Source organism: Pseudoxanthobacter soli DSM 19599 (assembly GCF_900148505.1).
GTDB classification, from domain to species: domain Bacteria; phylum Pseudomonadota; class Alphaproteobacteria; order Rhizobiales; family Segnochrobactraceae; genus Pseudoxanthobacter; species Pseudoxanthobacter soli.
The window spans coordinates 1-57,671 of sequence record NZ_FRXO01000011.1 but is presented as its reverse complement, the minus strand read 5'-3'; the positions used below and the strand labels follow the sequence as shown (position 1 = coordinate 57,671).

At 66.5% G+C, this 57,671-nt stretch carries 45 protein-coding genes, 1 tRNA gene, 1 rRNA gene and 1 pseudogene; 19 read left to right on the top strand and 29 right to left on the bottom strand.

Features of this window, described 5'->3' with window-relative positions; genetic code table 11:
* The first annotated feature begins 153 nt into the window (after positions 1–153).
* The 5 genes from BUF17_RS19195 to BUF17_RS19175 all read left to right on the top strand — a co-directional run bounded on the left by BUF17_RS19195 (position 154) and on the right by BUF17_RS19175 (position 7,305).
* Positions 154–2,364 (top strand): TonB-dependent siderophore receptor, encoded by a 2,211-nt coding sequence (locus tag BUF17_RS19195; protein WP_073631763.1) that lies wholly within the window; start codon positions 154–156, stop codon positions 2,362–2,364.
* Between the two features lie 156 nt (positions 2,365–2,520).
* The gene (locus BUF17_RS19190; protein ID WP_084564966.1) at positions 2,521–3,384 is read left to right on the top strand and encodes an ABC transporter substrate-binding protein; all 864 of its coding nucleotides are present in this window, start codon (positions 2,521–2,523) and stop codon (positions 3,382–3,384) included.
* Positions 3,377–5,377, top strand: a complete 2,001-nt coding sequence (gene fhuB, locus BUF17_RS19185) for a Fe(3+)-hydroxamate ABC transporter permease FhuB (protein WP_073631760.1) — start codon at positions 3,377–3,379, stop codon at positions 5,375–5,377. Before BUF17_RS19190 ends, fhuB begins: the two co-directional genes overlap by 8 nt.
* 12 nt (positions 5,378–5,389) lie before the next feature.
* Complete coding sequence (locus BUF17_RS19180; protein ID WP_073631758.1) at positions 5,390–6,484, top strand: siderophore-interacting protein; 1,095 nt, start codon at positions 5,390–5,392, stop codon at positions 6,482–6,484.
* A 35-nt stretch (positions 6,485–6,519) separates the two neighbouring features.
* Positions 6,520–7,305 carry an ATP-binding cassette domain-containing protein gene (locus BUF17_RS19175; protein ID WP_073631756.1) on the top strand — a complete coding sequence of 262 codons (786 nt, stop codon included), beginning with the start codon at positions 6,520–6,522 and terminating at the stop codon, positions 7,303–7,305.
* Between the two features lie 62 nt (positions 7,306–7,367).
* On the opposite strand, the gene BUF17_RS19170 is transcribed toward BUF17_RS19175, so the two are convergent.
* The 22 genes from BUF17_RS19170 to tssH all read right to left on the bottom strand — a co-directional run bounded on the left by BUF17_RS19170 (position 7,368) and on the right by tssH (position 36,358).
* Positions 7,368–8,924: a class I SAM-dependent methyltransferase gene (locus BUF17_RS19170; RefSeq protein WP_073631754.1), complete on the bottom strand. Its 1,557-nt coding sequence runs from the start codon at positions 8,922–8,924 to the stop codon at positions 7,368–7,370.
* A gap of 97 nt (positions 8,925–9,021) precedes the next feature.
* A complete protein-coding gene (gene tssG / locus BUF17_RS19165; RefSeq protein WP_175563751.1) occupies positions 9,022–10,065 on the bottom strand; it encodes a type VI secretion system baseplate subunit TssG in 1,044 nt (347 codons plus the stop codon).
* A complete protein-coding gene (gene tssF / locus BUF17_RS19160; RefSeq protein WP_073631750.1) occupies positions 10,062–11,888 on the bottom strand; it encodes a type VI secretion system baseplate subunit TssF in 1,827 nt (608 codons plus the stop codon). Before tssF ends, tssG begins: the two co-directional genes overlap by 4 nt.
* Positions 11,885–12,340: a type VI secretion system baseplate subunit TssE gene (tssE, locus tag BUF17_RS19155; protein WP_073631748.1), complete on the bottom strand. Its 456-nt coding sequence runs from the start codon at positions 12,338–12,340 to the stop codon at positions 11,885–11,887. The genes tssF and tssE overlap by 4 nt, the downstream gene beginning before the upstream one ends.
* A complete protein-coding gene (locus BUF17_RS19150; RefSeq protein WP_073631746.1) occupies positions 12,340–13,143 on the bottom strand; it encodes a type VI secretion system accessory protein TagJ in 804 nt (267 codons plus the stop codon). Before BUF17_RS19150 ends, tssE begins: the two co-directional genes overlap by 1 nt.
* Before the next feature lie 24 nt (positions 13,144–13,167).
* On the bottom strand, positions 13,168–14,622 hold the full coding sequence (tssC, locus tag BUF17_RS19145) for a type VI secretion system contractile sheath large subunit (RefSeq protein WP_210215477.1): 1,455 nt from the start codon (positions 14,620–14,622) through the stop codon (positions 13,168–13,170).
* A 160-nt stretch (positions 14,623–14,782) separates the two neighbouring features.
* Positions 14,783–16,273 (bottom strand): type VI secretion system contractile sheath large subunit, encoded by a 1,491-nt coding sequence (gene tssC, locus BUF17_RS19140; RefSeq protein ID WP_073631742.1) that lies wholly within the window; start codon positions 16,271–16,273, stop codon positions 14,783–14,785.
* Between the two features lie 3 nt (positions 16,274–16,276).
* Positions 16,277–16,792, bottom strand: a complete 516-nt coding sequence (gene tssB, locus BUF17_RS19135; protein ID WP_073631740.1) for a type VI secretion system contractile sheath small subunit — start codon at positions 16,790–16,792, stop codon at positions 16,277–16,279.
* Between the two features lie 81 nt (positions 16,793–16,873).
* Positions 16,874–18,010 carry a type VI secretion system protein TssA gene (tssA, locus tag BUF17_RS19130; RefSeq protein WP_073631738.1) on the bottom strand — a complete coding sequence of 379 codons (1,137 nt, stop codon included), beginning with the start codon at positions 18,008–18,010 and terminating at the stop codon, positions 16,874–16,876.
* Between the two features lie 400 nt (positions 18,011–18,410).
* Complete coding sequence (gene tssM, locus BUF17_RS19125) at positions 18,411–21,884, bottom strand: type VI secretion system membrane subunit TssM (protein ID WP_073631736.1); 3,474 nt, start codon at positions 21,882–21,884, stop codon at positions 18,411–18,413.
* Entirely contained in the window at positions 21,881–22,033 is a 153-nt protein-coding gene (locus BUF17_RS23025) for a hypothetical protein (RefSeq protein WP_175563750.1), read from the bottom strand. Before BUF17_RS23025 ends, tssM begins: the two co-directional genes overlap by 4 nt.
* 37 nt (positions 22,034–22,070) lie before the next feature.
* Positions 22,071–23,600, bottom strand: coding sequence for a type IVB secretion system protein IcmH/DotU (gene icmH / locus BUF17_RS19120; protein WP_073631734.1), 1,530 nt, complete (start codon positions 23,598–23,600; stop codon positions 22,071–22,073).
* A gap of 341 nt (positions 23,601–23,941) precedes the next feature.
* Complete coding sequence (gene tssK, locus BUF17_RS19115; RefSeq protein ID WP_073631732.1) at positions 23,942–25,276, bottom strand: type VI secretion system baseplate subunit TssK; 1,335 nt, start codon at positions 25,274–25,276, stop codon at positions 23,942–23,944.
* A complete protein-coding gene (locus BUF17_RS19110; RefSeq protein WP_073631730.1) occupies positions 25,273–26,310 on the bottom strand; it encodes a type VI secretion system-associated FHA domain protein in 1,038 nt (345 codons plus the stop codon). The genes tssK and BUF17_RS19110 overlap by 4 nt, the downstream gene beginning before the upstream one ends.
* A gap of 13 nt (positions 26,311–26,323) precedes the next feature.
* On the bottom strand, positions 26,324–26,917 hold the full coding sequence (locus tag BUF17_RS19105) for a DUF6931 family protein (protein ID WP_073631728.1): 594 nt from the start codon (positions 26,915–26,917) through the stop codon (positions 26,324–26,326).
* Between the two features lie 17 nt (positions 26,918–26,934).
* Positions 26,935–29,004, bottom strand: a complete 2,070-nt coding sequence (locus BUF17_RS19100) for a type VI secretion system Vgr family protein (RefSeq protein WP_073631726.1) — start codon at positions 29,002–29,004, stop codon at positions 26,935–26,937.
* A gap of 141 nt (positions 29,005–29,145) precedes the next feature.
* Positions 29,146–29,622, bottom strand: a complete 477-nt coding sequence (locus tag BUF17_RS19095; protein WP_073631724.1) for an Hcp family type VI secretion system effector — start codon at positions 29,620–29,622, stop codon at positions 29,146–29,148.
* Positions 29,623–29,679: 57 nt separating this feature from the next.
* Entirely contained in the window at positions 29,680–31,572 is a 1,893-nt protein-coding gene (locus BUF17_RS19090; RefSeq protein ID WP_139282608.1) for a hypothetical protein, read from the bottom strand.
* 51 nt (positions 31,573–31,623) lie between these two features.
* Entirely contained in the window at positions 31,624–32,100 is a 477-nt protein-coding gene (locus BUF17_RS19085; RefSeq protein WP_073631721.1) for an Hcp family type VI secretion system effector, read from the bottom strand.
* Between the two features lie 106 nt (positions 32,101–32,206).
* Positions 32,207–33,265 carry a methyltransferase domain-containing protein gene (locus BUF17_RS19080; RefSeq protein WP_073631719.1) on the bottom strand — a complete coding sequence of 353 codons (1,059 nt, stop codon included), beginning with the start codon at positions 33,263–33,265 and terminating at the stop codon, positions 32,207–32,209.
* Between the two features lie 7 nt (positions 33,266–33,272).
* Positions 33,273–33,656 carry a PAAR domain-containing protein gene (locus BUF17_RS19075; RefSeq protein WP_073631717.1) on the bottom strand — a complete coding sequence of 128 codons (384 nt, stop codon included), beginning with the start codon at positions 33,654–33,656 and terminating at the stop codon, positions 33,273–33,275.
* 65 nt (positions 33,657–33,721) lie between these two features.
* Positions 33,722–36,358, bottom strand: coding sequence for a type VI secretion system ATPase TssH (gene tssH / locus BUF17_RS19070; RefSeq protein ID WP_073631715.1), 2,637 nt, complete (start codon positions 36,356–36,358; stop codon positions 33,722–33,724).
* A 290-nt stretch (positions 36,359–36,648) separates the two neighbouring features.
* Here tssH and tssJ point away from each other — a divergent pair, with 290 nt between their 5' ends.
* Together tssJ and BUF17_RS19060 are read left to right on the top strand one after the other, a co-directional pair.
* Positions 36,649–37,194 (top strand): type VI secretion system lipoprotein TssJ, encoded by a 546-nt coding sequence (tssJ, locus tag BUF17_RS19065; RefSeq protein WP_084564946.1) that lies wholly within the window; start codon positions 36,649–36,651, stop codon positions 37,192–37,194.
* A gap of 96 nt (positions 37,195–37,290) precedes the next feature.
* Complete coding sequence (locus BUF17_RS19060; protein WP_073631711.1) at positions 37,291–38,619, top strand: serine/threonine-protein kinase; 1,329 nt, start codon at positions 37,291–37,293, stop codon at positions 38,617–38,619.
* 53 nt (positions 38,620–38,672) lie between these two features.
* Here BUF17_RS19060 and BUF17_RS19055 read toward each other — a convergent pair whose 3' ends face one another.
* From BUF17_RS19055 to BUF17_RS19045, 3 genes are all read right to left on the bottom strand, one after another.
* Positions 38,673–40,586: a hypothetical protein gene (locus BUF17_RS19055; RefSeq protein ID WP_073631709.1), complete on the bottom strand. Its 1,914-nt coding sequence runs from the start codon at positions 40,584–40,586 to the stop codon at positions 38,673–38,675.
* 33 nt (positions 40,587–40,619) lie between these two features.
* Positions 40,620–40,871, bottom strand: coding sequence for a hypothetical protein (locus tag BUF17_RS19050; protein WP_244530959.1), 252 nt, complete (start codon positions 40,869–40,871; stop codon positions 40,620–40,622).
* 165 nt (positions 40,872–41,036) lie between these two features.
* Complete coding sequence (locus BUF17_RS19045) at positions 41,037–42,494, bottom strand: UbiA family prenyltransferase (RefSeq protein ID WP_073631705.1); 1,458 nt, start codon at positions 42,492–42,494, stop codon at positions 41,037–41,039.
* Between the two features lie 323 nt (positions 42,495–42,817).
* Between BUF17_RS19045 and adh the strand changes: the two genes are divergently transcribed.
* The 5 genes from adh to BUF17_RS19020 all read left to right on the top strand — a co-directional run bounded on the left by adh (position 42,818) and on the right by BUF17_RS19020 (position 48,405).
* On the top strand, positions 42,818–44,335 hold the full coding sequence (gene adh, locus BUF17_RS19040) for an aldehyde dehydrogenase (RefSeq protein WP_073631703.1): 1,518 nt from the start codon (positions 42,818–42,820) through the stop codon (positions 44,333–44,335).
* A 258-nt stretch (positions 44,336–44,593) separates the two neighbouring features.
* On the top strand, positions 44,594–45,622 hold the full coding sequence (gene adhP, locus BUF17_RS19035) for an alcohol dehydrogenase AdhP (RefSeq protein ID WP_073631701.1): 1,029 nt from the start codon (positions 44,594–44,596) through the stop codon (positions 45,620–45,622).
* Between the two features lie 234 nt (positions 45,623–45,856).
* Positions 45,857–46,276: a DUF779 domain-containing protein gene (locus tag BUF17_RS19030; protein ID WP_073631699.1), complete on the top strand. Its 420-nt coding sequence runs from the start codon at positions 45,857–45,859 to the stop codon at positions 46,274–46,276.
* A 438-nt stretch (positions 46,277–46,714) separates the two neighbouring features.
* Complete coding sequence (locus BUF17_RS19025) at positions 46,715–47,647, top strand: ABC transporter ATP-binding protein (RefSeq protein WP_210215476.1); 933 nt, start codon at positions 46,715–46,717, stop codon at positions 47,645–47,647.
* The gene (locus BUF17_RS19020; protein ID WP_073631697.1) at positions 47,644–48,405 is read left to right on the top strand and encodes an ABC transporter permease; all 762 of its coding nucleotides are present in this window, start codon (positions 47,644–47,646) and stop codon (positions 48,403–48,405) included. Before BUF17_RS19025 ends, BUF17_RS19020 begins: the two co-directional genes overlap by 4 nt.
* Positions 48,406–48,414: 9 nt before the next feature.
* Here the strand turns inward: BUF17_RS19020 and dld are convergent, their stop codons facing one another.
* Positions 48,415–50,172, bottom strand: coding sequence for a D-lactate dehydrogenase (gene dld / locus BUF17_RS19015; RefSeq protein WP_073631696.1), 1,758 nt, complete (start codon positions 50,170–50,172; stop codon positions 48,415–48,417).
* A 338-nt stretch (positions 50,173–50,510) separates the two neighbouring features.
* Here dld and BUF17_RS19010 point away from each other — a divergent pair, with 338 nt between their 5' ends.
* The 4 genes from BUF17_RS19010 to BUF17_RS18995 all read left to right on the top strand — a co-directional run bounded on the left by BUF17_RS19010 (position 50,511) and on the right by BUF17_RS18995 (position 55,122).
* On the top strand, positions 50,511–51,767 hold the full coding sequence (locus BUF17_RS19010; protein ID WP_084564940.1) for an SfnB family sulfur acquisition oxidoreductase: 1,257 nt from the start codon (positions 50,511–50,513) through the stop codon (positions 51,765–51,767).
* A 70-nt stretch (positions 51,768–51,837) separates the two neighbouring features.
* Positions 51,838–53,130, top strand: a complete 1,293-nt coding sequence (locus BUF17_RS19005; RefSeq protein WP_084564938.1) for an SfnB family sulfur acquisition oxidoreductase — start codon at positions 51,838–51,840, stop codon at positions 53,128–53,130.
* Between the two features lie 160 nt (positions 53,131–53,290).
* A complete protein-coding gene (ssuD, locus tag BUF17_RS19000; RefSeq protein WP_073631694.1) occupies positions 53,291–54,502 on the top strand; it encodes an FMNH2-dependent alkanesulfonate monooxygenase in 1,212 nt (403 codons plus the stop codon).
* Positions 54,503–54,648: 146 nt separating this feature from the next.
* Positions 54,649–55,122 carry a DUF2293 domain-containing protein gene (locus tag BUF17_RS18995; RefSeq protein WP_084564936.1) on the top strand — a complete coding sequence of 158 codons (474 nt, stop codon included), beginning with the start codon at positions 54,649–54,651 and terminating at the stop codon, positions 55,120–55,122.
* Here the strand turns inward: BUF17_RS18995 and BUF17_RS23335 are convergent.
* Positions 55,120–55,428, bottom strand: a pseudogene (locus BUF17_RS23335) (ABC transporter permease); the annotation flags it as partial. The gene BUF17_RS18995 and the pseudogene BUF17_RS23335 overlap by 3 nt on opposite strands.
* A 663-nt stretch (positions 55,429–56,091) precedes the next feature.
* Here BUF17_RS23335 and BUF17_RS18990 point away from each other — a divergent pair.
* From BUF17_RS18990 to BUF17_RS23120, 3 genes are all read left to right on the top strand, one after another.
* Positions 56,092–56,298: a helix-turn-helix domain-containing protein gene (locus BUF17_RS18990; protein ID WP_073631690.1), complete on the top strand. Its 207-nt coding sequence runs from the start codon at positions 56,092–56,094 to the stop codon at positions 56,296–56,298.
* Positions 56,299–56,421: 123 nt separating this feature from the next.
* Positions 56,422–57,033, top strand: a complete 612-nt coding sequence (locus tag BUF17_RS18985) for a type II toxin-antitoxin system HicB family antitoxin (protein ID WP_244530958.1) — start codon at positions 56,422–56,424, stop codon at positions 57,031–57,033.
* Between the two features lie 42 nt (positions 57,034–57,075).
* A complete protein-coding gene (locus BUF17_RS23120) occupies positions 57,076–57,315 on the top strand; it encodes a hypothetical protein (RefSeq protein ID WP_139282607.1) in 240 nt (79 codons plus the stop codon).
* Between the two features lie 51 nt (positions 57,316–57,366).
* Here BUF17_RS23120 and BUF17_RS18980 read toward each other — a convergent pair.
* Positions 57,367–57,443 (bottom strand) — tRNA-Met (locus BUF17_RS18980).
* A 39-nt stretch (positions 57,444–57,482) separates the two neighbouring features.
* Positions 57,483–57,597: ribosomal RNA gene (rrf, locus tag BUF17_RS18975) — 5S ribosomal RNA — on the bottom strand.
* Positions 57,598–57,671: the final 74 nt, after the last annotated feature.

Sequence of the window (57,671 nt, the reverse complement as noted above, 5' to 3'; positions counted from 1 at the left end):
CGCCGCAGGATGTTTCAATCGCACACCCGCCGCTTCCTGTACACACGCCCACCAGACAGGAATCGGCACAGTTCATCTTATAATAATTATAGAATTGATGAACTCGTCGCAGCAGATGCGGTGGGTAGGCGAACGATGATCTCCAGGCGTCATATGCGCTTCTTGCTTCTGGGCAGCTCGGCGCTGCTTTCCGGGCTCTGGCCGATGGAAGCTTCGTCCCAGCAGGCTGACCCCAAAGCCACAATCGGAGCCACGCGTGGCGCGGCGGAGGATGGCCTTCAGCTCGAGGCGATCGACGTGCAGGGCCCCGGCGCGCTCAATGCCGGCACCGGGCCGGTCAACGGCTACGTGGCGAAGGACACCACCACCGGCTCCAGGACCGCCACGCCGATCATCCAGATCCCGCAATCGGTCTCGGTGATCGGCCGCGAGGAGATGACCGACCGCGACGTGCAGAAGGTGGACGAGGCGCTGCGCTACACGCCGGGCGTCTTCACCCAGCCGTTCGGCTACGATTCCGATACCGACTGGCTCTATATCCGCGGCTTCGACGCGACCCAGACCGGCATGTTCCTCGACAACATGCAGCTCTATTCCTATGCGTTCGGCGGGTTCACGATCGATCCGTTCCTGCTGGAGCGCGTGGAGGTGCTGCGGGGCGCGTCCTCTGCGCTCTATGGCAGCAGCAATCCGGGCGGCATCGTCAACATGGTGAGCCGGCGGCCGACGGGCGAGCGCATCCGCTATGTCGAGGGCGCGATCAGCGCCGATCCGAACGGCCAGGGCGCGTTCGACATCGGCGACCGCATCGACCCGGACGGCAAGTGGAGCTACCGCATCCTCGGCAAGATCAAGGGCGGCGACACCCAGGTCGACTATGCCGAGCAGTTCCGCGGCCTGATCGCGCCGATGGTCTCGTTCCGGCCGGACGACGTCACCGACCTCACGCTCTACGCCAACTACCAGTACGACGACCTGAAGCATACCAACGGCTTCTTCCCCTATGTCGGTTCCGTCGTGCCGGCGCCGTTCGGCCGCATCAGCCGCGACTTCTTCTACAGCGAGCCTGATTCCGACACGCTGAAGGCCCATCAGACCATGGCGGGCTACGAGTTCGAGACCGAGGTGTTCGACGGCGTCAAGCTGTCCTCGAACACCCGCTACGCCCACCTCAACAAGTCCGAATACGGGCCCTATCTCTACGGCTATTACGATCCCGCGACCGGGTTCGGCGGGCTGATGGAGCCGGTTTCGCCGGACTATCTGCTGAACCGCCTGAACTTCTCGGAGAGTTCGGTGGTGAACACCGTCACCTCCGACAACAACGCCACCGTGGAGTTCGCCACCGGGCCGGTGGCGCACACCCTGCTCGCGGGCATCGACTACAAGTTCTACCAGATCGACCAGAGCCAGGCGGTCGGCTCGGCGCCGCCCATCAGCCCGATCAATCCGGTCTATACCAACAGTCTGCCGGACCTCTGGGCGCCCTATGTCGACGAGACCATCGACATGAACCAGATCGGCGGCTACCTGCAGGACCAGATGCGGTTCGGCGGCGGCTGGATCACCACGCTGAACGGCCGCTACGACTATGTGTGGATCAACCGCGACGACCACACCGCTGCCGACATCGATTATTCCGGCCGGCGCGGCGCCTTCAGCGGGCGCGCGGGCCTCGGCTACGAATTCTCGAACGGCCTCGTGCCCTATGTCTCCGCGGCGAGCTTCTTCAACCCGCAGATCGGCACCGATGCCAGCGGCCAGGCGCTGCCGCCGCAGACCGGCGAGCAATACGAAATCGGCCTGAAGTGGTCGCCGAGCTTCGTCGACGCGCTGTTCACCGTCGCGCTGTTCGACCTGACCCGCCGCAACATGGTGCAGTCGGTCGCCCCGCTCTACATCCCGCAGACCATCGGCGAGACCCGGTCGCGCGGCGTGGAGTTCGAGGCGAACGCCAACATCACCAAGGATCTGAAGCTCGTCGGCGCCTTCACCGCCTACGACCTGCAGATCCGCAACGACGCGGACGCCGCGCTGATCGGCAACCAGCCCTATCTGGTGCCGGAGGTAATGGCCTCGCTCTGGCTCGACTACACCATCGGCGACGGCGACCTGAAGGGCCTCGGCTTCGGCGCGGGCGTCCGCTATGTCGGCGCCTCCTATGCGGACAACGAGAACACCCTGAGCGTTCCGGCCGCGACAGTGTTCGACGCCGCCGTGCGCTACGACCGCGACAACTGGGGCGTCGCGCTCAACGTCAACAACGTGTTCGACGAGGATTACGTCGCCGGCTGCCAGACCGCGCTGTCCTGCGGTTACGGCCAGGGACGCTCGGCGATCCTGAAGGCCCACTTCACCTGGTGAGAGAGATGCGGCGCCCGCCTCGTCCGGCGGGCGTCTTCGTTCGGAGAGCAGGCGATTTCCGCCACACGAGCTGAGATCATCCGGCCGGAAGCGCCGGCCGGAAAGCGGGAGGCGGCTGCACCGTCGCGGCGGGCGGTGCTGGGCGCGGCCGTGTCGATGTTCGCCCTTCGCGCCGGCCGGGCGCGTGCCGGAGGCAGCGAGCCGCGCGTGGCGGCGATCGACTGGGCGATGCTGGAGACCGCGCTCGCGCTCGGCGCCGTGCCGGTCGCCGCAACCGAACTGCGGCAGTACCGCGCCATCGCCGTGGAGCCCGCCGTGCCGCCCGGCGTCGCCGATCTCGGGCTCAGGGGCCTGCCGAATTACGAGCAGCTTCGCGCCGTCGCGCCCGACCTGATCCTGATTTCGGGCTTCTACGAGACCATGCGCGCGCAGCTCGAGCGCATCGCGCCGGTGTTCTCGGCCACGATCTACGTTCCCGGCGAACCGCCCTATGCGCGGGCCGAGGCGGCGGCGCTGGCGCTCGGCGAACGCCTCGAACGACTGCCGCAGGCCCGCGAGCTGGTGGCCATGGCCGCCGCCGAGATCGAGAGGCTGCGCGGCCGTCTGCGGGCGGAGGCCGCGCGCCCTGTGTTCGTCGCCAGCATCGGCGACGCTCGGCACTTCCGCGCCTTCGGTGCCGACAGCATGTTCGGCGACGTGCTCTCGCGCCTCGGCTTCACCAACGCCTGGCAGGGCGAGACGCGCTATTCCGCGGCGGCGCCGGTCGGTATCGAGGCGCTGGCGAAGGTGCCCGACGCGACGCTCGTGGTGGTCGAGCCGGTTCCGCCGGATGCGCGCCGCACCCTTGCCGCCAGCGCACTCTGGCGCGCGCTGCCGATGGTCAGGCAAGGCCGGGTCTCCGTTCTTCCGCCGGTCGACCATTTCGGCGGACTGCCCGCCGCCCAGCGCTTCGCCCGCCTGTTCGCCGCCTGCCTTTCGGGCGAATGCCGGGGCGATCCGATCGGCGGCTCCGATGGCTGAGCGACTGCCTCTCCCGGAGATGCGGCCGGCGGCCCATCGCGCGTTCCTGCTCTGGGGCATGGCGGCGGCTGTCGCGGCCGCGCTTTCGGCGGTGCAGGTCGCCGCTCACTGGACAGGGTTGGCTGGTACTGGACCGGACGCGGCCGGGCTGGAGAGGATCATCCTGTTCTACAGCGTGCTGCCGCGGGTGGCGGTCGCACTCGTCTGCGGCGCGGCGCTCGGGCTTTCGGGGATGCTGCTGCAGCGCGTGCTGCACAATCCGCTGGCCGAACCCTCCACCCTCGGCATCGCCGCCGGCGCGCAGCTCGCACTGGCCGCCGCCGCGCTCTATGCACCGATGCTGATGGAGGTCGCGCGGGAAGGCGTGGCGCTCGCCGGCGGCATTGCCGCCGTCGCGCTCGTGTTGGGGCTCACCTGGAAGACGGGTCTCGAACCGGTCTCCGTCGCGCTCGCCGGCATGTTGACGGCGCTCACCGCCACATCCGCCGCCACCGCGCTGATCCTCGCCAACGGCGAGTACATGTATTCGCTGTTCATCTGGGGCGGGGGATCGCTCACCCAGCAGAGCTGGACCCCGACGCTGACGCTCGGCCTGCGGCTGGCGCTGGCGGCACTCGCCTCCGCCCTGCTGCTGCGGCCGCTCACGGTGCTCGGCCTCGATGACGCCGGCGCGCGGGGTCTTGGCGTCTCGACCGCGGCGATCCGGCTGGCGACGGTCGCGGTCGCGGTCTGGCTCGCAAGTTCGGTCGTCTCGGAGGTGGGCGTCATCGGCTTCGTCGGCCTTGCCGCGCCGGCACTGGCGCGGCTGAGCGGGGCGCGAACGCCGAAGGCGATGCTGATCGCGGCGCCGCTCGCCGGCGCGGTGCTGCTGTGGCTCGCCGACGGCATGGTGCAGCTTCTTTCGGGCGGGGGCGAACGGGTGCCGACCGGCGCCGCGACGGCGCTGCTGGGCGGGCCGCTGCTGCTGTGGCTGCTGCCGCGGCTCGGCCTGTTCCGCCCCTCTTCCCTCGGCGCGCAGCCCGGCGCGGTGCCGCGCGCCGCGCGCCCGGCGGCGATGATCGGCGCCGTCGCGGCGCTCACCCTCCTTGCCGCCATCGTCGCCCTCGTCGTCGGCCGGGGGCCGGACGGCTGGACGCTCGCCACCGGCCCGCTTCTCGCCGATCTGGCGGAATGGCGGCTGCCGCGCACCATCGTGGCCGCGGCGGCGGGCGCCCTACTCGCAGCCTCCGGCACCGTGCTCCAGCGCGTCACCGCCAACCCGCTCGCCGGGCCGGAGATTCTGGGCGTGGGCAGCGGCGCCGGTGTCGGGATCGCCGCCGCGCTGCTGGTGCTGCCCGCCCCCGGCCTCGCCGTACAGGCGCTTGCCGCCGCGGCGGGCGCAATCCTCGTCCTCGCCGCGCTGCTCGCCATCGCCCGGCGCGCCGATCTCGGGCCGGAGCGACTGCTTCTCGCCGGCATCGCCGTCGGGGCGCTGTGCAGCGCAATCATCACCGCCGTGATCGCCACGGGCTCCCCCGCCGCGTTCGCGCTGCTGGGCTGGATCGGCGGTTCGACCAATGCCGCGGACTGGAGCGAGGCGGCGGCGGCCGGCCTCGCCTCCGCGGTGCTGATCCTGTCGCTGCTGCCGGCGCTGCGCTGGCTCGACATCCTGCCGCTCGGCAGCGTCGCCGGGGCCCTCGGCGTGCCCGAGCGCATGAGCCGCTTCATCCTCATCGTGCTCGCGGGCCTCTCCGCAGCGTTCGCCGCGCTGTTCGTGGGCCCGCTGAGCTTCGCGGGGCTGATCGCCCCGCACCTGGCGCGCCTGGCCGGATTGACCCGCACGCTGCCGATGCTGGCCGGCGCGGTCGCGATCGGCGCGGGCCTGATGGTCGCCTCCGACTGGCTGGCGCGGATGGCGGCCTATCCCTACCAGCTCCCCCTCGGCCTGTTCGCCTCGCTCCTCGCCGGGCCCTATCTGGTCTGGCTGCTCGGGCGCGGCGGCAGGGCGACCTGAAAGGAAACTCCCATGGGTGCCGAACGCGCTTCCACCTTCAAGGCCGTCGCCAAAGTCGCGCTGGCGGAGCCCGAGGCCGTGCTGACGAAACTCTGCGATCACCTCGCCGAGCACGGCACCGTCTCACGCTCGCGCGGAGCCGCTCGGATCGAGACGGTGTTCGGAACGGCGCGGCTGGAAGCTGCGGAACGCACCCTGCTGCTGGAGGCCGAGGGCGACGAGGAAACCAACTTCGCCTATGTGAAGCTCTCGCTTGCCGAGCATATCCTCGCATTCGCTGCCCCGGACAAGCCCGCCATCGTCTGGGCCGGTGACGGCGCCGCCGGTGCGCCATTGCCCTATTTCCGCGAGATGCGCGTCGTCGGCGCGCGCAACGTCACCCCGCACATGCGCCGGGTGACGCTCGCCGGCGAGAACCTCGCGCGGTTCGCCAGCGGCGGGCTTCATGTCCGCCTGTTGTTCCCGCAACCGGGCGCGGCGCCGCAATGGCCGGTGACCGGCGCGGACGGCCGGCCGAGCTGGCCCGACGAGAGCCGGCGGCCCATCGCCCGCGTCTACACCATCCGGCACATCGACGTGGCGAAAGGCGAGATCGACATCGATTTCGTGCTGCACGAGGGCGCGGAGACGCCGGGCGCCAGCTTCGCGCGCCATGCCGAGCCGGGTGACGTGGTGGGCATGACCGGCCCGGGCGGCGGCACCTTCGGCGAAGCGGACTGGTCCATGCTTGCCGGCGACGAGACCGCGCTGCCGGCGATCGGCCGCATCCTCGAACGGCTGCCCGCGACCGCGCGCGCCACCGTCTTCATCGAGGTCGCCGACGCCCGGGAGGAACAGCCGCTTCCGACCGCGGCCAGCGCCACGATCCGCTGGCTTCACCGCGACGGGGCGGACGCGGGCGGCACGACGCTGCTCGCCGAGGCCGTTCGCGGCGTGGATTGGCCGGATGCCGGCACGGTCTTCGCCTGGGCCGGGTGCGAACACGGGGCCGCGAGGGCCATCCGCACATATCTGCGCGGGGAACGGGGCCTCGCCCGCGAACAGCATCTCGTCGTCGCCTACTGGCGGCTCGGCGCGAGCGGCGACAACGCGCGGGGGCAGGATTGAGCCCCGCGACGTCCGCTGTCACCGACGCGGCCGCGATGGCGGCACCGGCGCCGCTGTTCGAACTCGATGCCGCGAGTTTCTCCGCCGCCGGCCGGGTTCTGGTGGAGCCGTTGACGCTCGCCCTGCCGCCGCGCCGGGTGGTGGGCCTCATCGGGCATAACGGCTCCGGCAAGTCGACGCTCGTCCGGCTGCTCGCGCGCCAGCAGCCGGCGTCTTCCGGCACGATCCGCTTCGGCGGCCGGCCGCTGGCAGACTGGGGAAGCCGGGCGTTCGCCCGCCGCGTCGCCTACCTGCCGCAATATACCCCGCCCGCGACGGGCATGCTGGTGGAGGAACTGGTGGCGCTCGGCCGCTATCCCTGGCACGGCGCCCTCGGCCGGTTCTCGCCGGACGATCGGGCGAAAGTCGCCGAGGCGCTTGAGCTGACCGACACGGCGCGGTTCGCCGGCCGGCTGGTCGACACGCTTTCGGGCGGAGAGCGCCAGCGCGTCTGGCTGGCGATGCTCATCGCGCAGGACACCGAATGCCTGCTGCTGGACGAGCCGATCTCCGCGCTCGACATCGCCCATCAGATGGAGGTGCTGTCACTGGTGCACCGGCTTTCGGCGGAGCGCGGCCTCGGCGTCGTGGTCGTGCTGCACGACATCAACATGGCCGCGCGCTTCTGCGACGAGATCGTCGCGCTGCATACCGGCCGGCTGATCGCGCGCGGCACGCCGGCCGAGATCGTGACGCCGGAGACGCTGTTCGCGATCTACGGTGTGCGCATGAGCACCCTGCCCCACCCCGAGGCAGAGGCGCCGCTCGCCTTCGCGGTGTAGGGCGCCCGCCGGGGCAGGCGCCCGTTCATCCTATCTATGTGGTAGGTGCGTGAACCGCCGGCTCAGAAGATCGCCCCGAGCTGCTTCCACAGCGGTACGCGGTGCTGGAGGCCCCAGTTGACGCTTTCCACGATCATGGCGCGGACCGCTTCCGGCTCGCTGACGACGGCGCCGTCCTTCATCAGCGGCACCTTGCCGACGGAAAGCTTGCGATAGAGCAGTTCGACGAGTTCCTCGTCGCTGGTGGCGCGCCCGCCGGTGATGCCGAAATAGACGAGGGCATCCATGGTCGGCAGCGACATGCCGCCGCCGGACAGCGGCAGCGCGATCGCGGTGTGGGCCGCGCGCTGCTCGAACACCTCAGCGGTCGCGCGGACATTGTAGCGCAGCACCTGTTCCGTCAGGCCGCGGTTGGAGAGGCCCCACGGCAGCAGGATCGCCTGCGACGTGCCGGCGAGGATGCCGGCGAGTTCCACCATCGACGGCGCGCCGGCGAGATTGCGCAGCGGCGGCAGGTCGGCGAGCTCGCGCAGGGTGTGCGGACGGGCGGCGAGCGCCTCGAACACCGGGTGATAGTGGTCTTTCGGCAACTCCGCCGTCCCGACCGGCACGTCGAGCACGAGCTTGGCGGCCTCCGCGGTGATCGTCGCCGCGAGGCCGACATTCTCGAGCCACGCGTCGCGCTCGCTGTCGGTCAGCTTGCGCGGGCCGCGGACGAAGACGTCGCGCCGGAAGCGGCGGTTGGTGAGATAGTCCTTCACGGTCTCGCGGAACGAGCCGGCGGGCACGCTGTTCAGGATCTCGCGCTGGTCCGGCCGCAGCATCAGGTCGGGGAACGTCTCCAGCAGCGTCGCGGACCCGATGAAGCCGAGCTTGGCCTCGGCAAGCATCGACGCGGTTTCGCTGTGATAGAGCGGACGCCAGTTCTGATTGAGATATTCATGGGCGAGATAGACCGCCCGGTCCGGCGCGACCTTGTCGCCGCCGCGGATCTGCTTCAGGAGCGCCTCGTCGTTCGCGGCATAGGAGCCGGCGGCGCGAAGCCGGTCGATGAAGTCGAGGCCGTCGACCACGCGCTTGTCGCTGGTCTCGTGGCTGAAGCGGGCGAAATCCATCAGGAGGTGCTGGATCGGCAGCGTCGTCGCCCAGCCCGGCATGGCATTATAGGTGACGGCCACGAGGCCGCCCGGCTTCACCGCCTTTTTCAGGAAGGTGGTGACGTCCTTGCGGTCGTCCTCGCCGATCCACGACCAGACGCCATGGAGCGACACGATGTCGAACTCGGGCAGGCCGGTGCGATGGATCAGGTCGGCGAAGCCTTCCTCGAAAAACTGGATGTTGGTGAGGCCCGCCGCCTCGGCGGCCTGACGCGCCCGCGCGATGTGGGCGGGATTGAAATCGACCGCGATCACCGTCGCGTTCGGGTTGGCGGCGGCGATGATGTTGGCGGTGTTGCCCTGGCCGCAGCCGAGTTCGCAATAGGTGAACCGGTCGCCGGAGAACGGCGGCTCGAACCCGTTGAGCAGGCAGCTCAGCAGGAGATGGCCGGGGGTCTGCTCGACATAGAAGCCGGGCAGATATTCGATGTCGCTGACATAGCCGTTCGACCAGGAATCCATGGGAACTCTCGCTTTGATCTCGGGATCGGCCTTCCGCGAAGACGACGGCAGGCCATGACGGGGATGGCAACGCGACGGCGGCGGGCGGCCGCGCCGGTCATTCGGGCGGGGACAACGGGAAGATCGCTTCGTCGCGGGCGACCGGGCTCGGGCCGCTCAGGCTCCAGGCGGTCTGGCCGAGGCGGGCGGCGCCGGGATCGTCGCCATCGCCGCGGGCGAGACGGGCCGCGGGAACGGCGTCGGCGCGCATCACGAGCTGGACGTCGAATTCGTACTCGGCGCCGCAATAGAAGCGCACGAGATCGGCGATGAAGCGGCTCTGCTGTCCGCCGGGCAGCAGCGCCTCCATCTCCTCGCGGCCGATGGGGCCGATGACGATCCGCGCGGAATGCTGCGCGCTCCACACCCGGTCGCCGACCACGGCGTTTGTGCCGAGCCCGCAATATTGGCCGCCCGACGCGCGGCCGCCGCCGAGCCGGGTCTGCTCTTCCGCCGCGACCGGCACCCAGCGTCCGACGAACTGAAGGACCGAGACCGGGTGCCGCAATTCGCTGCGCAGCAGCGCCTCAAGCCCGTCCGCGGAGCGGGGACCGGACGCGAACAGCCCGGCATAGTGCAGGACGGTGTCGTCCGGCACCGACATGCGGTTGCGCAGGGACGCGCCCTCGATGCCGGCGAGGCTGCGCAGCACGCTGCCGAACCCGTCCTCGCCCGTGCGCTCCCGCCGCTCGAAATCGATCGCCAGGCGGTATTTGCTGGAGGCGCCGTAGAACAGCTCGACCGCGCGGTGCTGGAAGATGTCGAGGAAGGCCTTCAGCGCCTCGTTGTTGTGGCCGAGCCGCGCGGTGGCGAGCGTGGTGTAGCTGTAGGGCAGCGTGCCGAGCGCGCCGATCATGCCGATGCCGGCCACCGTCATCCGCACGGAGCCGTCCGGCTCCTTCTCGGCGCTGGAGATGACCGCGGTCGGATAGCGCAGCCGGGCATCGTTGACGAAGCGAAGCCGGAATGTGCCGCCATAGCCGGCGGGCGTGCGGGCGGCCGCCATCGAGACATGGTCGCCCAATCCGCCCGCGGCTTCGAGCACCCGCATCGCCTGGACGAAGTCGAAGCTCTGCGGCGCATCGAGGAGCTGGTCGATCACAGAATGTGACGATCGCCGGCGCGAGCGGGCCATTTGTGCAGAATCCCGGGTTGGCCCTTCACCGACGCCGTGAGGCGCGTGAAGGAATTGATGGAGGCATAGAGCCCGAAGAAGTGCTCGAGCACGAGGGCGAACAGATAGAGGCCCGAACCGGTGAAATTGGAGGGGTCGAGCTCGACGGAGATGTCGACGCCGCCGCACATCGCGTCGCCCCACGTCACGTCGCCCGGCCGCAGCGGCGCCCGGGCGATGCCTCGGCGGGTCTTCAGGAGCGTGATGCCGTCGATGATGCGCTGGGTTTCGAGGGAATCGCGGAAATCGTAGAGCCGCAGGATGTCCTTCAGCGCGTCGAGCGCGCCGGCCTCGGTCAGCGACAGGTGGTTGAGGGTGAGGTGCGAGATCAGGTTCCAGCGGCGGCCGTCGCCACCGATATTGCGCAGGGTCGGCGTCGGCGGCGAGATGCAGTGCACCTCCGAGACCGCGCCCACCCGGTCGCGCAGCGCAAGCTGGGGCTGGCCGCCGCCATAGGGCAGCGAGGCCGGCACGTCGCCGTTCGAGCACAGCGTTTCGATGGAGGCGGTCCATTCCCCGCCGCCGATCTCCTGCTCGAGCCCGGTGAAGGACAGGAAGATCTCGGTTGCGTCGGTGCGGCCGTCGCTGCGGCGACGCGTCGCCGTCCAGTAGGACGGCCGCGCCTGGCGTTCGGGATGCCGGTTGCGGGCGAAGAACGGCAGCACCTCGCGGCGCCGGCCCTGGTCGTCCGTCGCCACGACCGAATTGACCGCATAGACCTCCAGCGCTTCCTGGCGGCGGGCATCGGCGATGACGCGATGCTCGAAGCGGTTCTGGCCGATGATGACGGGCTCCGCCCGCTGCCGGAACAGGTTGACCACCGGCGTGCAGCCGAGGGCGAACATGTCCTTGCCGACGGCGCGTTCGAGCGCGACGTCGGTGCGGTCGAAATAGAACACGATGTGAAGCTGCGTGCTCGCGCCGCGCACCATCTTTTCGAGCAGATCGATCTCGAAATAGAGGAACTTCTCCGGGAAGACGAAGAAGTCCGTGAGGATGCGATAGGCGTTGCGCGCCTGCGGCGGATAGGGCAGCAGCGCCTCGTCGGCCTCGAAGCCGACCGGCTTGACCGCGCTCGGCGGCACGATCACCGGCGCCGGGTCGTTCGGGCTGTCGGCGAGGGCGATCGAGACCGTGTTGTTCAGGATCAGCTGATGCAGCACGTGGATCTGCGAGGACTGGCCCCGCAGGAAGAAGCGCAATTGCTGCGGCTGGAGATCGGCGAAGGTCGCATCCGGCGTCGTGCAGCGCAGCGACAGCCGCAGGGTGGCGACCGCGCCCTCCGCCGCCGGATTGACCGGGGCGATGACCGTGCGGCCGCCCATCGTCGCCTCGGCCAGCGCGATCGGCCACAGCGTCACCGGGTAGCGGGTGCGGAAGCGGCAGCTTTCGCCGTCGAGATTCGCGGTGTCGAGTTCGCTGTCGGCCGGAATGACCTGCGGGCCGGCCATCTCGGAAGAGCCGATGAACTGCACGGTCGCCATCGACGGAATCGGCGCGAGATAATGCGGGTAGAGCACGCCGAGCAGGCTATCGACGAGTTCCGGAAACTCGTCGTCGAGCTTGCGGGCCACGCGCGCGTTGAGGAACGCGACGCCTTCCATGAGCCGCGCCACATGGGGATCGTCGATGGCATCGTTGCTGATGCGCAGATGGCCGGCGATCTTCGGATTGGCCTCCGCAAACGCACTCGCAAGCTCGCGCAGGTAGCCGAGTTCGCGGTTGTAGTATGGAAGCAGTTCGTCACTCACCGATTGGCACTCTTGAGCGAAACCCGGTTGCTCAGGGGGTCGATCACCGTGTCGAAGATGACCGGCTCGGGCGAAAGCGAAATCACGATCTCCGCTTCGATCCGGATCCGCAATGTGCGGTCGGATGAATCGGTGTTCGGCACGGCGAAGATGTCCATCTTCGCCAGCCGCGGTTCCCAGGTGCGGATGATGTCGCCGATCTCCCTGACCATGTCCGAGCGGTGCCGCTCGGTGGAGAGATTGACGGCGGACAGATCCGGGATGCCGAAATTCAGCAGAGACCGGTCGAGCTCGCGCAGGTGCTCCGACCACCCCGCGACGCGGGGATGGGTGTTGAGCAGATCCTCCAGATCCCGCAGCATACCCTCGCGGATGCGCGAGACGACCGAGCCTTCCTCGTCGAGCAGGCGGTCGAGCAGCGACAGGGAGACGACCGGCTTCGCTTCGGGCATCAGTCCGCCTTGAACGTCAACGTGCGCAGGTCGAGCACCGAGACGCTCTCCTCGCCGACGAGGAAGCAGCGCAGCCCCTGGCCGCGCACGAAGCTGGGCGCCTCCTCGATCCAGTCCGTCTCGCGCCCGGTCAGCGCGGCCTCGGACGGGGCCTCGCCGGTGACGGGATAGATGCCGGGAATGACGACCTCGCCCTCCGGCCCGCCGCGCACCGAAAGCATCACGGTGCGCCACGCGGTGTCGAGCGGACGCGACGGCGGCAGGAATTCGGCCTGCTCGATCTGCTCCATCGGCACCCAGTAATATTTGCCCGTCGTCGTCATCACCTCGAGCACGCCGCCGATCAGGTCGTCGAGATCGCGGAAATCGTCGAACGGAACGTCGCCCGCCATGCCGGAAACCTGCGGACGCAGATCCTCGGCCCGGGCGACGCTTTCGGCCGCGGCCGCGACGTCGCCGTTGCGAAGGTGCATGAGCGCTTCGAGCCGCGCCGCCGCGTGCGCCGGCGGCTCGGCGAGAAATTCCGGCGCGCGGCCGTCCTTCCAGACCTGCCGGCGCATCATGTCGGCGCGCACGAGCTGCCGCAGCGTCATCACCTGAACGGAGGTCTTGGGGTCCTGGGCGGCGATGGCCTCGAACTGCCGCTCCGCCCGCTCCAGCTCGCCTGCCACGCAGAGATATTCGGCGAGCAGGCTGCGGCTGGCAATGTCGCCCGGCGCCGCCTTGACGGCCTCGCCCGCGGCAGCGACGGCGGCGCGCAACTGGCCGCCGGTGAACAGGTCGAGCGATGACGCGATCGTCATGAAATCTCTCCGAAAGAGGCGGCCTCAGGCGGCCGATTGGGGTGCGGCAAGCGCGGAATCGGTCACGAGCTTGAAGGTCGTGAAGATCTGGTCGAGCTGGAAGTGGGGCTGAAGCTGGAGCACGCAGGCGAAGGCGCCCGGCCTGCCGGGAATGTCGCGCACCTCCACTCGGCCCTCACGCAGGGGGAAGCGGGCCTTCATCTCCATCGAGGCGTCGTCGTTGCCGAGGCAATAGCCGTGCAGCCACGTCTGGAGCGCACTCTCGCACGCCTCCGCTGTGGTGAAGCTGCCGACGCGATCGCGGATCTGCACCTTGATGTAATGGGCGAAGCGCGACACGCAGAGAATGTAGCGCAACATCGCCGACAAGCGCGCGTTCACCTCGGCGCCCGGCCTGTCGTAGCGCGGCACGGACTGGATCGACGCGCCCGTTCTGAACACGAGATAGGACGTGTCCTTGCAGACGTTGACGTTCATCAGCCCCAGCAGCGACAGATCCTGCTCCGTGTGCGCGGGGATCGCGAGTTCGCAGCCGAACCGGCGCACCACCCCCGGCGCATCGCTTTCGACCGAGGGCCCGGGCACACCGATGACGAGGCCGTTGTCCACCTCGTCGCGGCGCGAACCGCAGATATCGGCAAACCAGCCGTGGAGGTCGTAGGAGCGGATCAGCACCTCTCCGAAAGCATAGACGGCATTGCCCCAGCAGAGTTCGGAGGCGTCGAGCCCATCGACGTCCTCACGGTAGCGGAACGGCATGTTGCGCAGGTCGGCGTCCGAATAGGGCTCGCGCATCAGCACACGCGGCAGCACCACGCCCAGAAAGCGGGCGTCTTCGAGATTTCGCACCCGATCGTATCGCCGATATTCCTCGCCCGTGAACAGTTGCCGCACGCTGCGCACGCGGTCGAGCTCGGAGAACGCCTCGAGGCCGAGCAGTTCCGGCGAGGCGCCGAGCACGGTCGGCGCGAAGGCCGCCGCCGCCACGCCCGCAAGTCCGGTCAGCACGGCGACGTCGTCGACCGTGTGGGTCGGCGTCAGCCGGTGACGGATCTCGTAATCGCACAGGAGGACGCCGAACGGCCGCCCGCCGGGCATGCCGTATTCTTCCGTATAGACCTTGTGGAACAGCGCGCTGCGGTCGAAATCGGTCGCGTGCGAGAAATCGCGCGCGATCTCCGCCCACGAAGCGTTGATCGCCCGCACCACCACCCCGCTCGCCGAGGCCGCGCAGGAACACAGATAGCGCAGACCGCGCCACGACGCTTCCAGCGCCAGGAAGCGGCGATGGTGGATGACGGCGTTCAATTGATCGGTGATGAGCGCATCGAGCCGGGCGATATCCCGGTCGATGGCGAGCGCGAGCGCCGGATCGCCCCAGGAGGCGGCGGCATCGTCGCCGAACCACTCGCGCAGCGCGGCGCGCGGATCGCTTTCGGCGAGGAAGCGGTCGAGGCGGTCGCCGGGAACACGCCCCAACGCCATATCGACCGCAACCCGCCGCAGAGGCGGGGAAACAGTTCCCCCGCCCATCGCCGCCTTCGCGTCCGCCGGGGCCTCCGTCGCAGGTGGCGTATCCGTCGGCACGATGGCAGCCCTCCAAGCCTTGACGTTTGAAGCTTTGCCGGTTCAGCCCGCGTCAGGACGCGGACGGAATCCGCGCCACCATGCGCAGCGAGGTGGTGAGTTCTTCCATCTGCAGCCACGGACGCAGCCAGGCGACCGCGTTGTAGGAGCCCGGCTTGCCCGGAATCTCGCGGACCTCGACCTTCGCCTCGGCGAGCGGATACTTGGCCTTCATATCCTGGCCGGCATCCGGATTGCCGTTGACGTAGTTGATGATCCAGCGGTTGAGCCAAGCCTCGCAGTCGCTGGCTTCCATGAACGCGCCGACCTTGTCGCGGCCCATGATCTTCAGGTAGTGCGCGAAGCGCGACGTGGCCATGATGTACGGCAGGCGAGCCGAGATCGCGGCGTTGGCAGTCGCTTCGGGGCGGTCGTACTTCTTCGGCTTCTGGGTGGTCTGCGCACCGAAGAACACCGCGTAGTCGGTGCCCTTGTAGTGACACAGCGGCAGGAAGCCGAGCTTCGACAGCTCCGCCTCGCGACGATCGGTGATGCCGATCTCGGTCGGGCACTGCTGGTCGACGTCGCCGTCATCCGACACGAACACGTGGCTCGGCAGGTTCTCGACCTTGCCGCCGCCCTCGGCGCCGCGGATGGCGGTGCACCAGCCGTGCTGCGCGAACGCATCCGTGAGACGGGCGCCCAGCACGAAGGCCGAGTTCATCCAGCAATATTCGTTGTTGGCCATCGCACGCGGCACGCCGTCGACGATGTGGCCTTCCTCGTAGTTGAACTCCTCGACCGGCTTGGTCATGGCGCCGTAGGGCAGCCGGGCGAGGGTGCGCGGCAGGGCCAGCGTGACGAAGCGGGAATCTTCCGATTCCCGGAAGCTGCGCCACTTGGCGTATTCGACGGTGTCGAAGATCTTCTCCAGATCGCGCGGCTTCGACAGCTCGGTGTAGTTGTCGAACCCGAACAGCGCCGGATCAGCCGCCGCGATGAAGGGAGCGAAGGCCGCAGCGGCCACGCTCGACATCTGCGACAGCAGCTCGATGTCCTCGGGATGGTTGGAGAACTCGTAGTCGCCGATCAGCGCGCCGTAGGGCTCGCCGCCAGGGCTGCCGAACTCGGACTCGTAGATCTTCTTGAAGATCGCGCTCTGGTCGAACTCCGAGGCCTTGCTCAGGTTCTTGTAGAGCTCGCGCTTCGTGCAGTTCAGCACGCGGATCTTCAGGGTCGTGCTCGTCTCGGAGTTCATGACGAGATAGTTCAGGCCCCGCCAGGTGCCTTCCAGCTTCTGGAAGTCCGGGTGGTGCATGATGGCGTTCAGCTGCGTCGACAGCTTGGCGTCGATGCTGGAGATCGCCGCAGAGATCGTCTGCGCGAGGTTCTTGGAATAGGTCACCGTGCCGGCCAGCGCCTCACGCGTCAGCGTGCGCAAGAGCTCGGTGGTACGGTCGGGATCGGTCTGCTTCGTCGCAGCGATCGCCTGGTCCAGGAAGGAAAGCTCGCCCGTGGCGGCTTCCGCAGCCTGGCCTTGTGCTTCGGCTTCACCCGCGGCCATCGGTCAACCTTCCTTCTTCTCGGGAGCGGCAACGCCCAGCTGATCGCCGAGCGCCTTCAACTGCTCTTCGTTGGAGAGAATCTGTTCCAGAAGGCTCTCCAGATTCTCGGAGCGGTCGGCCTTCGACAGGAGGTCGCGCAGCTGGTTGCGCGCGTCCATCAGCTTGCGAAGCGGCTCGACATTCTGCACCACCGAGGCGGGGGAGAAGTCTTCCATCGACTTGAACGCGAGTTCGACGGACATCTGGCTGCCATCGTCGGCCAGCGTGTTGTCAACCTTCATCTTCAGGCCGGGCGTCATGCGCGCCAGCACCTGATCGAAATTGTCACGGTCGATCTGGATGAACTTCCGGTCGCCGAGGGGCTTCAGCGGCTCGGTCGGATCGCCGGAGAAGTCTCCGATCACGCCGACGACGAAGGGAAGCTCCTTCTGGACGACCGCGCCTTCCGTCTCGACATCGTAGGTGATGTGGACGCGCGGTTTGCGGACCCGGCTCAGCTTTTCATGAATGCTCGGCATCGCTCTTCGAGACCCTTTGCCCTGTGACGTGAATTAACTTGTAGACCACCTTGCGTCGTTGAACACTGAGGAAAAACGACTTTATTCACTCGGAACCTCCGGCGGACGCAGTCCGGAGGCAATGTAGAAGTAACGTCTCGCTTCCGCGTCGACGACGAGTTCGTCCAGAAGCTGTGTCAGCGGCATCCGCCCACGCCGAACGACTTCCTCCAGCGTGTAGGAAATCGGCGAATGCGGCTCCGTCTGGCGAAAGAACGCCGCGATCTGCAGAATCTGCTGCAAGGCCTGCTCGCGGCTGGCGGGGCGGGAGGACGGCACGGCGCTGCCACCACCGGCGGCAGGCGCCCCTTCCGCGACCGCGGCCTCGCCCTCCTGGACCTCCACGGCATAGCCGGCGCTTTCGGCGGCCATGCTCGCCTGGGCGAGCTTGTCGGCCGCGAACACGCGGACCGCCTCGTCGATCGCGGTCAGCGCGGCACGGATGGCACCGGCCGGCGGCGCATCGTGGCCGACGCGCGCGACGAACGCATCCGACAACGCGTTGACCGCGGCCGTCACCTCGGCGAGATCGGCCACGAGCGCGCTGAAGTGCGACGCCGGCGTCGCCTGGACCGCGGCGGTGAACGTCTCAAGCGTCGTCCCGCCGGCGACGAGGCGGGCTTCTTTCTTGGTCGGATCGGAGATCTGCTCGATCTCCATCGCCTGCTCGTATTGCCACAACGACATCGGCGGATCGCTGCGCGTCAGCCCCAGCTTGCGCAGCGGCTGGATCAGGGTGCCGTCGCCGGATGCACCATTGAGACCGATGAACGGCGACAGCCTCGGCTCGTTGCCGTCCTCGTCGGGGAGCGGATAGATCTCGTCCCAATAGGTGTTGACGAGCCCTTCGGCCAGCTTCAACCCGGTGTGGAGCCCCGACAGCCCATCCACCCGCAGCAGGCCCTCGATCATCCAGGCCGCGACTTCGAGGTCCTTGCCCTCGTGGCCGAGGATCTGGAGGCCGACATCCGCCATCTCGCCCCAGTCCTCCAGCGGCGAAGGCGCGTCGGGGTCGACATCGATGGCGCGCTCCTTGCGACGCGCAAGCGCCCGCGCGTCCTTCATCCGCAGGAAGCGCGAGGTCGGCGACATGTCGCTGCGCGGATCGGTTCCGCAGGGCGCGTCACCCTCGAACGGAGCGAGCAGTTCCTCGGGATCGAAAGTCGGGGTTATGGCCATGAAATTCGAACAATTCCATACGCGAGAACAGGTCTTTACGGAGCGGCTCGATAACGTCCGGAAACGAGGGGCAGGCAAGGCTGTCGTTCGTCGCGTCCGGGAAGCCCCGGCACCCGACCGCTTCAGACGCTGACAGGCGAACCCGCTGCGCCGGCCCCCGTGACGACAGGATGCCGGATCGTCGCGGTCGGCTATCGCAATCATTTCCCCGTCGCGCCGGCTTCGCGTCGTTCGTCACCGGTCGCGACAGGCCCCCGCCTTCCCCCTCCGGACCGCGGCCGCCCGCATCCGGCGGAGGCCACGACGTTCTTTTCACCATTACGCCCGGCAGCTTATCCCAATATGACACCTGCGGGAACCACCGTGTTTCCCACCGTCATCCCAGGGTACAGGCCCGGCGCTAGCCTGGAACCAGCGCCGGCGGACACTTGAAGCCGGCCAGCGGATTCTGGCCGAACGGGTTCATCACGCTGTCCGCCTCGATGACGAAGCTCGCCGAATTCGACCCGAGCTGGACGGCGACCTGGAAACGGGTCGCCGTCAGGCGGGTGACCTTCGCCGTGGAGAGGAAGCGGAACAGCGCCCACGGTCCGGTGACGTTGGACATCGACGGCGTTCCGGGCGTGGACGCCGCGAACGCGATGCTGACGCCGCCCTTGGCGCCCGGCCAGTGGATCGGCGTGCGCTGCGGCGGGCCGTACTGGTAGGTGAGCGTCTGACCGTCGATCGACAGCGTCACGCGCATGGCGTTCGGATCGAGATTGTAGGGCTCGATCTGGAACGACACCTGCGGCGTCGCTCCGCCATCGACGAAGAACACCTTGCGGATGCGGTCGGCCTGTTCGAAGAACTTGATGGCCGCCGGGGTCAGGTTGGGACGCGCGGCCGCCTTGTTGAGGCGCCACGGGGTGCGCGTCGTGTCGACATAGGGCTTGATCTGCTTGGTGAAGAACTGGTCGAGCAGGCCGTTCGGCGCCAGCAGCCGGCTGAAATCGGCGATGGTGACCTCGTTCTCCGACACGGCGAAGGGATAGCGCCCCTCGATGGCGGCCTGGCAGAACGGATAGACCTCGGAGGTCCACGTTCCGCTGAGATCGCTCTTCACGCCCTCGTTGGCGATGGCGGACGTCTGCTGGGTGATCTGGGCGACGGCATCGGCCAGCGACGGCGGCGCGCTCAGGGTGTTGAACTGCATCTGGCTCAGGAGCTGCGAGAAGCCGGGACCCGAGGTCAGCGCGGTGACCTGGGCGGGACTGCTGCCCGCGCTCGCCGCCGGGCCGATCAGCGCCCGCAGTTGCGACAGCGACTGCAGGGTGCCGTCGAGCGGGCTCGGATTGCCGGCGACGAAGGCATGCAGGCCGGCGAAATGCTCGGTGATCGGCTGGCCGGCCTGCGCGGCCGCGCTGAGCGGCGTGGCGGCCTGGGGCGCGGTCGCGGCCGCTTCCTTGCTTTCCGGCGCGGGGCTGAGCGTCGTCTGCTGCGAGACCGAGTTGAGGAACAGGGAAAGCGGCGACGGCGGGCCGAGAACGGCCTGGAGCACGCTCAGTTCGGAATTGAAGTCGGTGAAGGACGCGATCGTGACGTCGTTGAGGAGGCCCTCCCACTGGGCGATGTAGTCGGAGACGTAGAGATCCGTCATCTCCCGCTCCAGCTCCTTCTGCCGCTCGGGACCCTCGTCGTCCTCAGGCGTCAGGAAGCGGACCCAGTCCTCGTTCATGACCGTCTCGGCGACCTTCGAGATCGCAGGCAGCACGACGGTGCTGAAATGGTCGGCGGTGTACATGCCCGGCACCGCTTCCGCGAGCGACTTGCCGGAGCGCCGGACAAGCGCATAGGAGGCGAGCGGGCCGGCGACGTCGGTCAGGCGCCAGGTCGGCAGATTCCTGATTTCCGGCAGCTGCTTCAACAGCGCCATGCCGCGCATGGCGGGCGGGAACTCGTTCAGCACGGCGCGCGCGTTCGCGACGAGCTGCTCCTGAATGGGAGCCGGTGCGAACCCGGCCTTCAGCAGGTTCTGCAGCTGCTCCTGCAGGGAGGCGCGCAAGGGCGCGTCCGAGGCATTGGGATAGAGCGACTGCCAGCGGCGATCGAACCAGTTGGCGATGACCTCTTTGTCGACCGGCCGCACGCCACCGAACATCAGGTAGACCATCACGGCGCCGTAAAGCTTCGCCGGGTCGGACATGGAGTCCTGAATGTCGGACTCCAGATAGCCGACGAGCTGGGGCAGGAACAGCATGTGCAGCGCGTCGACATATTCCGACTTCGCCGGCCCCGAGAGATGGCCATATTGCGACAGGCCGCCGGTGAACGCGGGCACCGAATAGTCGCGCGTATCCCCCCACCCCGTCGGGATATCCTCCAGCGCCTTGAGCGCCGGAATGGTGGCGGCGAGATCCGTGTTCTGGGTCGGCTGCATGCTGGGATTCGCGCCGAGCATCGCGAGCGACAGCTTGGCGCGATCCGCCCGTTGTTCGACGGTCTTGATCAAGGTGCGGTTGTTGGCGAAGCTGTAGGCCCACCAGCCGCACAGCGCGAGCGCGACGAGGGCGATGAGCGCGAGGGTCGCCCACTGCGTCAGGCGCTGGGCGCGGCGCGCCCGCCTGTCCAGCGCCACGAGCCCGGCTTCGGGAATGACGACCTGCTCGAACAGATCGCGGATGAACAGGCCGCGCTGGGCGGGCACCGCGACACTCGGCGTGCCGACGGTCTCCGCGGGCTCGTCGGATTTCGTGATCAGATCGGCGCGAGCGCTGGTGAAATAGACGCCGCGCAGCTGGAGCGTCGGCTCGAACTCGTTCGGCCGGAACACGTCTTCGACGAACTGCAGATATTTCTGCTTCAGCAGCGCCATCTGCGGCAGGAACATGAAATCGTCGAAGCGACGGGTGATATCGCCTTCGCCGTTCACCTGTTCGAGCACCCGCGGGGTCTGCCAGCGCAGCAGATCGTCATATTCCCGGCCGAACACCGTTCCGATCGCCTCGGGCGGGTTCGCCGCCGCGCCGCGCCCGCTCGCGATCGGAAGTGTCAGCCCGAACACGGCATTGCGGTAGACCGGCGCCAGGTTGGCGAAGAACGCCTCGAACCCCGGCACATCGTCGACGCGGGTGAACACGGCATAGACCGGAAAGCTCGCCCTGAGCTGGTTCCGCAGATCGATCAACTGCTGACGGATTTCGGCGAACAGCGCCGCCGTCTGGCTTTCCGCCGCGGTCCGCAGTTCCGCCACGCTGAGCACGATGACGACGCCGTTGATCGGCTCGCGCGGACGGTAGCGCTTCAGGAGCCCGAGAAAGTTCCGCCACAGACGGCGCTGCGAATGCGGGCCGAACGGCCCGGCCGTATCCACGAAGACGGCGTTATCGACGAAGGAGAACGTGAAGGCGGGACCGGCCGCGATGTGCCCGCCGCGGCTGTCGGTGGCGGGAAAGCGCAGGCCCGAGGACCGGATCAGCGAGGTCTTCCCCGCCCGCTCCGGCCCGATCACGAGATACCAGGGCAGCTTGTAGCGATAGGAGCGGTCGAGCCGCCACACCCGCCCCGTGCCCTTGAGGGTGGCGAAGGCGCGGCGCAGGCCGGCCTCAAGCGCGTCGGTCTGGGTCTTCGCCTCCTCCTCGTTGGAGGCACTCGACTGGAAGGGCTTGCGCGCGGACTGGCCGAACCCCCTGAGCAGCAGCACGAGCACGACCACGACGCCGATCAGCAGCACGATCAGCGCCGCGAGAAGCCGCAGCACCGGATCGCCGATGACCGGCGCTCCGCCGACCGTGATCAGCGGCGCGAGGAACCACGTCAGAAGCGACAGCAGCAGGAAGGCCGCCGCCACCAGGACCAGGCGCCAGAATGCCCAAGTACCGAGCGGCTTCATCATCGTGCGGTTCCTGATGGCATCGTCGAGATAACGGTGGGCACGCGAGCGTCGAACGGAACGACGGCGCGGCGGCGCACGCGGCCCGCTCCGGCCGCCAGACGATCGGCTTCCGCCGGCCTGCTCGCCCTCACGAAGCCGGTCTCGGCCATGTCAATCTCCGCCACGATCTCCATCGTCCCTGGACCTCTAGCGCGGTGTGAGGACGATTTCGACGCGCCGGTTGGCGCTGCGGCCGTCCGGCGTGGCGTTCGTGGCAATGGGGTCGGCGGCACCGCGGCCGAACGCGCTGACGCGGGCGGGATCGGACAGACCTTCCGACAACAGCTGCGCGACGCGCTTGGCGCGGGCGAGCGACAGGGCCTCGTTGTTGGGGAAGGTCGGGGTGTTGATCGGCAGGCTGTCGGTAAAGCCCGTGACGGCGATCGGACCGGGGAACGGCTGAAGCGCCTCCGCGATGGCCTTGATCACGGCCGGATAGGGCGTGCGCAGCGTCGTGCTCGCCGACGTGAACAGCTCCTTGCGGGTGATGATCACAACCGTGCCGCTGCGCGACAGCACCGAGATCAGGCCCTGCTGCTGCTGCGGCATGAGCATCTTGGCGATGGCGCGATAGGGATCGATCGCCGGAGGCGTGGTGGGCGGCGGCGCGAGCATCCCCTCGGCAGGCACCACCGGCAGCGCCGCGCGAACCGGCGGAGGCGGCGGCGGCGGCGCGGGGGTCTGGACGGGATCCGCCAGGAGTTCGCTCACCTTGACCGCGGCGATCTCGGCATCGCGCCGCAGGATGGCCGACAGCACCACGAACACCACCAGAAGGATCAGGGCGAACCCGGCGGCTGCAAGCCAGAACGGCATCAGATCGCGCAGGCGCCCGCGGTTCGCTGTCACCCCTCGCCACGACGGCGACAGTTCAGGCTGCGGAAACCCGCGGATGCCGCGAAGGAACTTGTAGACGTCGTCGCTGATCTGCGTGAGTTCAGCGTTTCCGCCTGCATCGAGCCGGTATTTTCCGACGAATCCGAACTCGATACAATAATAGAAAACCTCGATTTCCTTCATGAACGACTGGGGCGAAGCCATCATCTGGCTCAGGAGCGTGAAGAAACGCTCGCCACCCCACGATTCCTGAAAGAACAGCGAGATCATGGTCCGGGTGGACCATCGGCTTTCCTGGCCCCATTTCGTACGCAGCACGATGTCGTCCACCGTGGCGGCAAGGGCATAGAGGACGAGGCGCACATGACGGGGCGCGAGACCCCGCGCGGCTGCCTGGGTCTCGAAGGTCGAAAGCCCCCGCATCAGCTTGCGATGCAGCGAGGGAACGTCGACGACATCGGACGAACCGCGCACGCGCAAGAGCTGCTCGAAGATCGGTGCGGCGAGAGCGAGACCCGGATTGTCGTTGTAGACGTCCGCAACGGTGGACAGCGCGTCGGAATGATCCACCGTGATCTCGACGGCCCGCGATGCGGCGCTCAGCCCCTCGGCGGCCGGCTCGTCGCTGTCCCAGGTCGAGGGATAGCTCCGGCTCACCGGACCGAGATCCGGCGGCGGCCGCGTGCCGGCCGATTGCGATGCCTGGGGAAAAGGCACATCCCCACCCTGGCCGGGCAGAGGCTGGCGCGGCGACTGACGCTCCGGCGCGCGACGCCCGCCGCCGGCGGGGGCAAAGATGGTCGCGTCGCCATTGTCGCTATCGAGCGTGTCCCGCGTCATAGCCCATCTTTCGCAATACACACCGCAGGTTCGGAACAGGCTGGTTTTGTGGAAGGCACTGAGACGAACGAGGCGGCGTTCAGCTTACGATGACGCCACCGAAACGGCGACAACAAACACGATTCCGCCGCAAAGCCCTCTCCCGAAGCGCGCGCACCGGGTTGGCCTGCCACCTTCAGGCGCATATCGGTCGGTCAAAGACGCAGAAAAGGCACGGAACCACAATCAGAGCGCGCAAATGCGGTCAGGCCGTCCACAGGCGGCATGACAGACCACAAGACGGACTTCGCGAGCAGAATCATGTGCATACCCCCAAGAAAGCCGCCCCCGCGGCCGTGACGTCAGCGGCGGATCGCCCACAGCTCCATCTGAACGTCCGGAAACTCGCCCGCGAGGTGAACGGCGATGCCGCCGGAGGTCGCGAGGCTCTTCCAGATCGGGCTTTGAGACTCGAGCTCGAAATAGACCGTGCCGGAGTGATACGGGATCTGGCGCGGAACCACGGCCAGCGGCTGCACGCGGATGCCGGGCAGCTGGACGTTCACGAGTTCGCGGATCTGCTCGACCGATCCGATCTTGATCAGCGCCGGAAGGGACCGGCGGATCGCCTCCTCCGGCATGCTCGCCTTGACGAGCAGGACGAAGTTCGCCTTGTCGATCAACGTCTTGTCGACGATCGTGCCGACGCGGATGCCGTATTTCCTGTCCTGGAGCGGAATCTGGATCGCCGATTGTTCCATGACGACGCTGAGCGACTGCCGCAGCGCGATCATCACGCTCGCGAACACGTTTTCCAGATCGTCGTGCCGGTAGACGGCGAAGTCGTCCGGCCGGCGCCGCGGATTGGTGAACGTGGCGAGTTCGCCAGCAAGCATCAGGAACGCCTCGTAGAGGCGCTCGGGGTGCAGGGCCGGCAGATGGTTGAAGTGCGCGAGCAGCGGCTCGGTACGGTTCAGAAGCTGCAGCATCAGGAAGTCGAACATCTCCGACGTTCCTTGGCTCGAGACACCGGATACCCGTCGGCCGAGCGCCTCGCCCCGGTGCCGCAGCATCGCGAGGACTTCGCTGACATAGCCGTTCAGCACCGACGACGACATCGCGTCCATGTAGGGCGGGATATAGTCCGCATCGAGCCGCACCCGGCGATCGGCCGAGACCTCGGCGACGCGCGCGACCCCCAGGCAGTGGAAGCCGCTGCGGTCATCGGTGCCGAGCATCAGCTGCAGGCGCAGGCTGGCGGTACGGATGCGCGCATTGCTGTTCGCGCCGCTGATGGCGTCGACGACATCCTGCTCCGAGGCGATGAAGCGGGTCGAGGCGCCGAAGCCGCCGCCGACATCGATTTCCGCTCCGCCGGCCTGCTGGATCGGCACGCACAGATAGATGAGGCAATCGGCGAGCCCGACCGGCAGGTCGAGCGGCGTCGGCAGGGCCTGATCGCCCGGGATGTCGATGGGGGTGCCGTCCTCGAACACGCCCGAGCAGCGTTCCAGCCCGAACTTGCCGAGCGCGAGCAGGGCATTGTTGATGCCGATCTCGCGCAGCCCCCACGGATAGGGCCCGATGCCGTCGACGCGGGCGCGCACGAGGCGCTCCACGTAGCGGTCCTGCTGCTGGAAATGCTGGGCACGCAGGAACATGCCTTCCGACCAGACGACTTTGCCGTTGGCACTCATTTCTCGCCGTCTCCGTCATCGAGCAGACTGGTCAGCGGGCCTATCCGGCGCTCTGGCAAGGCGAGATCGTCGTCCAACGCGAACGCGCCCCCCTTCGTCCCCTCTATAGACAGATCGTCCCGACGTTCCAATGCCATCGTGCCCGCCAGCCGGTCGGCGAGACCCAACAGCAGCCGCTCGCTGGCGGCCGGGTCGAGCGCGCGAAGCCGGGCCAGCACATCGCCCGTCTCTCCGGCGAGGACGAGGCCGCTGTCCGAGGGCACGACAAGCCGTTCCAGGTGGGCGATCGCCTCGATCAGCGCGAGCATCAGGCGCCGGTCGCGCTCGCCCTCGTCGCGGACCGCCGGCGCGATGGCCATGATTTCGGTCTCGGGTTCCGGCTCCGGCCCCGAGCTATCCTCCTGGTTCCAGTCGAGCGGAATCGGCGCCGCCCCCTTGAAGGCGGTCGCGAACAACGGCGGCGGCTCCGCCGCCCGCGGCGTCGCGTCGACCGGCGGCCACGACAGCAGCGGCCGGTTGTCGGCGACGGGCGGCTCCGCCCGATTGGCGGCCCAGGGATTGACAGAAGAGGCATAGCCGGCGGCCGGATTGGCGCGCGGGAAATCCGGCAACGCCATCAGGCCGTCGTCTTCGCCCCCCGCGTCGTCCCGCTTCGATCCGGGCGGCGGCGGAAGAACCGCGAGAAACGGATCGGTCGCGCGCGAATCGGACTGCTTCAGCTCGACCGCGATGGTCGTTCCCGGCAGCACGAGCCGGTCGCCGTCGCTGAGGATGGCGGTGTTGCCGCGCCCGACCGGCTGCTCCGCATTGTTCAGGAACAGGCCGTTCGACGAGGTATCGATGACGATGAAGATGCCGGCCTTCAGCTCGATCGTGCAGTGATGGCGGGAAATCAGCCGCCGGGCGTCTTCCAGAACCCAGTCGTTGTCCGCGTCCCGCCCGATGCGGAACGGACCCGCGGTCACCGTCCGGGACCGCTCCTCGGCCTGGGTATCGAACGAACCAATCAGCGTGAGCCGCAGCGTAGGCGCCATCGTCACCGTTCCGTCAGGGAGCGCGTTTCCCGCTCCCGCCATTGGCAATATCCGCGCCGATGGACAACGCCGCCATGTGACGTTTCCCGATCGACCTGGCGTCCCCAGGCACGCAGCTGAGCAGGATCGAAGCGCCGACCGCACTGCCCGTCAACCCGTCGCCGGGCGGAACCACCTGCCCCGATTCCGGCGGTGCGAGGCTGCCCCCCGACCAGAACGCCCCGAGCGCGGCATAGGCGCCGGCCGTATTGAACTTCAGCGCATCCGCGACGGGATAGGTGGCCTGGCGCCGCAGCTCGGTCGGCTCGTAGACCCACGCCTCGGCCGCCTTCCAGGCCGCGCCTTCGGGACTGTCGGCCGTGGTGACGTCGCCCAGCATGGTTTCGCCGACGACGCAGGCCCACCATACCGCCTCCCGCCGCGGCAGCGCCACGGCAAGATAGCGGATGGCATCCACATATTGTCCGGCGCCGGCAAGCGCAACGATCAGGTCCGCCGCCGGCTGATCCGGCGGGCTGAGGGCGGCAACCTCTTCCGACGGCTCCAGAATGGCGAACATCTGGGCTGCGAGCGAGAAGCGAACCTTCGGCAGAAAGCCGATTTCCATGTCGAATTCCTACCGTCTCAGTTGATGGTCACCAGACCGCCCTTGACCTGCACGGTACCGCTGCCGCTGACATTCACCATCGGGCCGCTGAGCTGGACCTTCGCATCGCCGGTGACCGCGATCTGCGTGCCTTTCAGGGTGATCCCGGACTGGTTGATGGTGATCGAGTTCGAGCCGACCTTGAGCGTGATCGACTGCCCGGCGCTGATCGTAACCGAGCCGCCGTCGCATTGCAGCGTCGCATTGCCGGAGCTGAGCGAGAGCGAATAGTTGCCGCTCGAAAGCGTCGTCGTGTCGTTGCCCTTGGAGATCGTCGCCGTGCGGTTGCCCTGGGAAACCGTCGTGCTGTCGTTGCCCTCCGACACGGTGACGGTACGGTTGCCCTTGGACACGGTCAGGCTCTCGTTGCCCTGGGAGACCGTGACGGTGCGGTTGCCCTTGGAGACCGTCAGGCTTTCGTTGCCCTCCTGGATCGTCGCGGAGCGGTCGTTCTTGATCGTCTCGGTCCGGTCGTGCTCGACGTTCAGCTTGTCGTCGTTCACCACGTCGCGGGTGAAGTCCTTCTGGGCGTGGATATAGACGAGCTCGCTGCCCTTCTTGTCCTCGAACCGCAGCTCGTTGAACGTGGTCGCCGAGCCCTGCGTGCTCGATCGCGTCTTGATTCCGCTCTGGGTCTTGTTGTCCGGCAGGGTATAGGGGGGCATGTTCTGCCCGTTATAGACGCTGCCGACGACGAGCGGCCGGTCCGGGTCGCCCTCGAGAAAGGCGACCACGACCTCCATGCCGACGCGCGGCAGGAACTGCGAGCCCCAGGTCGCGCCGGCGATGGACTGGGCGACGCGGATCCAGCACGAGCTGTTCTCGTCGTTCTTGCCGAGCCGGTCCCAATGGAACTGCACGCGGATGCGGCCGTACTTGTCGCAATAGATTTCATCGCCCGACGCCCCGACGACGGTCGCGGTCTGGTGGCCGGGAATCAGCGGCCGGCGCGTCACCGGCCGCGGCCGGAACACCGTCGTCGCGGGCAGCGCCGTGAACACGTTGGTGTAGGCGACCGTCTCCTCGTGGTTGCCGAGATGGGTGTGGTCGCGGACGGTATGCTCCACCGACCGCAGCACATAGGCCTTGCCCTGCTCGCTCGCGACCTCGTGCTTGGTCATGGTGAACTTCGCGCCCGGCACGAAGCCGGGATAGGTGGCGGTGCCGCGCGTCACCGCGTAGCCGGCCTCGATCGCCTCCATGCGGGTGCGGGAAAGCGTCGTGCCGTCGTCCTTCTTGGTGTAGTCGCCGGGATAATCATAGACTTCCCAGCTCTTGAAGGCCGAATTGCTCACGGCCGTCGAGGTGCTCGCGGTCAGATCGGTGGTCGATTGCTCGAAATTGAAGTCGTCGAGCGTCGCCTTGCCGGACTGGAAATGAAAGCCGCTCGACCAGGTCTGCACCGCCTGGGTGAGGGAACTGTCCGGCGGCGCATGCTGCACGCTCTTGTCGACGCAATCCGTGTAGCCGCCGACGCTATCGCTGAGAACCAGCGTGTGCTGCCCGCTCTCGTGCTGGAAATAGAAGTAGATGCCTTCCTCGGCGAGGATGCGCACGAGGAACTCGTAGTCGGTCTCGCGATACTGGACGCAATAATCGCGGGTCGGGTGCGTGCCGGAGAGCCCGACCTTCTTGTAGTCGGTGACGCCGCCGTCGGACAGCAGCGTGTCGGCGATCTGCACGACGGACTGGTTCTGGAAGATGCGGCAATCGGCGGTGCGGGTCAGCAGCCACAGCTTCGGGCGCAGCACCACGCGATAGCGCCGCATGCCGTTGACCATCTGGTCGCCGGCCGCGAAGTAGGTGACGATCCCGTTGATGGCGCGCGCGTCGCTTCCCGGTCGCGCGATGCTTACCGTCACGGCCTTGCCGATCAACTGGTCGGCGGTGATGCCTGTGTTCGTCGAGGCCATGTCGACCTCGTACTCGAACAGCTCGGACAGGGCTTCCCGCCCCTTCACGTCCATTCCGATCAGCACGTCGCCGCCGAGCGGCGTGGTGAGCGTGATGAGCCGGCCGGTCTGGACAGGGGCTGCCGTGGCGTTCATGGGGCCATCCCTCCACCCGGGCGATGGGCCATCAAGCAGCACGTCCCCGGGAAAATCGGACGGCCAGGAAGCCAGACGGCCACCCGGCCCGAAAAAATGCCGGCGCGCGGCAATCCGCGCACCGGCACGACGGCGAAAGACTTACGAGCTCTTGGTGGTGGCCATGTCGTAGGACACGGTGACCGGCGAGCCGGCCTTGTTCTTGTCGTCGTAGGGGACGAACTTGAACTCGAGCTTGGTGAAGCTGATCGAGACCGACTCCGTCGGACGGTCGCCGCTCGACGACACCGAATAGGACGAGATCAGCGCGTTGGTCAGCGTGTAGGTCGCATAGGTCACGCCCGGGCTGCCGGTGGTGACGAGATCGATCTTCACGGTCTTGCCGGTGTTACCGGTGCAGGCCTCGGTGAACAGCTTCGGCGACGCGGCGTCGAACATCTTCACGATCGACACTTCGCTGACCGACGGCTCGGACGCCTCGCGGTTGTTGGCCGACCCGGAGACGGTGGCGATGCCGCGGCCGACGCCCCAGGACATCGACAGCACGTCGATCCACTTCTTGTGGTCCTGCTGGGTGGCTTCGCCCGGAATGCCGTCGTAGTTCAGATAAACAGCCACTTTTAGCTCCTCAGGTTGGGGCGGTATTCGCCCGTATCATTCTAAACCAATAGGCAATTAAAGCTCTGCGCTGTTAATAAGGCCTATGAGTTGATACAGATTGTCCTTAACTTTGGACCAATCCTGTGTCCCGGTGACAATCTTACCCAGATCGACGTTCAGAACAACGATACTTGCGAACATGTAGACCATCGTTCGCTCGGAGTCGCTGGGAAGGCTCCCAGGGAACCGTAGCCGGAAGTTGGATGCAACGTTCGAACCGTGTCCCGTCACCTCCTTCTTCTTATCTTCGCTGATCTGACCGAACCACTTCGAGTACTTGTTGACGAACTTCAAGTCCACCAGCGTGTCGATCCAGCTATCCTGATAGGAAATCGACTTCTTTCGGGCTACGGCGGCAAGGACCTCGTTCACGATCAGCGAACAGACGGCGACCAACCGCACGATATCGCCGATTTCAGGCGTATTGGCCTCGCCGCGACGAAGATTCTTTGCCAGCGTATTCGAAAGAGAACTCTTCAGAAGCCCGAAATACCTCGCCGCACTCGAGCCCGCCGTCTCAATCGCCTCGGAGATGACAGGGCTGCTGCTGTTGTACCAGGACGGGGCTTCGATAACGCTCTTGAACTGCTGGGTGTTCTGGAACGTCTTCGCGATGGTCTGCGACTCGACGTTGAGCGTTGGCATCATGGTGGCCAGCGTGCTCGGCGTCGTGCCGACGGTGGGAGCAACCCAGTTCGGGTAGTACTTCGTCATGATGGCCGTCAGCGGACCACTATGAGTGGGATTCATCTTCATATAACGGTAGAAGTAGTATCCCATCACCAGCACGGCCGCCATTTCGTGCCCACTGGTCGCGAACACCGGAGCCGATACTTTTTTCGCCAACGCCAGCCGCTGGATTTCGTTCTGAAGTGCCGTTATTTCGTCCCTGAGGGAGTCCACGATCGACGCATACATCAAAGCCAGAACATACTTGCGGTACGCGTCCAGCGTCTCGGGGACCTTCTGGTAGTATTCCTTGATCGTATCGGACTTCTTGTTGAGAAGCGATTCAAGCTTCTTCTCTTCGACCTCAGGCTTCACAGACGAAAACAGGCGGTCATAGATCTTGTTGGTCGCAACCTGGTTCTGCGTCTGTGTATTCATGATCTTCACAACGGAGACCACCTGGTCGAGGCCTCCGTTCGCGACGATCTTGTCGATATCCTCGTTCTTGATGCGCTCCTGCCGCTTCTGCCACATGCCGTAGAAGAAGCTGACCGCGCCGTTGTAGCCGCCGACCTGCGGAACGTTCTTGCTCAGTCCGCTGGACAGGCCTTTGGCGACGCCGCTCACCATCCCGGACCCGACGTCCGACGTGATGGTCGTTCCGCCGAGAACGGTCGCCAGCGTGCTCTTGTCCGACGTCGGCGCCGTCATCGCGTAGTTTGCGATCGACTGAAAGGCCGTGCTGGCGGCGGCTCCGAGCAGGGTGCCGGCGTTCTGGGCCGCAGCCGACAGAAAGGGGCCGGCATAAGGCACGGCCAGCAGCGACTGGGCCAGAACCGCATCAAGCACGAGGACGAGCGGCGAGGGAGGCGGCTTCTTCTCAAGTTCCGCCTTGCCGGTGTTCGTCACGGCCGTCGAGAGCGCGGTGATCGCCTGACCAAGCGCGAACAGCGACTCGGCACCACCGTTGCCGCTGTTGATCGTGGCAACGTTCAAGTCACCCCGAACAGTCCGCAACTGGCTCTGGTACAGAGGATTACCCTTGAATTCCAGAGCCATCGCGGCAGCACATTGCAGCGTGCTGGCCTTTTCGAGTTTGGTCGTGAGTGGCCCGAGCTCGGTCTGCAGGCTCGGCTCCGGCGTTGCCAGGACCGTCATCTGGTCCTGCCAATTCAAGCTCGTCGCCTTCGTCTGCACTCGATCGAGGTGCTGCTTCAGGGCCGCAGCGCTTGTAGCCATCTCGGTACCCTCTACCCCAGTTCAGTTATCGCCAGCGGACGTGCGGGCCCGTTACGAGCTCTTCGTCGTCGCCATGTCGTAGGACACAGTGACGGGCGAGCCGGCCTTGTTCTTGTCGTCGTAGGGGGTGAACTTGAACTCGAGCTTGGTGAAGCTGATCGAGACCGACTCCGTCGGGCGGTCGCCGCTCGACGACACGGAATAGGACGAGATCAGCGCGTTGGTCAGCGTGTAGGTCGCATAGGTCACGCCCGGGCTGCCGGTGGTGACCAGATCGATCTTCACGGTCTTGCCGGTGTTGCCGGTGCAGGCCTCGGTGAAAAGCTTCGGCGACGCGGCGTCGAACATCTTCACGATCGACACTTCGCTGACCGAGGGCTCGGACGCTTCACGATTGTTGGCCGAGCCCGAGACGGTGGCGATACCGCGTCCCACACCCCAGGACATCGACAAAACGTCGATCCACTTCTTGTGATCCTGCTGGGTGGCTTCGCCCGGGATACCATCGTAGTTGAGATAAACAGCCATGATCCACCTGTTCGTACAGAAACGCTTGCGTTTCCTCTGAGATTTCAGAGGCGCCTTATTTCCGTGTTTTTGATCTCTGTTCGGCCATAGATCCAGTGAAACTTTTTTAATGTGGCTTGAAGGTCACAAGCCGCGTGCGGTAGCTCATCGTGGCCCTGTCGTGGAGGCGGACCGTCCAGTCGATATCGACGCCGGGCGCCGACGGATTCAGCACCTTGCGGCCCTCGCGGGCCGCCGTCTGGTTGAGCGCCTCGACGAGGGCGTCGAGCGCCGCAGGTCCGTCAAGCCACGATTGCGGCGGCGTCGCGTGAGAAGCCCAGTCGAACGGCGTGGAAATGGCGACCCCGCCTTCCGCCTGCGAAACCCGGCTGGCCTCGGCCAGCATCCGTGCCGGATCCGGCACGCAATCCAGCACGTTGAAAGCGGTTACCACCGCGAAGCTGTCGCTTGCGAACGGCAGCGCCAACGCATCGGCGATCCAGAAATCGACCCGCTCTTCGCCCGGAAACATCACAGGAAAATCATGCAGTTCATAACGCATCCCCACCAGCCGATGGGGATAATGCACCCTGCCACTGTCAATCACATGACGGGCGATCGCGAGCAGGGGCCAGTTCACGTCGATGCCGAGCACGAGTCCGTCGTCACTCGCAGCCGCGAGGTCGAAACTGGTCCGTCCGACGGCGCAGCCGATATCGAGCGCGGGCCCGGAGAATGCCGGCAGCCGGTCGAGAGCGGCGCCGAGACAGGCGCGCACACCGGTTTCCTCGGGGGGGAAACCGTCCGCGTCGTCCGCTGACGCGGTCAGGTCGCCATAGTGATCGAAGGCATAGCTCGCCTGCTGCTGACGCACGATGCTGACGCCGGCGTCCGGTCCGGAGGCCGCGGCGATGCGATCCAGCGCCGACCAGTGCAGGTCTTCCCGCATCAGGATGAGGTGCGCGTTCGCCGCGATCCAGGCATCCGGCTCCGGCACCAGAATGGGTACCCCGGCAATGAGCGGAAAGCTGCGGCCGCAGCCCGGCTCGCTGCAGCGCAGTTCGCCGGCGGAGATCCGGCCATCGGTCTCGACGACCTCGCCGCCGAGGGAAAGCGGCGAATCGACCTGCCGCATCCGGCAAGCCGGACAGACGGGGCGCAGATGCTCGAAATGGGCGCGCCGCATATCCCCTCTATCCGCCGATCATCACCGTGGGACATCCCGGCGGCAGAATCGATCCCGTGGGGCTGGGGATCGGCGCGACGCAACTGGAGTGCATCGAGGTGTCGCCGACCCGCGCCGCCGGCATGTTGCCGATCATGACGGTCGCGGAGCCCTTCATGATCATCCCCGGGCCGCCGGGAACGCAGCCCGCGAGCACGCAGGGCACCGTGGTATCGGTCATCCGCGCCGCCGGCATGTTACCGATGAGGACGGTAGCGCAGCCCTTCATGATGGTCAGCGGCATGGCCGGATGCGGAACGGGCGTCGGCACCGGTGCCGGGGGATGCATCGGCGCATGGCAATGCGGCGCCGCCTGCAGAACTTTGTCGCCCAGTCTCGCCGCCGGTGGCATTTCCGCCTCCCTCGTCAGATCGTCGCAAGGCCGCCGCCCCGGCCGACGCCGGAGCGAAACCCGATTCAGTTCACCGCGTACTCGAAATCGCCGCCTGCACCGACGCCGACCTTGATCCGGGTGATGCGCTCGCCGCCGGCCAGCGCTTCCAGCACATGGGCCGACATTTCCGGCAAAAGCGTGCGCGACAGGATGTTCTCGACATTGCGGGCGCCGGACGCGCTTTCGGTGCAGCGGCTCGCAATCGTCTCCACCAGCGCGGGATCGTATTCGAACGCGGCCTCGTAGGCGTCGAACACCCGCTTGCGGATGCGGCCGAGCTGGAGCTCCACGACCGAGCGGATGGTGGCATCCGACAACGGCAGATAGGGCACCAGCGTCACACGGCCGAGGAACGCGTCCTTGAAGAACTTGGTCAGTTCCGGCCGCAGCGCCGTCGCCAGCACGCTCGGTTCCGGCATGGTGTCCGGATCGGCGCACAGCTTGACGATCAGGTCGGCCGCCGCGTTCGACGTCATGATGATGATGGTGTTCTTGAAGTCGATGTCGCGGCCTTCGCCGTCCTTCATCTGGCCCTTGTCGAACACCTGGAAGAACACGTCCTGGATGCCGGGATGCGCCTTCTCGATCTCGTCGAGCAGGATCACGGAATAGGGACGCCGGCGGACGGCCTCGGTCAGCACACCGCCCTCGCCATAGCCGACATAGCCCGGCGGGCTGCCCATCAGGAGGCTGACTTTGTGCTCCTCCTTGAACTCCGTCATGTTGATCGTGGTGAGGTTCTGCTCGCCGCCATAGAGGAGGTCGGCGACAGTAAGGGCGGTTTCCGTCTTGCCGACGCCCGAGGGACCCACCATCAGGAACACGCCGAGCGGCTTGCGCGGGTCCGTCAGGCGCGCCCGCGACGTGCGGATCGCCTGGGCCACGGCCGCGATGGCGTGGGACTGGCCGACCACACGCTTTTCCATCGCGGCCTGCAGCGCCAGAACGCCCATGATCTCGTCGTTCTGCATCCGGCCGGCCGGAATGCCGGTCCAGTTCTGCACCACCTCGGCCACCGCCTGGGCATCGACCAGCGGAAACACCAACGGCTGCTTGCCCTGCAGGTCCTGCAATTCGAGGGTGGCAGCGCCGAAATCGGCCCGCAGCCTTTCGGCGTCCTCGCCCGGCGCGGCGGCCTCGAGTTCCCCGCGCAGCGCCTCGAGCCGCTCGACGATCGCCTTCTCGCTCTCCCAGCGCTCGGTCAGCGCCGCAAGCTCGCCCGAGAGCGTCTCGTGCTCCCTGCGCAGCGCCTCGCGCCGTTCGTCGTTCTGGGAACCGGTGACGGCCTCGCGGTCGAGGATCGCGAGTTCGGTGTCGATCAGCTCGATCCGGCGGCGGCGGTCATCGATGGTGCCCGGCACGGTCGTCTGGCTGACGGCCACGCGCGAGCAGGCGGTGTCGAGCAGCGAGACCGCCTTGTCCGGCAATTGCCGCGCCGGGATATAGCGCGCCGACAGCCGGACCGCGGCGTGGACGGCTTCGTCGAGAATGCGCACCTTGTGGTATTTCTCGAGCGTCGCAACCAGCCCCCGGATCATGGCGACGGCGACCGGCTCGGCCGGCTCCTCCACCTTCACGACCTGGAAACGGCGGGTGAGCGCGGCGTCCTTCTCGAAATATTTCTTGTATTCGGCCCACGTGGTGGCGGCGATGGTGCGCAGTTCGCCGCGCGCGAGCGCCGGCTTCAGCAGGTTCGCCGCATCGCCCTGCCCCGCCGCGCCGCCGGCGCCGATCAGGGTGTGGGCCTCGTCGATGAACAGGATCACCGGCTTGGGGCTCGCCTTCACGCCGTCGATCACGGCCCGCAGACGGCTCTCGAACTCGCCCTTCATGCTGGCACCGGCCTGCAGCAGGCCGAGATCGAGCGTGCGCAGCACCACGTCGCGCAGCACGGGCGGCACGTCGCCGGAGGCGATTCGCAGGGCGAAACCCTCGACCACCGCCGTCTTGCCGACACCCGCCTCGCCGGTCAGGATCGGGTTGTTCTGGCGACGGCGGATCAGGATGTCGATGATCTGGCGGATTTCCTCGTCGCGGCCGAGGATCGGGTCGATACGGCCGGAGCGCGCCTCCTCTGTCAGGTCGACGGTATATTGCGCCAGCGCGTCGCCCGCCTTGCCGCCCGGCAGCACGCCGCCGGCCATGTCGCCACCCGGGGCGGCGATCGCAGCCGCCGCATTGCGCTCGGACGAACCGGAGGTTGCGCTATCAAAGTCGCGCTTCAGAGCATCGGCCGAGATTCGGCGGAACTCGGGCGAGATGTCGTAGGCGTAGCGGGACAGGACATCGTCGGACAGCAGGGCCAGCAACAGATGTCCGGACCGGATCTGGCCGACGCCGAAATCGAGCGAAACCACCAGCCAGGCCTGCTTGATGAGGTCGATCAGGCTGGGGGAAAATCCGGGCGGCCGGGCGTTGCCGGTGCGCAGACGATCCAGCGCGCGCGCAAGGTCGGAAAGGAGCTTGCCCTGGTCGACGCCATAGTGCCCCATGACAAGCGTGAAATCACTGTCGCTCCGCTCAGCGATCTTCGACAGCCAGTGCTCGATCTCGATGTTGAAATGCGTCCGCATCAGAGCGAAGCCGGCGGCGCTTTCCAGCGCACCGCGGCAAGCTTCATCTAAGCGAAACACCAACGCCTTCAGGTCAACGGACACCATGAATTCTTATTCCGACCGCTCAATACGTCCAAAAGTGGGAGTAACGACGAAGGATGAAGAACGCTGATCGACCCCCGTTTTTGCCGACTTATCAATAACGCGGCGTTGGCGCGACGATAACACCGGACCCCGAACAGGCGCAATCGTCTAAAATTGCCCCAATGAATCCAAATATGTTTGCGTGCATCCAGCACCGTAATTCATCGACACACGCATAAGACGCATTGAGAAATTCTCGAATAGATGATATCTGCTCGCTCCATGTAGCCTCAAATATAGATGCTTTCGCCATGACCTCAGAATATTCGACCGAAAAGCTCGAATCAGTATGCGGGGCTCAACCTCGAGTAAGAAAACTCGGCAGGCGTGCATTCGTTCTCGGAAGCCTGGGCATGGTCGCCGGGTGCGGTCTGTTTCCCGGCCTGAAGAAGACGACCCTGCTGGCCAACATATCGGCGGATGGGACGATCAATCCCAACGCGACGGGCGAGCCCTCGCCGGTCCTGATGCGCGTCTATGTGCTGAAGTCCGACATGATGTTCCTGCAGGCGGACTTTCAGTCGATGATGACGAACGACGAGCAGGCGCTTGGGCCCGATTTCATCTCGAAGAAGGAATTCTTTCTCACCCCCAACAAGCAGGTCCACTTCAAGGAGATGATCCCGCCGGACGCCCGCTTCGTAGCGGCGATCGCGCTGTTCCGCTCGATCGACACCGCGGCCTGGCACTCCATCACGCCTGTAAGGTCCGACCTTATCAACACCGTGACAATCACCCTGAGCGGGACCATTTTGAAGGCGCAGATGACGTTCCTCGAGGTCAACCCGCTGTTCTGAGGGGCAGGAGAACCGCGAACGCGGCGACCGGGCGACGCGGGACACATGCGGGCCCGAAGAAACACGCGGACCGCGAGGAGACAGCAGGCACGGGCCATGGACGGCAACTCGGGTCTTTACGCGCGCATCGACGCGCTGTTCGGCGCCTTCGCATCGGGCCGGCAGTCGTTCGCCGAGATCGCGGAAGCGTTGCACACAGCGAGCCTCGGCGTGCCGGAGGCGGAGATCGCGGCAATGATCGCTGCCGCGGCGGACCGCCATCGCCTGCCGCGCGCGCTCGCCGCCGCCTTCGACGGCGCGCTCATGCACACCCGCGACGATCCGGATGCCCGCAATGAAACGGCCGAAGGCCGTGCGGGCGACGGCACGTCCGGCGAAACCCGCAGGACTGCGCGCGACAGCGTCGACGATGCGCTGGTGAATGCGCTCGTCCAGCCCTTCAAGGCGCTGCGGGCGCGCAGGGTCCAGCAGAACAGGCCGGAGGATGCGGGGCTGGACGACGCCCTTGCGAGCTTCAAGAGAGCGCGGTCGAAGCGCCAGCTCCAGACCGCCGATCTCCACGCCGCCAGCGCCGACGCCATCCCGGACGTGCCCGCCCGTGACAGCCGGCCGCCGATCATCGGCCGCATCCTGCGCAACCGGTTCCTGATCGAGAAGGAACTCGGGCACGGCGGCATGGGCACGGTCTATCGCGCGGTCGACGTGCGCAAGGTCGAGGTGGATGCGGCCGCGCCCTATGTGGCGATCAAGCTTCTCAACGATGAGGCGACCCGGGTGATGGCGTCGCTCACGCAGCTCGAGGCCGAGGCCCGCCTGACCCGGGCGCTTGCGCACCCGAACATCATCGCGATCTACGATTTCGACCGGGACGGCGATTATCCCTTCATCTGCATGGAGCTTCTCGAGGGGCGCACGGTGGCCGACGCGCTTGCCGCAGAGCCGGGCTTTGCCGGCGGCGAGGCAGCGCGGCAGGCGGTGCGCGGCCTCCTCTCCGGCATGGCGCACGCCCACGGCCAAGGCATCGCCCATGCCGATCTCAAGCCCGCCAACCTGTGGCTGACCGCCGGGGCGGGCATGCTGAAGATTCTCGATTTCGGTTCGTCGCTGTCGACGACCCAGGACGACGCCACGGGCGGGCGCGATGCGCTCACGCCGGCCTACGCGAGCCCGGAGCGCCTCGAAGGTGCCCCACCCTCGCCGCGGGACGACGTCTATGCCCTCGGATGCCTAATCCACCTCATGGTCAATGGCCGCCATCCCTTCAATCGCCAGACGGCCACGGCCGCGCGACAGGCAGGCCTTGCCCCGCCCCCGCTTCCCGGCCTGCCCGCGGAGACGGCGGCCGCCGTGCAGGCGGCGCTCTCGTTCGAGGGCGACCGGCGCCCCGCTGATGCCGCCCGGCTGCTCGCTGCGTTCGACCGATAGATAGCCCGGCCGCCGGGCGGCATCGGCCGGCTCGGAGCGAGCAGGATGGCGTTTCAGGGCGCCAGTTCGAGCGTCTCGATGTAGATACCGAGCTGCCGCTCGTCTCCGGAAGCACCGACGTGCTTCGGCGAGGTAGAGTCGGGCAGGTCGAAATCCAGCACGACCGACTGCACGCCGTTCACGAGCTGCGTTTTGACACGGAACGCCCTGTCGAACCTTTCATGCCCCAGGGACGAGGTCCACGCGTCCACCGTCTCGGACCCGGAGCTCACCTTTATTCTTTGATTGGGATTGCGGTCCGTCACGAACGCAAAACCCGTGATCCGGACCCCGAGGCTCCCAAGGCTCGCCTGCGCCAAGGGTATCACGATGCGGGCCGACGCCGCGTCGCTCCAGACGCCGGTGGCCTCCGGACGACTCCAGCCCGATGTCAGCATATAGGGATTGGTGACGTTGCCGAGGCGTATCGCCGTCGGAACGTCATAACGGCAGACCATGATCCCGTTGATATAAAAAAGCCCGCCTTCAACAGCAGAGAAACTCAGGCGCGTTTCGTCGCCGAGACTGCGAAGCACGCCACCCGACCCACACACCTGGGCGGACACCTCGTGCAGATCGGTTGTCCGGGTCAGGATCTTGGTCATCACACCCGGAATCGGCGAATAGACCAACGGCAAGGACGGTGCGCCCTCCTGCCCGGCGACGCGCTCATAGAATATTTCCGGCACGGGATCGTACAGTTCCGGCCAGCGCGCCCATATCGACCGGATCCAGGGTTGAAGCTCGACGTAGCGGGGATGACGCTCTTTAAGCATTCCCCCCATGACGACGACCAGCGCCGACTGGATGACGAGCGACGCGATGAGGATGAGGCTCCTCGTTCTCGCTTCCAGGGCGCAGACGGAGACCACCGTCCATACCACGATCGGCATGCCGATCCAGGAGGCATAGCGCGCGAAGACGCTGTTGTCGGAGTTCCAGTTGACCTGCGCAAGGGTCGGGATCGACATCAGGACCGATGCCAGAATCAGGATGTCTTCCCGCTTCAGGAGCGCATCCTTCGCCGTCGCGGTTCGGACCACACGGCCGACAAGAGCAGCGGGCACGGCCAGGACAAGCCAGGGCATGCCGACGGCAAGCCCCTGATTCAAGTCGAAATATGTCGAGTAGAGCCGGCCGAGGGAAATCAACCCGTAATCAATGGCTCCGCTGCCGACGATGGGGTTCAAGATGCCGAACTTCCACAGGCTCCAGAGATAGGGCGAGATGGCCAGAAGCCCGATCGGAACAGCCGGAAGAAGCCGGGCGAAGAGGGACAGCCGCCTGTCCCTCTTGAATTCCAGCACCAGTTCCAGAAGAAAAAACCCGAGAGAGATCGCGACCAGAAAGATCGCGGAGGGATTCTGCAGGCTGCCGACCGCGGACAGCAGGGCTGCTTCCAGGTAGCGCTTCTCGTAAAACGCGAGAGAGGCCGCCAGAACGCAAGCTCCGGTCAATATTTCCGGATGCGTCCATTGAAAATAGAACATCCCCACCGACAGCAAAAAAGACGCCGCAACGGCCCATCTTATCAGCGCGGCACTTTTACATCTGATGAGAACATAGATTAGAAATGCTATGATGATGATGGCATTGGTTATCTGAAAACTCTTCAAATCATCGATATGCAGTAATTTGGTGAAATAGAACGCCGGGACAGAAAGCAGCGGATAGGCGAAGAAGTGGATAGGATAGTTGAGGCCATCGAGCCCTTTTCTCTCCAAATCCGCAAGCGGATATCCTATCCGGGCCGAAACCATCTGGCGGAGCTCCTCCGTTATCGCGACGGAGTGATTCCTCCCCAAACTGTTCAGCATCTCGTAATAATAACCACCGTCTCCCGTCCTGACCGCCGGCAAGTAAAAGGCGAGGGCCAAGACGACAACGGACAAAACCGCAACGAAAATAAGCTCGGCCTTATTGCTCATAATTCGGGGGCTCTCGATGCGGTCGTGTTGTTGTTACGCCCGGCCTGCGGACAGGAGGAAAGCAAGCCCCAGACCGATAAAAGCCAGGCCGATCGCCATTGTGATGGAAAGTCTCTCGCCGAAGATAATCGCACCGAACACGACGAGACATATCTGTGTGGTGAACGTGACCAGTGCGTAAGTGAGGCTCACCGGCCAGGAGCGCAAAAGATACGTATAGGCGGAAAACGTGACCCCGAGAAGAGCGAGGGCCGAAAACGTCATGAGCGCCGACTTGACGTTCATGACACCCTCGACTCCATCACGGCTCAGCAACGCAACTTTCTTGAGAAGAAGACTCGACAGAACGTTTGCGCAGATCGCGACGAGTATCGCGAGACCATTTATCATCTAGAAAAATCCTTCTCGCCCTCGGCGAACTCACATCAGCGTGGCGGCGACCGTCGGCCCTTACTGGCTGACGAAGATAACGAGCCCGCATGCGACCGCCGTCATCTGGCTGATACGATCCGTTGCAGCGAACACGACAGGATCGTCGTGCATCTCTCCACGATGGGTCAACAGCAGCACGCGGCTGATCCAGAATAGAAGGAGCACGCAGATCACCCAGAGCCAGTTCGGATGAGCGTAGAGCGGAACGACGACATCGCTGTTGAAATAGAGCGCCAGAACAAGGACCGACACATAGCCTGCAGCGGCTGCCATGCTCTGCAGGGCGGGCAAGTCGCTGAGCCGATACCCCCTGCCGACAGGGTCGCCTCGGCCCTTGCTCATCCGGTCGATCAGTTCGGAGCAGCGCTTCACCAGAGCGAGGCACAGGAAGATGAAGATGGCGAATGCCATCAGCCAGGGTGAGATCGCCAGCCCCACCGCCGCCGCGCCCGCCCAGAGTCTGGTGCCGTAAAGGCATGCCAGGGCCACCACGTCGACGAGCATCTTGCGCTTCAGCGTGAACGAGTACGCGCAGGTGAGCGCATAATATGCGGCGAGAACGCCGAGGAACTTCCAGGGCAGGAACAGCGCGATCAGGAAGGAAAGGCCGAGCAGGACCGGGAACAGCAGCGCCCCGCGCAGCAGGGGGATGCGCCCCGCCGCGAACGGGCGCTCTTTCTTGCGCGCATGGGCGCGGTCGTTGCGCAGGTCCAGAAGGTCGTTGAGGATATAGACGCTGGAGGCGCAGAGGCTGAAGCTCAGAAAGGCCAGGATGCAGGCCCCGAGCCCCGGGCCGAGCTCGTGCGCGGCGAGCGCCGGCACGAAGACCAGCAGGTTCTTCAGCCACTGATGGACGCGGATGGCACGCACATATTCGTGCCAGTGGCTCTTGCGCATTCCCAGCGCGCTCGCCTCCGGTGCCCACGCGCGCACCTCGGCAAGATGCCTCGGATCCGCGTTGGCGATGTAGACGCTGTGCGCGCGGCGCCAGACGGCCTCGTCGATTGCGGCATCGCCGATATAATCGAAGCCCTTCTCGCCGAATGCTTCGCAGAGCCGCTGCGCCTTCACCTCGCCGGCAAGGTTGAGGCCGTTCTCCGATCCGAACACGCCGGTGAAAAAGCCGAGATGGCCGGCAAGTGCCTCGACATAACGCCGGTCGGACGCGGACGCGATGTAGATCGGCCGCCCCCTGGCGTGTTCCGCCTTCAGGAAGACGAGCACGTCCTCGTTGAACGGCAGGGTCTCGATTTCCACCACCGCTTCGTCTGCGAGCCGGCTTTTGAAGTTCGCCTTGCCCTGTCGCAACGTCTTCAACGCTGCCAGAGCCTTGAAAGGCTGGGCGCCTAGAAGGGCAAGAAACGATTCGATCAGAAGATCACTGCGAACCAGTGTCCCATCCAAGTCGACGACGATGGGTCTGCCGCTCGTGTCATCATCTTGAGGACTATTGCCCGCCCAGTCCGAATTTTTCATCTCTGTAGAAATCGTCACGCTAGCCCCGATATCGCGTGTACCCGATCAGCCGTCAGCGCTTATACCGGCTGACACGCGATTGAGGAAGCACGCATCCTATCCGGCCTGCCTGATGAGCGCAGGGACGCGGGGTATGACACCGGTTCCGGCTGTCTCACCGGTCGGCACATTGGCGGCGCTGGCGCGCGGGGCACGGGCGCCGACTGTCGCAACTCTGAGACAGTCGCACCGCGCAATTTGCCGTGTACCCGCTGACGACGGAACCGTTCCGGCCCATCTTCCCATCACGACGCCGGTTTACGGCGCGATGTCAGGAGGAAGCCATGAACAAACCCGAGATCTCCCGCACGACCGCCACGCCCTTCAAGCCGCGCTACGGCAACTATATCGGCGGTGAGTGGAAGGAGCCCGTCGGCGGGCGCTATTTCGAGAACACCTCGCCGGTCAACGGCAAGCTTCTGTGCGAGATCGCCCGCTCCGACGAACGCGACATCGAAGCCGCCCTCGACGCGGCGCACGCGGCGAAGGATGCCTGGGGCCGCACCAGCCCGGCCGAGCGAGCGCTGATCCTCAACAAGATCGCGGACATCATCGAGGAAAACCTGACCCTTCTCGCCACCGCCGAGACCTGGGACAACGGCAAGCCGATCCGCGAGACCACCGCCGCCGACCTTCCCCTCGCCGTCGACCACTTCCGCTATTTCGCCGGCGCGATCCGCGCGCAGGAAGGCGCGCTTTCGGAAGTCGACCACGACACCGTCGCCTATCATTTCCATGAGCCGCTCGGCGTGGTCGGTCAGATCATTCCGTGGAACTTCCCGATCCTCATGGCGGTCTGGAAGCTCGCCCCGGCGCTCGCCGCCGGCAACTGCGTGGTGCTGAAGCCGGCCGAGCAGACCCCGGCCTCCATCCTCGTGCTGATGGAGCTCGTCGGTCACCTGCTGCCGCCGGGCGTCCTCAACGTCGTCAACGGCTTCGGCCTCGAAGCCGGCAAGCCGCTCGCCTCCAGCCCCCGCATCGCCAAGATCGCCTTCACCGGCGAGACGACGACGGGCCGGCTGATCATGCAGTATGCCAGCCAGAACCTCATTCCGGTCACGCTGGAGCTGGGCGGCAAGTCGCCGAACATCTTCTTCTCGGACGTCGCGGCCGAGGATGACGACTTCTTCGACAAGGCCATCGAAGGTTTCGTCATGTTCGCGCTGAACCAGGGCGAGGTCTGCACCTGCCCCAGCCGCGCGCTGATCCACGAGAGCATCTACGACCGCTTCATGGAGCGCGCGCTGAAGCGCGTCGAGGCGATCGTGCAGGGCGATCCGCTCGATCCGAGCACCATGATCGGCGCCCAGGCCTCCTCCGAGCAGCTCGAGAAGATCCTGTCCTACATGGACATCGGCAAGCAGGAAGGCGCCGAGGTGCTGATCGGCGGCGGCCGCAACGAACTCGGCGGCGACCTTGCCGGCGGCTACTACGTGAAGCCGACCGTGTTCAAGGGCCACAACAAGATGCGGATCTTCCAGGAGGAGATTTTCGGCCCCGTCGTATCGGTCACCACCTTCAAGACCGACGAGGAAGCCCTCAGCATCGCCAACGACACGCTCTACGGCCTCGGCGCGGGCATCTGGACGCGTGACGGAACCCGGGCGTACCGCTTCGGCCGTGCCATCCAGGCCGGTCGCGTGTGGACCAACTGCTACCACGCCTACCCGGCCCACGCGGCGTTCGGCGGCTACAAGCAGTCGGGCATCGGCCGCGAGACCCACAAGATGATGCTCGACCACTACCAGCAGACCAAGAACCTTCTGGTCAGCTACAGCCCGAAGAAGCTCGGCTTCTTCTGAGATCGCTCAGGATAGCGATCTTCACGCGACAGCGTCGGCAGGCCGGGATCAGCTCCCGGCCTGCCGAACACCTCTGAAAATAACAGACGGCGCCGCAGACATACCTGACGTCGTACTGCAATTATTTCTGATATTGACGACGATATATGAGATAAATTTCGATTGAAGCGATCAAATCCTGCGCAAGATCAAGGCTGATCGGGCGTCGAGCGGAAATGCTGCGGTCCCTGCCCCTTTCCCACAGAAGGAGATAGCGCCATGGCAAAAACGATGAAGGCCGCCGTCGTCCGCGCGTTCGGCCAGCCGCTCGCAATCGAGGAAGTCGCGGTTCCGGAGCCGGGTGCCGGACAGATCCAGGTCCGCATCCATGCCTCCGGCGTCTGCCACACCGATCTTCACGCCGCCGAAGGCGACTGGCCGGTCAAGCCGAACCCGCCCTTCATTCCCGGCCACGAGGGCGTCGGCTACGTCTCCGCCGTCGGCGCGGGGGTGAAGCACGTCAAGGAAGGCGACCGCGTCGGCGTGCCCTGGCTCTACACCGCCTGCGGACATTGTACCCACTGCCTCGGCGGCTGGGAAACCCTGTGCGAGGAGCAGCAGAACACCGGCTATTCCGTGAACGGCGGCTTCGCGGACTATGTGATCGCCGATCCGAACTTCGTCGGCCACCTTCCGGCCAATGCCGATTTCGTCGAGATCGCCCCGGTGCTGTGCGCCGGCGTCACCGTCTACAAGGGCCTCAAGGTGACGGACACCAAGCCCGGCGACTGGGTGGTGATCTCCGGCATCGGCGGGCTCGGACACATGGCCGTGCAATATGCCCGCGCGATGGGCCTTAACGTGGCCGCCGTCGACATTTCCAACGACAAGCTGGCGCTCGCCAGCCGACTCGGCGCGGCTATCACGGTCAATGCGGCCGAGACCGACCCGGCCGCGTTCCTCAAGAAGGAAATCGGCGGCGCCCACGGCGTTCTCGTCACCGCGGTCTCGCCGAAGGCGTTCGAACAGGCGCTCGGCATGGTGCGCCGTGGCGGCACGGTCTCGCTGAACGGCCTGCCGCCCGGATCCTTCCCGCTGCCGATCTTCGACATGGTGCTGAACGGCATCACCGTGCGCGGATCCATCGTCGGCACCCGGCTCGACCTTCAGGAGGCGCTCGACTTCGCCGGCGCCGGCAAGGTGCGGGCGACGGTCGCCACCGCACGACTGGAGGACATCAACGACGTTTTCGCCCGGATGCACGCCGGCAAGATCGACGGCCGCATCGTGCTCGACATGGCGGCCTGACGGCCGCCTGACACGCCCGGCCGGCATCGACGCGGGTCACGTCTATCTTCCTCCCCGCGGGCCATCGGTCCGCGGGGAACCGCCGGCCTCGTGCTTGCTGCCTCCGCAGATGTCCGGGTGTATGATGGTCGTGTGCCGGCTGAAGGCGGCATGCCAGGTCGACCTGAAAGACGTCGACCCAGACGCGTCGCCCAAAGAAAGAGGCGACGCCAACGACAACAGCGGGAGGACGCCATGACCGACCAACCGAACGAGGCCACCGGCGACGCTGCCGAGACCCCTCCGCGTGTGCTCGCCACGGATGCGGCGCTGGAACTCATCGGTGAACTCAAGGCGAAGTACGGGCCGATCCTGTTCCACCAGTCCGGCGGCTGCTGCGACGGCTCTTCGCCGATGTGCTACCCGCAGAGCGACTTCATCGTCGGCGATCGCGACGTGAAGCTCGGCGAGGTCGGCGGCGTGCCGGTCTATATCAGCGCCTCGCAGTTCGAAGCCTGGCGGCATACCCAGCTGTTGATCGACGTCGTTCCCGGGCGCGGCGGCATGTTCTCGCTCGAGAACGGAACCGAGAAGCGGTTCCTGACGCGCTCCCGCGCCTTCTCGGGCGAGGAACTCTGCACGCTCGACAGCCGCATCCCGATCCGCGCCGCCTGACGGACGCGCCGCCGGCCATCTTCGCAGTCTCCGTGCACGCAAACAGCGCGGCGCGGTCCGCCCTGTCGCCGTGAGAGCGGCCCGAGCGGGACGGACCGGCGTCAGCCGGGCGGATCCGCTTCGCCCAGCGCCGTACGCCCGGCTTGGCATGAGGCATTTTTGTGGCGACCGCACATGGCGGCGCCTTGCGTTCCGCTCACTTCACGCCCAAATGGAACCCGTCATGGCGCATATTCCGACCGGATCGAAGGGTCCGGACGGGAGGAATATGCTCACGTTCCCGAATCTGGAGCGAAATCCTGTCGATCGGCTCGTCCGTCCGATCGGAAGGCGCTTCCCGGAAAAATCAATCCCGTCGCGGGCGCCGACACGCGCGCGAGGGGCTGGCTGCGGCGAGAGCGGCGAACGAAGGCCGTCATCCGCGAACGAGGTTGCCGCGTGGAGTCGATCCTCACTGTTTCCGGCGTCGAGAAAGTCTACGACAACGGCTACCGAGCGCTGAAGCCGATCGATCTCGATATCCGGAAGGGTGAGATCTTTGCGCTGCTCGGACCGAACGGCGCGGGCAAGACCACCCTGATCGGTATCGTGTGCGGTCTGGTGCGGCCAACCGCGGGCACGGTGATCGCCGACGGCCACGACATCGCCGCGGACTACCGGGCGGCGCGGGCCAAGATCGGCCTGGTGCCGCAAGAACTCGCCACCGCGATGTTCGAGACGGTGTGGGCGACGCTGTCGTTCAGCCGCGGCCTGTTCGGCAAGGCGCCGAACCCCGCCTATCTCGAACAGGTGCTGCGCGAACTGTCGCTCTGGGAAAAGAAGGACGCCAAGATCGCCACGCTTTCCGGCGGCATGAAGCGTCGGGTGCTGATCGCGAAGGCGCTCGCCCACGAGCCGCAGATCCTGTTCCTGGACGAGCCGACCGCCGGTGTCGACGTCGAGCTCAGGCGCGACATGTGGGCGATGGTCGGCCGGCTGCGCGAGCGTGGCGTCACCATCATCCTGACGACGCACTATATCGAGGAAGCCGAGGAGATGGCCGACCGCATCGGCGTCATCAACGGTGGCGAGATCATCCTGGTGGAGGAAAAGGCCCGCCTGATGCAGCGGCTCGGCCGCACGGGGGTCACCATCGGGCTGAAGCAGCCGCTCGCCGCCCTGCCCGCCGGGTTCGAGACGTGGCAGCCGTCGCTGTCCGAGGACGGCCTGACGGCGAGCTTCACCATCAGCGGCGAGCAGGCCGACGGCGAGGACGGCGCCGCCGCCCTCGTGAAGCGTTTCGCCGCCGCCGGCATCGACTTCCGGACGATCGACGTCTCTCGGTCGTCGCTCGAAGACATCTTCATCGACCTTCTGGGACAGCGGCCATGAACTTCCATGCCATTCGCGCCATCTATGTCTCGGAACTGGGCCGGACGCTGCGCACGCTGTTTCAGAGCATCGCCTCGCCGGTGATCTCCACATCGCTCTATTTCGTGGTGTTCGGCTCGGCGATCGGCGGGCGCATCGCCACCGTGGACGGCATCCCCTACGGCGCCTTCATCATTCCCGGCCTCATCATGCTGGCCCTGCTGACCGAGAGCATTTCGAACGCCTCGTTCGGCATCTATCTGCCGCGCTTCACCGGCACGATCTACGAAGTGCTGTCTGCGCCCGTCTCCGTCGTGGAGATCCTGCTCGGCTATGTCGGCGCGGCGACGACGAAGTCCATCCTGCTCGGCCTGATCATCCTCGCGACAGCCCGGCTGTTCGTGTCGTTCGAGATCGCGCATCCCATCTGGGCCGCGGCCTTCCTGGTGCTCACGGCCGCCGCGTTCTGTCTGTTCGGCTTCATCCTCGGCATCTGGGCGGACGGCTTCGAGAAGCTGCAGATCGTGCCGATCCTCGTGATCACGCCGCTCACCTTCCTCGGCGGCACGTTCTATTCAATCGACATGCTGCCCCCGGTGTGGCGCACGGTGTCGCTGTTCAATCCGGTGGTCTACCTCGTCAGCGGCTTCAGGTGGGCCTTCTACGGCACGTCCGACGTCTCGATCGGAATCAGCTTCGGCATGACGCTCGCCTTCCTCGTCGTCTGCGTCGCGATCATCACGTGGATGTTCCGCACCGGCTACCGCCTGCGCACCTGAGCCACCGCGCTATTGCGCGGCGGCCTCCCCGGCGTCGCTCTCTCCCCACCCGACGCATTTCGGCGTGCCGCCGAGGCCGGGATTGAGGCAGTTGCAGGGATCGAGCCGCCGGTAGAACGACGTCAGGGTTTCCTTGGCCTTGTAGAGGTGGCCGACATTGTGCTCGGCCGGATATTCGGCGCCGCGCGCGTCGAGCAGCGCCCACATCTCGTGCTCCACAGCAACCGGATCCACGCCCTTGCTTGCGATGTAATCCTGGTGAAGCACGTGGCACAGAAAGTGGCCGTAATAGAGCTTCTTCTCGAGCTTCGCGGAAAGCGCGTCCGGCAGTGTCTCGAACCAGTCCGGATCGTTGCGGCGCAGCGCGATGTCGAGCGCGACGATGCCGCCGACCTTGCTCTCGTGGATGGCGTTGTAGCGCACGGCCGCACCGGCGGCGGCGAAGCGGTGCAGGAAGGCCTTCTGGCCTTCATCCTCCGTGCAGGCGAAATAGGCCCCTTCCCGCCCCTCGAAGAAGCCGTCGAGGAACTGCCGGGCCTCGTCGACACCCCGGGCCGGGACCTTGAGCAGCAGGTGATGCTCGAAGCGGTCGCGGTATTCCTTCATGCGCGGCGGAAGGTGGTTCGGAAACAGCCGGCTCGCCGCCTGAAGCAGCCGGTCGCTGAGGTGCCGCGGCAGGAAGCCGATCCTTTCCGCCAGCGCATCGAAACGGCTTTTCGCCGTGAAGAAGGCCGGCAGGTGGCGGGTGCCGAGCATGCGGATCGTGAGGAACGTGTCCTTGCCGTAGACCTCCGCGATGTCGAACGCCTCCCGGTGCATGTATTCCCCGGAGATCGGCAGCGTCTCGAACGAGGACAGGATGTGCCGGCGGATCGCGGTCAGATCGGACGGCAGGTTGGTGCCGATATAGAAGACCTGCTGCCCAGGCTCCTTCGGGAAGGTATCGAGACGCACGGCGAACAGCACCAGCCGGCCGGCAGAGCCCGAAGCCTCGTGAAGCCGGCGGGGATCGGCATTGAAGCGCGCGGGCGTATCGGCCTCGATGTCGCGGACGTGCCGCGCATAATCCGGGTCCGAGGCGACGCCGCCGGGCTGGATGTCGGCTTCTCCGTAGGAGCCGGCATCGAGGCGGGACAGCATCCCGACCGGATCGTCGCCGAGTTCGATGCCGAGATGATTGACGAGGCGCAGCACGCCGTCCGCCCCGACCTGCCCGAACAGGGCGAGTTCGGTATAGGCCGGGCCGCGATTGACCAGCGACCCACCGGAATTGTTGCTGATGCCGCCGAACACGGTGGCGCCGAGGCATGACGACCCGATCACCGAATGCGGTTCGCGCCCGAGCGGCGCGAGCGTCTTTTCCAGAAGGTCGAGGGTGGCACCAGGGAAGCAGACCACCTGCGTGCCGCCACTGATCAGCTGCACGCGCTTCATGCGCAGCGTGTTGATCAGCACCACCTCGCGGTCATAGTCGTCGCCATCGGGCGTGGAACCGCCGGTGAGTCCGGTATTCGCCGCCTGCATGATGACGATCCGGCCGGAGGCGACGCACGCCTCCGCCACCCGCCACAGTTCGACGAGGCTCGCCGGCCTCACGACGGCCACGACCGGCCCGCTGCCGAAGCGGAAGCCGAAGCGATAGCGCCGGGTCTCGCTGTCCCGCGTCAGCACATGGGCGGCGCCGACGGTCGCCCGAAGCTGCGCCAGAAACGCCTCACTGTCTTGGGGCACAGCCTGCGGCCGGTGCGGCGGGACGGGAACGGACATGGCACGGCAGCTCCGGAACGGGGGATGGGTTCGCGGCGCACGCGCTGTCCGGCGGCCCTCGCTCCGCATCGGCACCACCCGCAACCCCGCTTCGTCCCGCACTCTACGCGCGGCGGCCGCACCCGGCAAAGCCGTCTTCACCGGCCGGACGGCGGCAGCGCTTCCGCCTTCGCCGGAAAGAAGCTGCGCCTCACCGTCGGCGGGATTTAAGAATATTATTTCTATCGACGAACTGGATATTCGGGCAGACTCCATCGCGATCTCCCCAGCGGGCGATGCCGGGCAGGGCAGAACCCGGCCGCGCATCCCCGCCGCCACAGGCATTCCGAAGGCTACCCATGAGCACCTCCCAGAGCGCTCCCGTCATCGCCGCGCCTTTCACCGACGAACCGCCGGCCTTCAACCGTTCGCCGGACGCCCATTGCATCACGACGGATGCCGAGGCGATTGCCGTGGCGCGCGTGCTTGCCGCCGAATTCGCCGCGGGCGCGGCCGAGCGCGATCGCGAGCGCCGCCTTCCGGCCGCCGAACTCGATCGTTTCTCCGCCAGCGGGCTCTGGGGCATCACGGTGCCGCGGGCATATGGCGGCGCCCAGGTCTCATTCGCGACCCTTGCCGAGGTCATCGCGACCATCTCGGCGGCCGATCCTTCCATCGGCCAGATTCCCCAGAACCACCTCGCCGCGCTGGACGCGATCCGCGTCACAGCCTCCGAGGCGCAGAAGCGGCTCTGGTTCGGCCGCGTGCTGCAGGGCTACCGGCTCGGCAACGCCTTCTCCGAAGCGAACAGCCGCCATGTCGGGGCGTTCGAGACCACGTTGCGCCCGACCGGCGAAGGCGACTTCGCGGTGAACGGCCGCAAGTTCTACGCGACCGGCGCACTGTTCGCGCACTACATCCACATCGGCGCCGTCGACGCCGACGGCAACGTGGTGCTCGCCATCGTGCCGCGCGATACGCCGGGCCTGAAGATCATCGACACCTGGTCCGGGTTCGGCCAGCGAACCACCGCCAGCGGCAATGTCGAGATCGAAGGCGTGCGCGTCGGGCCGGAGGGCGTGATCCCCGCCTATCTCGGCGGTACGTCACCGTCGTCGAACGGGGCCGTCTCCCAGATCATCCAGGCGGCGGTCGACGTCGGCATCGCCCGCGCCGCCATCGACGACACCATCCGCTTCGTGCGCGAGCGGTCCCGGCCCTGGATCGATTCCGGCAAGGAGCAGGCGTCGGAAGACGTGTTCACCATCGCCCAGATCGGCGACCTCAAGACCCGGCTGCACGCCGCCGAGGCGCTGCTGAAACGGGCCGGCGAGGCCATCGACACCATCTACGAGGCCCCGACCGAAGATGCGGTCGCCGAGGTTTCGACCCGTGTCGCGGAAGCCAAGGTGCTGACCACCGACATCGCGATCCTCGCCTCCAACAAGCTGCACGAACTCGCCGGCACCCGGTCCACGCTCGGCCAGTTCAACCTCGACCGTCACTGGCGCAACGCCCGCACGCACACGCTGCACGACCCGGTGCGCTGGAAATATTTCCACATCGGCAACTGGGTGCTGAACGGCGTGGTGCCGCCGCGCCACGCCTGGAACTGACCGGCGGCCGAACGGCCCGGCGGCGCGGGGCGCCGCCTCCTTCCCCGACTTCACAAGCGGAACTCGCACGATGCCTCTCTCCCTGGCCAAGTCTCCCCCCCTCGACAACGCCGTCGGCTTCGAAGCCGATGGCCAGCCCGAGGGCGTACCGGCATCCTTCCGCGTCCCGCCTGCCCGGGTCCGTCCAGCCCGGCGGATCGCGTCGGAGGCGGAGGCGATCGCCGTCGCCCATGAGGTCGCCGCGACGATCGCCCGCGACGCCGCGCTGCGCGACCGCGAGCGCCAGCTTCCCTATGAGGAACTGGAGCTGATCTCGGACGCAGGCCTGTTCGCCATCTCCGTGCCGAAGGCCTACGGCGGCGTGGAGGCGAGTGCCGGCACGGTCGCCGAGGTCATCGCCATTCTCGCGGCGGCGGACGGCTCCATCGGGCAGATCCCGCAGAACCACTTCTTCATCCTCGAGGCCCTGCGGCTGGAAGGCACCGAGGCGCAGAAGCGCTTCTTCTACGACCGCATCCTCTCCGGCGAACGCATCGGCAACGCCCTGTCCGAACGCGGCACCAGGACGGCGCAGGACCACGCCACCCGCATCACCCGCGTCGGAGACCGCTATCGCGTCGATGGCCGCAAGTTCTATTCCACCGGCGCCCTGTTCGCCCACTGGATCGCCGTCGTCGCCAATGCCGACGACGGGCGCAGCACGATCGCCCTGCTGCCGCGCGACACCCCCGGCCTGACGCTGATCGACGACTGGTCCGGCTTCGGCCAGCGCACCACCGGCTCCGGCAGCACGGTGTTCGAGAATGCCGAGGTCGATCCGTTCGCCCTCGTCTCCATCGCGGCGGTGTTCGAGCGCCCGACCTCGATGGGTCCGTTCGCCCAGATCATGCATGCCGCCATCGATTTCGGCATCGCCCGCGGCGCGTTCGAGGAAGCGGTGCGGTTCGTGCGCGCCTACACCCGGCCATGGAAGGAAAGCGGGCTCGATCACGGCTACGAGGACCCGCACATCATCGCGGAGATCGGCGCCGCGAAGATCGCGCTCGATGCCGCGGAAGCGCTGATCGCGCGGTCCGCCCGCTTCATCGAAGAAGCGCGGTCCGACCCCACGCCCGGCACGGTGGCGGCCGCCTCGATTGCTGTCGCCGAGGCCAAGATCGCCGCCAACGACGCCGCGCTCGATATCTCGAGCCGCCTGATCGAACTCGGCGGCGCCCATTCGACGCTCGCCGAGCATGGGCTCGACCGCTACTGGCGCAATGCCCGCACCCACACCGTGCACGATCCCGTGCGCTGGAAATATCGCGTCGTCGGCAATTACTGGCTGAACGACGTCAACCCGCCCCGCCACGGGGCGATCTGAGACCGCTCTTTCCGCGCGCCGTCATTGGCCGGCGCGGGGGCAGTTCCGGCGCGGCCACGCCGATGCGGGCGCTCGAGGCGTCCGCGTCGGCGGTCGCGCTTCCCGGCAGGAGGCGGCGCAACGCACTCCGCCGACCACTCTCGAATGGAACACATCGACCATGACCACCGACTTCCGAAGCGATCTCGATCTTCCGCCGCCCGCTACCGAAACGGACGTGCTCTGGTTCCTGCCGACCCACGGCGACGGCCGCTATCTCGGCAGCGACATCGGTGCGCGCCACGTCACGCTCGGTTATCTCAGCCAGGTCGCGCGCGCGGCCGACGAACTCGGCTATTATGGCGTGCTCCTGCCGACCGGAAGGTCGTGCGAGGACTCCTGGGTGATCGCCTCGGCGATGGTGCCGCTGACCCAGCGCCTGCGTTTCCTCGTCGCCGTGCGGCCGGGCCTGACGGAGCCGGCATTCGCGGCGCGGATGGCCGCCACCCTCGACCGGCTTTCGAATGGCCGGCTGCTGATCAATGTCGTGGCCGGCGGCGATCCGCTGGAGCTGAAAGGCGACGGCTGCTTCTGGAACCATGACGAGCGCTACGAGGCGACGGGCGAGTTCCTGACCATCTGGCGGCGCCTGCTGTCGGGAGAGGCCGACGTCACCTTCAAGGGCAAGCACCTCGCCATCGAGGGCGGCAAACTGCTCTATCCGCCGGTGCAGTCGCCCTATCCGCCGCTCTATTTCGGCGGCTCCTCGGAGGCCGGCCACAAGGCCGCGGCCGAGCACATCGACGTCTATCTCACCTGGGGCGAGCCGCCGGAGGCCGTGGCACGCAAGATCGCCAATGCCAAGGCGGTCGCGGCGGCCCATGGGCGCACCTTCTCCTTCGGCATCCGCCTGCACGTGATCGTGCGCGAAACCTCCGCCGAGGCGTGGAAGGCCGCGGAGGACCTGATCTCGCATGTGGACGAGGAAGCCATCGCGACCGCGCAGAAGGCGTTCTCGCGGTTCGATTCCGTCGGCCAGCGCCGCATGGCGGAACTCCACGGCGGCCGGCGCGACAAGCTTGAGGTGAGCCCGAACCTCTGGGCCGGCGTCGGCTTGGTGCGCGGCGGCGCCGGCACCGCGCTCGTCGGCAATCCGGACGAGGTCGCGGAGCGGATGAAGGACTATATGGCGCTCGGCATCGACCGCTTCATCCTCTCCGGCTACCCGCACCTGGAGGAATGCTACCGCTTCGCCGAGCTGGTCTTCCCGAAGCTGCCTCTGAAGCGCACGACGGGGAACGATCTCGGGCCCGCCCGCAATGCCGGCCCCTTCGGCGAAGTCATCGCCAACGTCGTCGCCCCCTCGCACCGCAAGGCGGTCTCGGCGGGCTGATGGCTCCCGAAAGATGCTGAAGGCAGCAGGCCGGCGTCATCGACGCCGGCCTGTCTGCTTTCACGGTCTGGCTTCGCACCGGCGTGGACGGTGCCTCTTTTCATATCGACAAGTGAGATGCGACAAACCCTGTCGACGGCGCGCGCATGGCGGGGCAGCTCTGCGCTATCCTCCCGCGATGTGCGCCGCCGGGAACGGGATCCCGGCGTACGAGCAGGCGAGAAGGCGAGAAGGCGAGAAGGCGGGAGATGGCACGCAGGCGACGGACCCGCGCTGACGACGGTGACCTGGACCCGCGCGCCCTGCATGAAAGCGGCAACGGTCCCGGCCGCCATTTCGCCCGGGAAACCGTGCAGGCCTTTCTGGATCTCGACTATCCGCACTGTCCGCCGGCGATCCGCCGCTCGGTCGCCGACGCTGTGTCGCGGCGGACCTGGGCGCCTCACGCGAGGCTGGCCCAGGCGACCGGGATCGTGCTGGGCAATTTCGCCCGTCACCAGTTCACCGACTACGACGACCTGCTCGACTATCACGGCCTCGCCAAGGACGAGGCCCGTCTCGTCGTTGAGGATGAGATGAGGGATGTTCTCGCAAGCTGGCGCAGAGGGCGGCCCGATTGACGGCGTGGAGATCACGATCGGCGCTACCATCGCGATCGTGATGACCACGACCTTGGCCGGTTCTCCGATGCCGAACCAGATCACGACCAGAGGCAGATAGGCGAGCGGCGGGATCGGCCGCAGGAACTCGATGACGGGATCGAACAGTCCGCGGCCGACCGGGCTCAATCCCATGGCGAAGCCGACGGGAACAGAGATCGCGACCGCCAGAGCCAGCGCGCAGAACACGCGCCCCAGGCTCGCGGCAAGATGCTGCGCGAGCGTGGCATCGGCAAAGCCGCTGCCCGAGACGGTGATGAGCTTGTGCAGCCGATCGATCGCGCCGGCGCGCCCACTTGCCGCGATATGCTCGCTGTCGATCTACCGGGAGCGCGTCCAAGCCTCGTCGACCGCGCCCCTGGTTGGCGGCGGAATTCTGGGCTCGGTCTTGGACCACGCTTCGCGCACCGTCACGGATCTCGGCAGGCGGGCTCCAGGGCAGACGGACGGCCTACCGTCCATCTGCCCGGCGCCTCCGAGCGGGTCCGGTGTGATATCATGTTGCGACCTGATCCGGGGCTGGGCGTTTCGCGCACGCGAAACCCGGTCTCGAACTGCCGTTCGATCTCGGTCAGCATCTCGTGCGGCCCTGCGTGGTCAGTACGGCCTGCCTCTCGACCAGTCCGCCCCCCGCTGCACTCCATCCGGCAGCGACTCCACCGCGCCTCTCGCCGCGGCGAGACATCCCAGGAAGGAACATTTCGCTTGCTACTTCCTACGGAGTAGGGCGAAATGACCTCGTCTGGCCACCGCCGACCTGCAACACCGAAAGGACGTCAGACGTCTGAAACTGTTCCGGATCACACCGGTGGCCAGATTGTTCGGTTGGCGCCTGACACTGACCATCAGCAAGTGAAGAAACGGGGATGGGGCAGAAGCCCTATCCCTACCGTAAGGCAGCGATCGTCTCACCTCCTGAAGAAGGCGACCATGACGCCCGAACAGTTCAAGGATTGGCGCACCCGGCTGGGGTTATCCCAAACCGCCGCCGCCGAAGCGCTCGGCCTCTCGCGGCAGTCCATCGAGAATTACGAGCGAGGCCGCCGCCGCGAGGATGAACGCCCCGTCGTCATCCCCAAGGCGGTGGCTCTCGCCTGCGCCGCAGTGTGGCACCGCCTTGAGCCATGGGGCACTTGACCGGCCCGACGAAAACGCCCCGGTGGAGCAATCCACCGAGGCATTTTCCCATATCGGAGTCGTCGCTGCGCAGGCGACATAGTCGGCCAGCCTGGATTTGCGATTGCGCCCCTCGCCGTGTCCATGCACATCGAACTGGTCGTTCCGGATCACCTTTGGCGCCCCTCAACGCGGCGCGATGGTGCCCCCAAGGTGATCTTGACAGGGACGAGTAGCGCGGGTGCTTCAGGCAACCCGGGCTTATTTCCCCAGCCGGAAGGGGCGTTCGCTCACCATCCGCCGCATCAGGAAGGACAGAAAATGCAGCCCGCTTTTGCTTATCCCGTCGCATTCGCGCGCGGCCCTTCCGGAAAAATCGAAGTCAGCGCCCGAGACGTGCCACCCCTCATCACCTCTGGCGATAGCGAGGCTGCAGCCATCGCCCAGGCGATTGATGGGCTCGGCGCCGCCCTCGCGACCTATGTGTTCGATGGCGCGGATTTCCCCGTACCCTCGGCGCCGTTGCCGGGCGAGCGGCTCGTCGCGCCGCCGCCGCTCGCCGCGGCGAAATTCGCCGTCATAGCGGCGTGGCGCGCGGCGGATATCAGCAAGACCGAACTCGCCGCCCGCCTCGGCCTTGCCGAAGGCGAAGTGCGGCGCATCCTCGATCCGCGGCATTCCACCAAGTTGGATCGCCTCGCCGCCGTAGCCGAAGCCCTCGGCAAGCGCCTCGTCGTCGGTATCGAGGAACTCTGATCGGGCGCAGCTCACGCGCCTCGCCCCGAGCGTCGGCCCGGGATGGCCGACGTGCAACCGCGTGCGGCGCGCTCGACTTTCCCCTCTGAAGCGTTGGAAACGCCTGATCCTCAGATCACCGCACTGACGACGGCCCAGCCGCGAGTTTTGGCTGCCCGTCTGTTGTTGTTGTTGGCTTTTGCTGGTGTTCTCGCGTTTGACGTGATTGTGGGCTCGCCCGGCCGCGCGATATCGTACTTGTTTTGTTCTTGCCTCAGTAGCGACAATCACGACTACGCGTAGAAGCGCTGGCTGGCGTGCCTGGGCTTTTTCTATGTGTGGGATATTTTGATATGGTTGCGGGGGCAGGATTTGAACCTGCGGCCTTCAGGTTATGAGCCTGACGAGCTACCGGGCTGCTCCACCCCGCGGTGTTGTTTGATTGTGGAGAGGAAAGACGTGCTTAGCGGGCCTGGCGGCGCCCTACTCTCCCGCATCTTAAGATGCAGTACCATTGGCGCAGAGGGTTTTAACGGCCGAGTTCGGAATGGGATCGGGTTGGGGTCCCTCGCCATAGCCACCAGGCCGGCGAAGCACGTGAGCGGAAGTGATCTGGTACGGGCATTGATTAATGAGAGTGATCAAGCCGATCGAGCTAT

Coding starts and splice junctions, on each gene's coding strand:
- BUF17_RS19195 (WP_073631763.1), top strand. CDS start 154: ATGCGCTTCTTGCTTCTGGGCAGCTCGGCGCTGCTTTCCGGGCTCTGG.
- BUF17_RS19190 (WP_084564966.1), top strand. CDS start 2,521: ATGTTCGCCCTTCGCGCCGGCCGGGCGCGTGCCGGAGGCAGCGAGCCG.
- fhuB (WP_073631760.1), top strand. CDS start 3,377: ATGGCTGAGCGACTGCCTCTCCCGGAGATGCGGCCGGCGGCCCATCGC.
- BUF17_RS19180 (WP_073631758.1), top strand. CDS start 5,390: ATGGGTGCCGAACGCGCTTCCACCTTCAAGGCCGTCGCCAAAGTCGCG.
- BUF17_RS19175 (WP_073631756.1), top strand. CDS start 6,520: ATGGCGGCACCGGCGCCGCTGTTCGAACTCGATGCCGCGAGTTTCTCC.
- BUF17_RS19170 (WP_073631754.1), bottom strand. CDS start 8,924: ATGGATTCCTGGTCGAACGGCTATGTCAGCGACATCGAATATCTGCCC.
- tssE (WP_073631748.1), bottom strand. CDS start 12,340: ATGCCCGAAGCGAAGCCGGTCGTCTCCCTGTCGCTGCTCGACCGCCTG.
- BUF17_RS19150 (WP_073631746.1), bottom strand. CDS start 13,143: ATGACGATCGCGTCATCGCTCGACCTGTTCACCGGCGGCCAGTTGCGC.
- tssC (WP_073631742.1), bottom strand. CDS start 16,273: ATGGCCGCGGGTGAAGCCGAAGCACAAGGCCAGGCTGCGGAAGCCGCC.
- tssB (WP_073631740.1), bottom strand. CDS start 16,792: ATGCCGAGCATTCATGAAAAGCTGAGCCGGGTCCGCAAACCGCGCGTC.
- tssA (WP_073631738.1), bottom strand. CDS start 18,010: ATGGCCATAACCCCGACTTTCGATCCCGAGGAACTGCTCGCTCCGTTC.
- tssM (WP_073631736.1), bottom strand. CDS start 21,884: ATGATGAAGCCGCTCGGTACTTGGGCATTCTGGCGCCTGGTCCTGGTG.
- BUF17_RS23025 (WP_175563750.1), bottom strand. CDS start 22,033: ATGGCCGAGACCGGCTTCGTGAGGGCGAGCAGGCCGGCGGAAGCCGAT.
- icmH (WP_073631734.1), bottom strand. CDS start 23,600: ATGACGCGGGACACGCTCGATAGCGACAATGGCGACGCGACCATCTTT.
- tssK (WP_073631732.1), bottom strand. CDS start 25,276: ATGAGTGCCAACGGCAAAGTCGTCTGGTCGGAAGGCATGTTCCTGCGT.
- BUF17_RS19110 (WP_073631730.1), bottom strand. CDS start 26,310: ATGGCGCCTACGCTGCGGCTCACGCTGATTGGTTCGTTCGATACCCAG.
- BUF17_RS19105 (WP_073631728.1), bottom strand. CDS start 26,917: ATGGAAATCGGCTTTCTGCCGAAGGTTCGCTTCTCGCTCGCAGCCCAG.
- BUF17_RS19100 (WP_073631726.1), bottom strand. CDS start 29,004: ATGAACGCCACGGCAGCCCCTGTCCAGACCGGCCGGCTCATCACGCTC.
- BUF17_RS19090 (WP_139282608.1), bottom strand. CDS start 31,572: ATGGCTACAAGCGCTGCGGCCCTGAAGCAGCACCTCGATCGAGTGCAG.
- BUF17_RS19085 (WP_073631721.1), bottom strand. CDS start 32,100: ATGGCTGTTTATCTCAACTACGATGGTATCCCGGGCGAAGCCACCCAG.
- BUF17_RS19080 (WP_073631719.1), bottom strand. CDS start 33,265: ATGCGGCGCGCCCATTTCGAGCATCTGCGCCCCGTCTGTCCGGCTTGC.
- BUF17_RS19075 (WP_073631717.1), bottom strand. CDS start 33,656: ATGCCACCGGCGGCGAGACTGGGCGACAAAGTTCTGCAGGCGGCGCCG.
- tssH (WP_073631715.1), bottom strand. CDS start 36,358: ATGGTGTCCGTTGACCTGAAGGCGTTGGTGTTTCGCTTAGATGAAGCT.
- tssJ (WP_084564946.1), top strand. CDS start 36,649: ATGACCTCAGAATATTCGACCGAAAAGCTCGAATCAGTATGCGGGGCT.
- BUF17_RS19060 (WP_073631711.1), top strand. CDS start 37,291: ATGGACGGCAACTCGGGTCTTTACGCGCGCATCGACGCGCTGTTCGGC.
- BUF17_RS19055 (WP_073631709.1), bottom strand. CDS start 40,586: ATGAGCAATAAGGCCGAGCTTATTTTCGTTGCGGTTTTGTCCGTTGTC.
- BUF17_RS19050 (WP_244530959.1), bottom strand. CDS start 40,871: ATGAACGTCAAGTCGGCGCTCATGACGTTTTCGGCCCTCGCTCTTCTC.
- BUF17_RS19045 (WP_073631705.1), bottom strand. CDS start 42,494: ATGAAAAATTCGGACTGGGCGGGCAATAGTCCTCAAGATGATGACACG.
- adh (WP_073631703.1), top strand. CDS start 42,818: ATGAACAAACCCGAGATCTCCCGCACGACCGCCACGCCCTTCAAGCCG.
- adhP (WP_073631701.1), top strand. CDS start 44,594: ATGGCAAAAACGATGAAGGCCGCCGTCGTCCGCGCGTTCGGCCAGCCG.
- BUF17_RS19030 (WP_073631699.1), top strand. CDS start 45,857: ATGACCGACCAACCGAACGAGGCCACCGGCGACGCTGCCGAGACCCCT.
- BUF17_RS19020 (WP_073631697.1), top strand. CDS start 47,644: ATGAACTTCCATGCCATTCGCGCCATCTATGTCTCGGAACTGGGCCGG.
- dld (WP_073631696.1), bottom strand. CDS start 50,172: ATGTCCGTTCCCGTCCCGCCGCACCGGCCGCAGGCTGTGCCCCAAGAC.
- BUF17_RS19010 (WP_084564940.1), top strand. CDS start 50,511: ATGAGCACCTCCCAGAGCGCTCCCGTCATCGCCGCGCCTTTCACCGAC.
- BUF17_RS19005 (WP_084564938.1), top strand. CDS start 51,838: ATGCCTCTCTCCCTGGCCAAGTCTCCCCCCCTCGACAACGCCGTCGGC.
- ssuD (WP_073631694.1), top strand. CDS start 53,291: ATGACCACCGACTTCCGAAGCGATCTCGATCTTCCGCCGCCCGCTACC.
- BUF17_RS18995 (WP_084564936.1), top strand. CDS start 54,649: ATGGCGGGGCAGCTCTGCGCTATCCTCCCGCGATGTGCGCCGCCGGGA.
- BUF17_RS18990 (WP_073631690.1), top strand. CDS start 56,092: ATGACGCCCGAACAGTTCAAGGATTGGCGCACCCGGCTGGGGTTATCC.
- BUF17_RS18985 (WP_244530958.1), top strand. CDS start 56,422: ATGCACATCGAACTGGTCGTTCCGGATCACCTTTGGCGCCCCTCAACG.
- BUF17_RS23120 (WP_139282607.1), top strand. CDS start 57,076: ATGGCCGACGTGCAACCGCGTGCGGCGCGCTCGACTTTCCCCTCTGAA.